The following is a 54,806-nucleotide window of genomic DNA, read 5'->3' as shown; positions in this document are numbered from 1 at the left end:
CGTCCAGCCGGTGACCATCCGCTACCGGCTGGCGGACGGGCGGCCCACCAGCGTCCCCGCCTTCGTCGGGGACGACGGGCTGCTCACCTCGCTCGCCCGGGTGGTCGCGGCGCGCGGGCTGGTCGCCGACGTGACCTTCCTGCCGCCGATCCCGCCGCCCGCTCCGCGGCCCACCCGCGCGGGCGCCCGACGCGACCTGGCCCGCGCGGCGCAGGCGGCCATCGAAGGGATCCACTGACCGGCCGCCACGGCGGCGGCCGGTCAGGCCCGGTGGGCCTCGGCAGACTCCACGGACTCGACGGACTCCACCGACTCGGCAGACTCGGCAGACTCCACCGACTCGGCGGACTCCGACGGCTGCGGGCGCCGTACGGCGACGGCACCGCCCGGGGCGACCGGTCCGGCCCGGCCGAGCAGCACGGCGACCAGGACCGCGGTGACGGCGAGCGCGGCCGCACCGCACAGGACGGCGAGGTGGATGCCGTCGATGAACGCACCGTCCACCGCGTCCCGGACCGGGCCGGGAAGGGGAGCCGACGGCGCCGACGCCCCCGGGCCGCCGGCGCCGTGCAGCGCGCCGGCGGGCGCGCCCGCGATCGGGCCGATCGCCTCCGGCGGGACGCCGAGCCGGTGCAGGGCGGCCGTCAGGGAGTCCGTCAACCGGTTGGTCAGCACGGCGCCCAGCACGGCGATCCCCAGGACGCCGCCGAGCTCCCGCAGCGTGTTGACGGTCGCCGAGGCCATCCCCGTCTGCGTCGGGGAGACCCGCGTCATCACCGCGATCGACACCGGGGTGAAGGTCAGCCCCATCCCGAGGCCCATCGCGAACAGCGTCCACAGGTACTGCGGGTAGCGGGCGTGGTCGCCGTACAGCGCCAGTCCGCCGAGGCCCGCCGCGCACAGCGCGAGGCCGAGCACCAGCGGCGGCCGGGGACCATACCGCGCGGTCAGCCGGCCGGACAGCGGCGCAGCGACCACCAGCATCGCGGTCATCGGCAGCCCGGCGTAGCCGGCCGCAGCCGGGGACCACCCGAGGGTGCCCTGCATCATCAGTGGCAGGAAGAACAGCGCGCCGAACATCCCGAAGCTGACCATGAAGCCGCTGAGCAGCGCGCCGCCCAGGGCCCCGTCACGGAACAGCCGAAGCTCCACCATCGGCTCGGTGAGGCGCAGTTCGAGCGCCAGGAAGGCGATCAGCAGGACGACGGCCGCGGCGCCGCAGCCGAGCACCCGGGCATCGGTCCAGCCCCGGGACGGCCCTTCGACCAGTGCGTAGACCAGCAGCGCCAGGCCGGTGGCGGACAGGGCGAGGCCGCCGAGGTCGATCCGGCGCGGTCGCGGCGGGATGTCCGGCAGGACGCGCACCGCGAGCAGCAGCCCGGCGACGCCGATCGGCACGTTGATCCAGAACACGCTGGCCCAGCCGAGGTGCTCGACCATCGGGCCGCCGACTACCGGGCCCACCGAGAGGCCGAGCGCGGAGACCCCGGACCAGGTGGCGATGGCTCCGGCCCGCTCGCGCTCGTCGGTGAAGACGTGCCGCAGCAGCGCGAGGCTGCCGGGGGTGAGCAGGGCTGCCCCGACGCCCTGCAGCATCCGGGCGCCGACCAGCACACCGATCGTCCCGGCGAGGGCGGCGAGGGCCGAGCCCGCCGTGAACAGGGCGAGGCCGAGGCGGAACACCTTGGTGCGGCCGTACCGGTCGCCGAGCGCGCCACCGGTCAGCACGAGGGCCGCGTAGACCAGGCTGTAGCCCTCGGCGATCCACTGCAGGCCGCTGATCCCGGTGTCCAGGTCCTGCCCGATGCGGGGCAGGGCGTTGTTGACGATGACGTTGTCCAGCATGGACATGAACATGGTGACGCAGAGCGTGAGCAGCGCGAGCCGCCGACGGCGGGCGCTCGACCCGTCCATGGATTCCCTCCCGAGCATGAGCACCTAACACTGTTAGGGGTTGATCCGGCAGCCACAGAGTGCCCCTAACGGTGTTAGATTGCAAGTGGGACATCCACGACGGCACCGCACGACAGCACGGGAGGCGTCCGCACAGCCATGGCGGAGAACGACGCGACCACGCCGGGGAACGGCGCGACCCCACCGGAGAAGAGCACCGGGACACCCGCCCTGACCAGGGAGGCCCTCGCCCAGGCAGCCCTGCGCGTACTGGAACGGGACGGCCTCGCCGGGCTGTCGATGCGCAAGGTCGCCGCCGAGGTCGGCGTCAAGGCGGCCTCGCTGTACTGGCACGTGCGCAACAAGGAGGAACTGCTCGACCTGCTCAACGACGCCATCATGGCCTCGGCCGAGCCCCCGCCCCGCGAGGGCGACTGGCGCGCGCAGCTCCGCGGCTACTGCTGGCGCCACCGCCGGCTCCTGCACGACAACCGCGACGCCGCGAAGGTCGTCGCCGGCCGCCTCGCCCCCGGACCCCACGTGTTCGGGCTGCTGGAGGACCAGCTGGACCGACTGCGGGAGGCCGGGTTCTCCGACGCGCACGCCGCCCTGACGACCTACCTGCTGAGCTCCTTCGTCCAGGGCTTCGTCCTGCAGGAGCAGTCGCCGATCTCGGCCGCCGAGGCCGGCGGGGCCAGCCGGCTCGACGCCGTCACCGCGGTCCGCGACCGCTTCCGCGCCCTGCCCGTCGAGGCCTTCCCCAACCTGGTCGAGCTGGCCGGCGACCTCACCGAGCCCGACCTCGACGTCCGGTTCGAGTTCTGCGTCGAACGCATCCTCGACGGCCTCGCGACGCTGCTGCCGCCGGAACGGCGCTGATCCGGCCCCGCCCACCGCGTCCCGACTGCCCCACCCGTACCGGGACTGCGGGGTAGGCTCGCCGAGCACCCCTGCCCGTACGACCACGGAGGAGTCACCGATGCCCGGCCCGTACCCGATCCACGAACCTTACGCCCAGGGCCTGTTGGACGTCGGCGACGGGCAGCGGATGTACTGGAACGCCTCCGGCAGCCCGGCGGGGACCCCGGCCGCGGTGGTGCACGGCGGGCCCGGCTCCGGCCACAGCCCGGGCGCCCGGCGGTACTTCGACCCGGAGCGCTACCACGTCGTCCAGTTCGACCAGCGCGGCTGCGGGCGGAGCCTGCCGCACGCCGCCGATCCGTCGACCGTGATGGAGCACAACACCACCGGCCACCTGATCGCCGACATGGAGCGGCTGCGGGAACACCTCGGCATCGACAAGTGGCTGCTGTACGGCGGTTCGTGGGGCTCCACGCTGATCCTCGCGTACGCCCAGGCCCACCCGGAGCGGGTCTCCGGGATCGTGATCTGCGGGGTCACCACGACCTCCGACGACGAACTCGACTGGCTCTACCGGGGCGTCGCCCGGCTGATCCCCGGACCGTGGGAGGAGTTCCGGGACTTCCTGCCGGCCGCCGACCGGGACGGCGACCTCCTCGCCGCCTACAGCCGGCTGCTCGACAGCCCCGACGAGACCGTCCGACGGGCCGCCGCCAACGCCTGGGCCACCTGGGAGGACGCGGTCATCTCGCACGAGGCGCTGGGCAAGCCGAACGCGTACACCGACCGCCCCTCCGACGCCCTGATCGCCTTCACCCGGATCACCGCGCACTACTTCTCGCACGGGGCCTTCCTGGAGGGCGGTCAACTGCTGCGCGACGCCGGGCGGCTGACCGGGATCCCGGCCGAGCTGATCCACGGCCGGCTCGACCTCGGCTCACCGCTCGGCACCGCCTGGAAGCTCGCCAAGGCCTGGCCGGACGCCCGCCTGACGGTCATCGACGAGTCCGGGCACACCGGGAGCCCGCGGATGACGGAGGCGGTCCTGGCCGCGATCGAGCGCTTCGCCTGAGCGTCCGGGACGGGCGACGGCGGCCGGGATCCGCGTGGGGCCGGCCACGATTCGCGCTGGCACGGCCGTGAGTTTGCGCGGGCACGGCGGTGATTTCGCACGGGCACGGCCGGTTCGTTCGCCCCAAGTGGCCCATCCCAATGACCCCCTACGATACGACGCATGATCGCCTACGCCCCAGCCGCCCTGTTCTTCGTGTTGTTCGGAGTCGGGGTACTGCGCGACCGCCGCCAGTTCAGCAACGCCGTCTTCCTCGGCATCGCCGTCTCGCTCCTCTCGCTCGCCCTGCTCACCGAACTCCGCCGGGCCCCCAGCCTGGTGGTGGAGGGCGTCGCGGCCGCGATCATCCTGCTGCCGGCCTTCGGCACCGTGGCCCTGGTCTGGTTCCTGATCGCCAACGGGATGACCATGATCCGCAAGGAGGGCAGACGGCCCGCCAACCTGCTGTCGCTGCTCGCCGGACTGGGCATCATCGCCGTCACCCTGCTGCTGCTCGCCGCCCTCGCCACCGGCTCCCGGCGGCTGGCCGTCCTGGCGGGCACCGCCGTCCTGGTGGTGCTCTACGTCTCGTTCCTGTTCGTCTGCTTCGTCGGCTACGCGTTCCTGTACAGCCGCCACCGGCCGCACCGGAACGTCGACTTCGTGGTCGTCCTCGGTTCCGGGCTGATCGGCGGCGAGCGCGTCCCGCCGCTGCTGGCCAGCCGACTGAACCGGGGCCGTGAGGCGTACGAGAAGCAGGCCGCTCGGGGCAACCCCCCGGTGCTGATCACCTCGGGCGGCCAGGGGCCGGACGAGAAGCTGCCGGAGTCCCACGCGATGGCCGACTACCTGACCGAACGCGGATTCCCGGCCGAGCACATCGAACGGGAGGACCGCTCGCGCACCACCGAGGAGAACCTGCTCTTCAGCAAGGCCGTCATGGAGCGGGCCAAGCCCGACTACCAGTGCGTCGTGGTCACCAACAACTTCCACGCCTTCCGGGCGGCGCTGCTCGCCCGCAAGACCGGTGTCAACGGACACGTGCTCGGCTCGCCCACCGCCCGGTACTACTGGCCGAGCGCGACCATCCGTGAGTTCGCGGCGGTGTTCCTCTCGCACAAGCTCGTCAACTTCGGGATCTGCGGACTCCTCGCGCTCTGCGGGGTGCTCGCGGCGCTCTGAGCAGCCCCGGTTCCGGGCCCCGGGCTTCGGGTTCCGTCGGGTCCCGTCGGGCGCTGCCGGTTTCCGTGGGACTCGGTGGGGCTCAACGGGGCTCAATCGGGGCTCAGTCGGGGCTCAGTGGGGGCGTGCCCCGGCCGCTTCGGCGGCCGGGGCACGGTCGTTCCGCCGACCGCTCGCTCCGCGGGCCCGTCAGACCGACGGACGGGGCGTCAGGATCGCGCAGGTGGTGGTGGCGTGCGCGTAGAGCTTGCCGTTCTCCGCGCCGACCACCCGGGCCTCGGCGGTCGCCATCGTCCGGCCCAGGTGCAGCACTTCGGCCTCGCAGCGCACCGGCGCCGAGTCGGCGAACAGCGGCCGCAGCATGTGCACGTTCAGCTGCGTGGTCGTGTAGCCCAGCCCGGCGGGCAGCTTGCTCAGCACGGCGCAGCCGAGCGCCGAGTCGAGCAGGGTGGCCAGGTAGCCGCCGTGCACGGTGTTCATCGGGTTGTGGAGGTGGTCGCCGAAGTGGCCCTCGAACACGGCCGTTCCCGGCTTCACCTCGGTGAGGTGGAAGCCCATGGTGCTGCAGATCGAGGGCTCCGGGATCCGCCCGGCGATCCACTCCAGCAGGATCTCCTCGCCGGTCAGGTGGGAGTACTCGGCGATCGGCGGCCCGGCCGTCCAGGTGTGGGTCCGGGTGCGCAGCTCCTGGCCGTCCGGACGCTGCTGCTCGTCGGATTCGATCTCGGAAGTCGTCATGTGATCAACCTGCCCGGTTCGGTGATCCGTCTCAAGTGCCTTCCGGTGTACGGCAGGGCAACCTCCGCCCGGGCGCACCCCGAGCGGCGGGGCGAACCATGGCGGATCGCGCCATGCGCGGGCGGCGGACCTCGGGTGACCACCACATGGCTCCGGGGTGCGCGGCGCGCCACGCTGCACGGGATCCGCCCCCGCCGCCTCCCCCACCCAGGAGTCCCCATGCCCCTGCGCCCCGTCGCCGCCGCGCTGTTGGCCGTTGCCGCCCTCGCGGTCCCCACCGCCGCGCCCGTCCCCGCCACGGCGGACACCAGCCCCTCCGTCACCGGCTCCCCTGCCGTCGCCACGAGCACCGCCACCGCCGTCCTCGCCGTGGCCGCCGCCGACCCGGTGAGCGGCACGTTCCAGCAGGTCACCGGGTTCGGCCCGAACCCGGGCAACCTGGCGATGTACACCTACACCCCCGCCGCACTGCCCGTCGGCGCCCCCCTGGTGGTCGCCCTGCACGGCTGCCTGCAGAACGCCACCGACTACTACCGCGACTCCGGCTGGACCACGCTCGCCGACCGCTACGGCTTCGCCGTGGTGTTCCCGCAGACGGGCAGCGCCAACAACAGCCTGTCCTGCTTCAGCTGGTTCGACACGGGCAAGGACGCCCGGGGCGTCGGCGAGGCCGAGTCGGTGGTCGAGATGGTCGCCAAGGCCGAGGCCCTGTACGGCTCGGACGCCCGGCGGGTGTTCGCCACCGGGCTCTCCGCCGGTGGCGGGATGACCGCCGACCTGCTGGCCGACTACCCCGACGTGTTCGCCGGCGGGGCGGTCGACTCCGGTCTGCCCGCCCACTGCGCCACCACCCAGGGCGCAGCCTCGGGCTGCCAGAACAACGACCAGGGGCTCACCCCGGCGCAGTGGGGCGACAAGGTCCGGGCCGCGTACCCGGGTTACACCGGACCGTGGCCCCGGGTGGCGATCTGGCAGGGCAGCGCCGACACCGTGGTCCGGCCGGTGAACGCGACCGAACTGCGCGACCAGTGGACCGACGTCCAGGGCGTCGACCGCCGGCCCACCAGCACCCGGAGCCTCCCGGGCGGCACCAGCCAGGAGCTCTACGCCGACGCCTCCGGGCGCCCCGCCGTGGCACTGTTCACGGTCAGCGGGATGGGCCACGGACTGGCTGTCCACCCGGGCTCCGGGCCCGACCAGTGCGGGGCGACCGGCGCCTACTTCCTCGACACGATCTGCTCCGGCTACTACACCGCGCAGTTCTGGGGCCTGGACGGCGGCACCGGACCGACTTCCCCCGGCCTGCCCGCCCCGGTCGGGCTGACCGCCACCCCGGCCGGGGCGAGCTCGATCACCCTCGGCTGGCAGGCCGTCAACGGTGCCGCCTCGTACCGGGTCTACCGCGACGGCACGCAGGTCGGTACCCCCGGCGGCCCGTCGTTCACCGACACCGGTCTCACCGCCGGCACGACCTACGGCTACACCGTCGCGGCGGTCGACGCGACCGGCGCGGTGGGCGCCCGATCGGCGACGGTCACGGCGACCACCTCCGGAAGCGCACCCCAGTGCTTCACCGCGAGCAACTACGACCAGGTGCTGGCCGGCCGCGCCACCCGGAGCGGCGGCCTGACCTACGCGCTCGGCTCGGGCCAGAGCATGGGCCTCTGGAACACCTTCGTCACCCACACCCTCAGGCAGACCGGCCCGGGCTACTTCGTGCTCGCCGACGGCCTGTGCTGAGCCGGCGACAACCGAAGCAGCAACGACGGACGCCGCGGCGGCCTCCGGCTCCGGGATCATCCCACCCCCTCACCTGCCCGGAGCCCGGCGAACAGGTCGCTCTCGACCCCGCCCGCTCCGGCTGCCCCGGCTGCCCTGCCCGCCCCGGTCGCCCCGGCTGATGTGGGCACCCGGCTCCGGGCCAGGTGGTAGTCCTCGGTCGGCCAGACCTCGCGCTCGATGTCCCGCGGGTGGGCCATGAACGCGACTCCCGGGGCGACCTGGGTGGCGTGCGCCAGCAGCGCGGCGTCCCGTACGGCGAACTGCTCGGCGCACGTGATCCGGGTGGTGGTCGCCAGGGCGGGCGGGGTGTCGGGCCACTCGGCGAGCAACTCGCCCATGGCCGACGGGACACCATGCTGCGTCATGCCGTCGTGCAGCGCCTGGAACCAGGCCCGGGAGAGCGCCAGATGGTAGTAGAGCTTGGCGGCCTGCCAGGGCGAGCCCGCCCCGGGGTAGCACGCCGGATCGGCGGCGGCTTCGAACGCCGCCACGGTGACCCGGTGGGTCATCACGTGGTCCGGGTGCGGGTACCCGCCGGTCTCGTCGTAGGTGATCACCACGTGCGGACGGAACTCGCGGATCAGGGCGACCAGCGGCGCCGCGGCGACGTCGAGCGGCTGGGCGGCGAAGCAGCCCTCGGGCAACGGTTCGTCCGGCCCCGGCATCCCGGAGTCCACGAAACCGAGGAACTGCTGGCGCACCCCGAGGATCTCCCGGGCGGCCGCCATCTCCTCACGCCGGATCCGGGCGAGGTCGGCCCGGACCTCGGGGCGGTCCATCGCCGGGTTGAGCACCGAGCCGCGCTCACCGCCGGTGCAGGTGGCGACCAGGACCTCCACCCCCTCGGCGGCGTACCGGGCGAGGGTGGCCGCGCCCTTGCTCGACTCGTCGTCGGGGTGCGCGTGCACGGTGAGCAGGCGCAGATCGCCGGGGTGCTTGGTGAACACAGGTACCTCCGTGGATATCGATGGGTCGATCAGTCGACCGAAGGACTGTCGGTCCCACGGCGGCCGATCAATGGACGGCCGATCAATGGACGGCCGTTCAGAGGACGGCAGTTCGAAGGGCAGACGACCGGGAAGTGGCGGTCAGTCAGGCAGTGCTCTTGCGGGTGTTCGGGTAGAGCCAGGCCGGCGCGATCGCCAGCGCGGACAGGGCCAGCACCCACCAGAAGGTCTCCCCGAAGGCCGCGCCCGGCCGCTCCGGATGTCCGTGCTGCGCCTGCTGGAGGGCCAGCGTCAGCACCGCCGTGCCGAGCGCCCCACCGACCCGGTTCAGCACGTTGACCGCGCCGGCCGCCGCCGGGACCTGGGCCTTCTCGACGCTCCCGTACACCGCTGCCAGGCCGGGGATCGCGATGATCCCCATGCCCGCGCCGCGCAGCGCCAGCGAGGCGGCGATCAGCCAGTGGGCCGGATCGGAGCCGCTGCCCAGCCGGGTGAACGCGAGCGTGCCGACCAGCGAGCAGGCGATACCGGTCATGATCAGCGGACGGGGCGCGAGGCGGTCGGTTATTCGGGCGGCCAGCATCGCGGTGACCGCCGTGCCGAGGGCCTGCGGAGCGAGCAGCAGTCCGGCCTCCACCGCCCCGGCGTGCTGAACCTGCTGGTAGTAGAGCGGCACCAGGAACATCGAGCTGTAGAGCGCGGCACCCTGCAGGAAGCTGTTCGCCGTCGCCACGGCGAAGCCGCGCCGGGCGAACAGCCGCAGGTCGATCAGCGGCGTCCTCGCCCCACCGCGCCCCACCCGCAGCGCGTACCCGCCGTAGACCGCCACCAGCACCGCTCCCCCGGTGAGGACGGCCCAGCCGAGCGACCCGCCGTCACCGATCGTCGAGAACCCGTAGACCAGCCCGGTCAGGCCGGGTGAGAGCAGCAGCAGGCCGGTCACGTCCAGCCGGGGCTTCGGTGCCTCCGACGTCTCGTCGGCCGGCAGCCAGCGGGCGGCCAGCAGCAGCGTCAGCAGCCCGACCGGGATGTTCAGCAGGAACATCCAGCGCCAGTCGAGGTGCTCCAGCACCAGCCCGCCGAGGATCGGCCCCAGCACGGGGGCCAGGCTGATCGGGAGCATCAGGGTGCCCATCACCCGCCCGACCCGGGACGGCCCGGCCGCCTGTACGATGATCGCCTGGCCGAGCGGTTGGATCATCCCGCCGCCGATCCCCTGCAGCACCCGGAAGGCGATCAGACTGCCCGTCGACCAGGCCAGACCGCACAGCGCCGATCCGAGGACGAACAGGACGACCGAGGCCAGCCACGCCCGCCGCGCCCCGAAGCGGCCGGCGGCCCAGCCCGAGAGCGGCATGGTCAGCGAGATCGCCAGCAGGTACCCGGTGGCCACCCACTGCACCGCCGCGATCGAGCTGTGCAGATCGCGGCCGACGGAGTCGATGCCGACGTTCACGATCGTGGTGTCCAGCAGCGCCAGGATCGGGCCCAGCGCGAGCACCGCGCCCATCTTCCACAGGCCCGGCGGAATCGCCTCCGGCTCCGGTGCGCGGACTCCCCCGCGGCCCTTCGCAGTGACGGATGTGGTCATGCGCCCTCCCCTGGTCGCTCCTTGAGCGAACCGCCCTCGAACCCTCCGGCGGTCACGCCGGCGGGCGGTCACCCCGGCGGTCACCCCGACCGCCCGAGAAGAACTTAGGACGGACCCAGCGATTGGGTCAAGCCTAATTCCTGTACCCGACCCAGCGAGCTGCGCTAGGCTCCCGCCATGACCGAGACCGGGACCACGCCGAACCTCCGCGAACTCAACAAGCGCCGCACCCGCGAGGCGATCTCGCACGCCGCGACCAGGCTCTTCATCGAGCAGGGCTTCGACCGGACGACCATCGCCGAGGTCGCGGCGGCCGCGGGCGTCGCCAAGATGACCGTCACCAACCACTTCCCGCGCAAGGAGGACCTCTTCTTCGACCTGCACGAGGAGCTCGTCGGCCGGCTCGCCCGGGCCGTCGCCGAGCGCGCGCCGGGCGAGTCCGCGCTCGCCGCGCTGCGCCGTGACTGCCTGGCCGGGATCGACCGGCACGACGCCCGGCTCGGCTTCTCCGGCCCGGCGTTCGCCCGCACGGTCTTCGACAGCCCGGCCCTGGTCGCCCGGCTGCGCGAGGTGCACGAGCAGTGCGAGACCGCCCTCGCCGAGGCGCTCGCCGCGGCCGTGCACGAGAGACCCGTCGGCTTCGAGAGCCGGGTCGCCGCCGCGCTCCTCGCCGCCGTCGACCGGGCGGTGTTCACCGAGGTGCTCCGCCGCACCCTGGCCGACGAGGCCCCCGCCGCGATCGCCGCCGCGGTCCGCCCCTCCGCCGTCCACGCGTACGACCGGCTGGAGGGCGCACTGGGCGGCTTCGCCGTACGGGAATCCGGCGATCCGGCCGGGACGGAGAACCCTTGACGAAAGGTTGACCTGCTCACGGCAGAAGGTTGACGATCACCGCCTCTATCGTCGGCCCATGCCCTCACAGCCCATCAGGCCGACCACGCTTCCGGTCCTGCCGTACCGCAAGCCCACCCGGGGCCGCGACTACTGGGTCCTGAACGACGTCCTGCCCGATCCGGACGCCGTCCGCGAGCGCTGTCTGGCCCGCGGCGAGTGGACCGAGGGATACCCGCACCGCCCCGAGACCTGGCCCGGCCTGCGCACCATGCCGGGCCTGGAGCCCGACGAACTGGCCCGGGTCGAGGGCCTGGTCCGCAAGGCCACCGGCGCCTCCCGGCTCTGGGTGCAGAGCACCCCGGGCGGCGGCACCCTCAACCACAACTGCGTCCAGGTGGTCGGCGCCGGGGAGTCGGAGTCCCGCCCGCACACGGACTCCCGCGCGCTCTGCCGCTACGCGGCCGTGCTCTACCTCAGCCCGGGCGCCCCCAAGGACGCCGGCACCAGCTTCTACCGCCAGCAGTTCCCCGGCGGCCGCCTCGGCGGCAACGTGGTCGACGCCCCGCACAACAACCTCGTCGAGGCGCTCGGCACCCGCCGCGTGCCCGCCGACCACTTCGTCGAGGACGTCCGCGTCCCCAACCGCTACAACCAACTGCTGCTCTACCACGCCAATCTGATCCACAGCGCCACCGGCTACTACGGCAACGAGCTGGCGGAGCGCCGGATGACGGCGGTGTTCTTCTGGATGGCCTGACGGCCTGACGGTGTGACCCGCTGACGGTGCCGGCCTGACGGTGTGACCCGCTGACGGCGGAACGCACTGACGGCCCGACGTCGCCGGCGGCCGGCTCAGGGAGCCCCGACGTGCGCCAGGCTCGCCCGCGTCAGCGCCGCCGCCCACCGGGCCACGTCCTGCGCCGCGACGAGCTCCGCCAGACCCGCGGGGCTCGTCGGCAGCCCCAGCGTCCGGGCTTCCGCCAGCACCCGCTCGTCGAAGTACGGTCGCAGTGAGGGCCAGACCGCCTGCGCCTCCCGCCGGAAGATCCCGGCCCCGACCGGCCCGATCCGGGGAAACTCCCGCAGCAGCTCGCCGATCCGCCCCGACTCGCCGCCGGCCTCCTCCCGCAGCCGCCGCAGATCACCGTGCCAACGGTCGAGCAGCAGCTCGGCGCCCGTCCCGAGCGCGGTGGCGGTGCTCTCGTCGTAGCGCACGTAGTGGGCCCGGCCGAGCGCGGCGACGAGCGTGCCGCGCCGGGCGTCGACCATCGCGCGCGGCGTCCGCAGCCCGGCGGCCGACAGCTCGCGCGCCGCCGCCGTCGCGGTGTCGGCGCTGATCCGCACCGAGCACAGCACGGTCAGGACGAGCAGCCGGTAGAGCGGCGAGGGCTTGTCGCGCAGCATGATCCCGGCCTCCTCCGCGTAGGTGCGGCCGAACCGGTCCAGCAGCTCGGCAACGGTCGTCTCCACGGCCATCACCTCCTCCCTCCCACGCTCGCCCTGATTCGGACCCTTCGCACCAGGGGACGCTCGCCGCATGAACCAGCACCCGACCGACCGGCACCCGACCGGCCAGGATCCGACGGACCACGACCACCCGGGCCACGACCAGGCGGACCACGACCAGGCGGACCACGACCGCCCGAACCACTACGACGCGAACCACGACCACCCGGACCGGCCCGCCGTGCCGCCGACCGAGACGGTCCGCCCCGAGTGGTCCTCGATCGACGAGCTGCCCACCGCCGATCTGCTCCGACTGATGAACGCCGAGGACCGCACCGTCGCCGCCACCGTCGGCGGACAGCTGGAGCGGATCGCCACCGTGGTCGACGCGGTGGCCGCCCGGATGGCGCGCGGCGGACGGCTGGTCTACGCCGGGGCCGGAACGGCCGGCCGACTCGGAGTACTGGACGCCGCCGAGTGCCCGCCGACCTTCGGCACCGACCCGGCAGTCGTCGTGGGCCTGATCGCGGGCGGCCGGAGGGCCGTGACGCAGGCCGCCGAGGGTGCCGAGGACCGCCCTGACCTCGCCGAGGCCGACGTGGCCGCGCTGGTCCTCACCCCCGCCGACGCCCTGGTCGGGATCTCCGCCTCCGGCCGCACGCCGTACGCGGTGGCGGCCGTCCGGGCCGCGCGGGCCGCCGGCGCACTGACCGTCGGGCTGGCCTGCAACCGCGGTTCGGCGCTGGCGGCCGCCGCCGAGCTGGCCGTCGAGGTGGAGGTGGGCCCCGAGGTGCTGGCCGGCTCGACCCGGCTCAAGGCGGGCACCGCGCAGAAGCTGGTGCTCAACATGCTGTCGACGGCCGTGATGGTCCGCCTCGGCCGGACGTACGGAAATCTGATGGTCGACGTCCGGGCCACCAACACCAAGCTGCGCGAGCGCGCCCGCCGGATCGTCGCCGAGGCCACCGGCGCCGACGACCGGAGCGTCAGCCACGCCCTCACCGCGACCGACGGACGGGCCAAGGACGCCATCCTGCTCCTGCTCGCCGACGTGGACGCCCCCACCGCCGCCCGACTCCTCACTGCCGCGAACGGCCACCTCCGCGAGGCCCTGACGGCAGCCCGGGACAGCCGATCCGACCCCACGCCGTTCCCTTCGGGTGAGCCGGCCTGACGATCCGGCGGGACCCTTCGGGCCTCCGCCACCGCCTCCGCCTCCACCGGCCCGAACCCTGTTCCGCGAGCGGCGCGTGTGCCATGCTGCACCGGCCAGGTTCCAGCAACTGATCGGACACTGATGATCCGTCGGATGGCCGCACTCGTGGTCGTAGCCGCCGCCCTGCTGCCCGTCACGACGGCGCACGACCGGCACGCCCCGACGTCCGCCGTCGCGCTCGACGACAGCGGCGCCTCCACCTCGGGGGGACACACGCAGACCCGCGAGCCCACTCACGGCTGAGCCGACCGGCTCCGCGGCGGGCGGGCGACGGCTGCCAGAACCGACCGGGTCAGTCCTGGTCCGGTCAGTCCTGGTCCAGCGCGGACAGCACGTCGCCGACCAGCCGGGTGGCGAAGTCGTTGCCGTTGCCGGAGATCCGGTTGATGTACTCGGCGAGCAGGACCGCGGTGGCCTCCATGGGGTTCATCTCGGCCTCCGTCCAGGAACCGTACTGCGCGCGCCACAGCGTCGGGCTCAGGCCGGTCCCCGCGGCGATGAGCAGAGCGGCCATCGTGGGGACCACTTCCGGACGGAAGGTCCTCGGCATCATCCGCATCGTGGCCACCAGGCTGGGCACCACGTGGTCGACCGCGTCCTCGTCATGCTCCTCGAACGCCGATCGCAGCCATTTCATGTACATGTAGACGAGCGTGCAGACGCCTTCCAGCAGCTCCTCGGCCTCCGTGGGGCCGTAGGACGCGACGATCTCGTCGACCATCCGCTGCCGTTCCGGGTCGTCCCCGCTCCTGCCGTCGTAGACGGCTCGGAGCCGGGAGTCGATCACCAGCAGTGCTGCACTCACATCGCCTACGGGAGCGTGTGCGGGGTCGCAGGGCGGCACGGGACTCCTTCTCGAGCATCCGGGTGGTTCCGGCGCGTCCCAGCGTAGGCGGCCGACCGGACGGCGTCCGGCGCATCGCGCCGGACCACCCCTGCGGGTGACGCGCCCGGTACGCCGCCCCGGCCCCCGCAGTGGTCGCGCACGGCGGGCGGGGAGAATCCGACGGGTCGTCACGAGGAGGCCCGATGAACATCCCCGGTCCCGAACCCCGCCCGGACGGCGGGGTGGGCGCCATCGCGCGGGCGGGCGGTCTGCACACCTACCAGCTGTGGTTGCACGCCGAGTTCGGACCGGTCGTGCGCTTCCAGCTGCCCGGCGCCGGGACCGCCGTGTCGATCGCCGATCCGGTGCTGCTGGAGGCCACGGCCCACCTCGACGAGCGGCCGGAGCGGCTCTTCTCCTTCCTGGACCCGTTGTTCGAGGCGGGCAACCTCCAGGTGCTCCCGGCCGACGAGCACGCCCCGTGGCGTCGTCTGCTGCTCACGGTCCTGGCCGGACGGCCCTCGCACGAACGGCACTTCGCCCGTTTCGCGGCCCTGGCGACCGGACTCGCCGACCGCTGGGCCGCCCTGCCCTCCGGCGGGCCCGTCGAACTCCAACGGGAGCTCACCGGGATCTCCCTCCAGATGATCTGCGGATATGCCCTGGGCGGTGAGGTCGAGGACCCGGACGCCGTGGTCGAGGCCTTCGAGATGGTGCTCGGCGACCACCTGGAGCGCCTCTACCTGCTTCCGGCGGCACAGGCCGCGGACCGGCGCGCCGAGCGGACCGCGCAGGCGCTCGCCCACCTGCGGGCGACGGCCGACGGGGTGATCGCGGCGCACCGTCCGGGCCGCCGCGACGACCGCAGCGACCTGGTCGGCTCCCTCGTGGAGGCCGGCGAGCGCCCCGCGCGGATCCGCGACACCGTCCTCGCGATGATGCTGGCCGCCCATCACACCACGGGCGTGGCCGTCTCCTGGACCCTGCACCTGCTCGGCTCGCACCCGGCGGAGGCCGAGCGCGCCGGCGAGGAGCTCGATCGCGTCCTCGGTGACCGCGCGGCGCCGGGCTACGCCGACCTGCAGCGGCTTCCGTACCTGGGCATGGTCCTCCGGGAGTCGCTGCGCCGCTACCCGCCCGGCCCGTACGGTGTCCGGCGGACCGCGGGGCCACTGGCCGTCGGCGGGTACGTGATCCCGGCCGGGGAGGTCGTCTTCTACCCGTTCTGGGCCGTCCACCTGAACCCCGCGTACTGGCCGGAGCCGGAGCGGTTCCGGCCGGAGCGCTTCACCCCGGAGGAGTCGGCCGGCCGCCCCCGGCTGGCGTGGATCCCCTTCGGCGTGGGCCCGCGCGGCTGCGAGGGGGCCCGACTGGCCACGGTGGAGGCCCTGTTGCTGCTGGCCGTCCTGCTCAAGCGCTTCCGCTTCCGGCCCGAGCCCGGCCACCCGGTGGTCCCGATCGAGCGGTTCGTCCTCTGGGCCGCGGACGACATCCGCATGCTGGCGGACCCGCGGACGGCGTAGTCGCCGGATACCGCGCGCCACTGCGACCCTGCGCCACGGCTTCCCCGCACCGCGGCGACGCTGCGTCACGCCGACCCCCGGGCGCCGCGGCTACCGTGCGTCGCCGCGCAGGGTGAGCACGTAGGTGGCGGTGAGCGCGACGGCACGGTCGTCGTCCCGGGTCAGGCCCGTGAGGGCGTGTGACGCCGTGCTGCCCGGGATGTCCGCGAGCGCCTGGGTCAGCCGTCGGCGGGCCGGCGTGCCGGTGGTGCCGCGGGTGAGACGGTCGACGAGCCCGGTGGCGATCCGCTCCGCCGACACGGGGTCAGCCGCCAACGTGCTCAGCGCATCGGCCGCGTCGACGTCGTTCCTCGCCTCGACGATCATGTCGATCAGCGTCGGGACCGCGTCGGCCACTCCGCGCTCCCCGAGCGCCAGGGCCGCGTACCCGCGGACCACGACGTCGGGGTGCGCGAGGGCGTCCCGCAGCACTGCGGTCGCCTCGTCGGTCGGGATCTCGGCGACGGACCGGACGGCACGTTCGCGCACCGCGGCCTCGGGTGAGCCGAGCCCCGTGGCCAACGGTGCGACCGCGTCCTCGCCCGACTGCGCCAGAGCCCACCGAAGGGCTCCCGCGACGATCGGGTCGGGCTCGCCCAGCACCGCCTCGGCCAGGGCCTCCACCGGTACGGACGTCTCCTCGACCGCGGCGACCGCGGCCAGGGCCGCGCGCTGCCGCGCCCCCGCATTGTTCGACTCCAGCGCCTGGAGGAGCGAGACGATCCGGAGGACGCCGTCCCAACCGCCCGGTTCCGCGGCACCGATCCGCCGCAGTCGGGTGAGCAGCTCCGTCTCCGCCGCGATGCGCTCCAGGGTCCGGCGGATCAGGTCGTCGACGAGCTCCGCGGGCGCGAAGCCGGGATCGTCGAGGGCGCGCCCGACGTCGCTCAGCGACAGCCCCAGTGAGCGCAGGCTCTCGATGTGGAAGATCCGCCGGATGTTCTCCTCGGAGTACTCCCGGTAGCCGGAACCGGTCCGACCCGACGGCCGCACCAGGCCCAGCGATTCGTAGTGCCTGAGCATGCGGGCACTGACCCCGGACCGCTGCGCGACGTCACCGATCAACACTGCCTACCGGCCCTCCTTGTCGGCCCCGCCGAGCGCGACGACGCGCTTCGCCTCCTCGATCGCGAACTCGAATCCCGCATCCGGGTCGCGCCACAACCCTTCCGTGGCGATCGCGTGCGCGCGTACGAGGGGGTCGGGATCCGTCGTGGCGGCGCCCAGGGCCGGCAGCATCACCTCCCCGAGCGCGATCAACGCCCGACTGAGACTCAGCTGCGTCTCGCGGTCGCCTCGCCCGAGCTGCGTGGCCAACACTACGGCCAGCTCGTGCTCCGCACCTTCGGGCACCAGCACGACCGCGGCGCGCCAGGCGGTCCGGGCGACCTCCTCGTCGGGGTCGGACAGCAGCGCCGGCGTGATCGCCGGCCACGCCCGCCGGTCCCCGATCTTGGACAGCGTGTGCAGTGCCTGGCTCCGCGCCTGCGCACGCTCCGAGCGGACCTCGTCGAGCAGCGCCGGGACGGTCGCCCCCGCAGCGTGGCGGGTGAGCGCCCAGGTGAGCATCTCGCGCACGTAGAACTCGGGTTCGACCGCGCACCGCTCGATCAACGTACCCACGAACCCCGGGTCCGGCGTCGTGCCGAGCGCCAGCGCCGCCTGCAGCCGGACCGACGAGTCGTCGCTCTCCAGCGCCCGGAGGGCCGGGGTCGTAGCCGTGGTCGTGTTCTCCGTCGACATGGTCATAAGGACCACCTCCTCGGCCACAGTGAAGGCCTTGTCACCGTGTCAAGGTCAAGCGGAGCCGGACCGGAGTCGCGGCGCAGCCACGGGGAGAGGACCTAGCCCAGCCGAAGGTCTCCCGCCGTCACGACCTCACCGAGGCGCGGGAAGTCCAGTTCCACCGACGCCCGGTGCTCCTCCGCCGTGAGCGCGGCCATCGCGTCCTCGACGAACACCAGCTCGTAGCCGTGGTCGGCGGCCGCGCGGGCGCTCGACTCCACCCCGAGGTTGGTGGCGATCCCGGCGAACACCAGGGTCTCCACGCCCCGCTCCCGGAGCAGCTCGTGCAGGCCGGTGCCCTGGAAGGCGCCGATGGTGTGCTTGACCACCACCTCGTCGGTCACCGCCTCGACCTCCGCGAGCAGTCCGCTCCCGGGCGGCTGCTCGGCGACGTTCGGCCGCTCGACCCGGACGGCGACGACCGGGGCGCCGGCAGCGCGGAAGGAGCGGGCGAGCTCCAGCGAGGTCGCCACCACGTCCGAACCGGGGCGCGGTGCAAGCGGGTTGGCGACGATCCGGCTCATCAGGTCGATCAGGACCAGGGCCGTGCTGCGGGGATCAAGGGTGGTCATGGCGCCAACCTAGCCCATCCCCCGGCCCGCCCGACTCGGCCGGCTCGACGGACGGCACCGACGAGGCCGACGAGGCCGACGAGGCCGACGAGGCCGACTCCCGGGAGATCTCGGCCCGGAACCCCTCGATCATCACGCGCAGCCCGTACTCGAAGTCGGCGTCGTGGTCGGTCATCCGCAGCACGTCGACCGCCTCGCGCAGCAGCGGCAGTTCGCGCAGCGCGTCGTCCGGGAAGGGCGGGCGCTCGCGGTCCGCGGCGTCCTGCCGCCAGGCCTGCTCCTCGGTGACCCAGCCCATGATGTACCGGTCGACGGTCAGCAGCAGCCGCAGCGCCGTGCGCGGGCGCAGCCCGGCCCGACAGAGGGCGCTCAACTGGGCCTCGACGGCCGGGAGTTCCTCCTCGGTGGGCAGGGTGCCGGCGTGCACCCGGGCGCCGTCGCGGTAGGCGAGCAGGGCGTTGCGCTTGGCGCGGGCGTCGGCGGCGATCCACTCCGGCCAGTGCTCCGGCTCCGGCTCGCGGTCGGGTGGGAGCGCCTCGGCGAGCATCGCCTCGGCCATCAGGTCGAGCAGTTCCCGCTTGCTCTTGAAGTGCCAGTACAGCGCCGGCGACTGGACGCCGAGTTCGCGGGCGAGCCGCCGGGTGGTCAGCCCTTCGATGCCCTCCTCGTTGAGCAGGCGCAGCGCGGTGCGCACCACCTCGTCGCGTTGCAGCGCCATCCGATCGGCCTCCCGGGTTAATCGCTTGCCAGGCCCACCTTATCGCCGATAAGTTCCCGAGCCGGTCCTTATCGGTGATAAGGACGGCCCCCGCGACGCCGACGGCCACGAAGGGATCAACCCCCGCATGACCTCCGCCCCCGAGACACCCGAGACACCCGAGACAGCCCAGGCACCCGACACACCCGGGGCACCCACCGCTCCGGACGCCCCCGGCACACCCGGCCGCTTCTGGTCCCGGCTGCTCCCGAACACCGCACCCTGGCGGTCCTCCCGGGACTTCCGCCTGGCCTGGACCTCCGGCACGGTCACCCTGTTCGGCTCGATCTTCACCATGACGGCGATCCCCCTGCAGATCGCCGACCTCACCGGCTCGCCGTGGGCCGTGGGAGCGGTCGGCGCGGTGGAACTGGTACCCACCGTCCTGTTCGGCCTCTACGGCGGCGTCCTCGCCGACCGGGCGGACCGCCGCACGGTCGCCCTGGTCTCCGAGGTGGCACTGGCCGCGCTCAGCGCCCTGCTGCTGGTCAACGCGCTGTTCGGCGCCCCCGCCGTCTGGCCGCTCTACGTCGCGGCCGGGCTGGCGGCGGCACTGCAGGGCATCCAGCAGCCGTCGGTCGAGGCGATGATCCCGCGGCTGGTGCCGCACGATCAGCTGGTGGCGGCCGGGGCGCTGCTCTCGCTGCGCTGGAGCGTCGGCGGGGTGGTGGGTCCGGCCGCCGCCGGTCTGCTGATCGCGACGGCCGGGGTCCCGGCCGCCTTCCTGGTCGACCTCGGCACCTTCCTGCTCTCGATCGCCCTGCTCGCCCGGATCCGTCCCGTCCCCTCGGAGCGGGATGCCGAGAGGCCGCAGCTGGGCGAGTTCGTCGAGGGCGCGCGGTACGCCGCGCGGCGGCCCGACCTGATCGGCACCTACCTGGCCGATCTCGCGGCCACCGTGTTCGCGCTGCCCACCGCGCTGTTCCCGTTCCTGGCCGAGGACCTGGACGCCACGTGGGCGCTCGGCCTGCTCTACTCCGCCGGCGCGGTGGGCAGCCTGATCGCCGCGGCGACGGGCGGCTGGACGGAGCGGGTGCACCGGCACGGCCGGCTGGTCGTGCTCTCCGCCGCCCTGGTCGGCGCGGCGACGGCCGCCGCCGCCTTCGCCCCGGGCTTGTGGGTCGTCCTGCTCTGCCTGATCGTCGCGGGCAGCGCGCACTGGATCGGTGACACCTTCCGCAGCGCGATCTGGAACCAGTCCATTCCGGACGAACTCCGTGGCCGTGCCGCCGGGTTGGAGATGCTGATCGGTTCCGCCGGGCCGGCCCTGGGGGATCTCCGGGCCGGCGGCCTCGCCGCCCGGCAGGGCATCCGGGCCGCGCTGCGCACCGGTGGCCTGCTCTGCTTCGGCAGCGCCGCCCTCCTGCCCGCCGCGCTCCCCGCGCTCTGGCGCTACGACCAGCGCGCACGCCCCGCGGCACCGGCGTCCGAAGCGGCTCCCGAGCCGGCCCCCGAGCCCGCGACCGAACCGGCCACGGAGCTCAGCTCATGACCCAACCCCTCGCCCTCCGGTCCCCGTCCACACCTGTCCCGACGCCGACGCCGACGCCGACACCGACACCGACACCGACTCCGGCGCCCCGGACGTCACCCTCCGCCGCCTACCGCCGAACCGCCGTTCAGACGCCCGCGGCAGCGGCTCCGGCCGAACTGCCGGCAACCCCGGCAGCACGCTCACACCGTGAGTGCCCGAGCCGAAGCCCCGATCGGCGCCGGGAGTTCGGTCCGCCCGCGCAGGTAGCGGTCCACGGCCGCGGCCGCGGCCCGTCCTTCGGCGATCGCCCAGACGATGAGCGACTGTCCGCGCCCGGCGTCCCCCGCGACGAACACGCCCTCGGCCGCGGTGGCGAAGCCGTCGTCCCTGGTCAGGGTTCCCTCCGGCCCGGTGGCGAGGCCGAGTTGGGCGAAGAGCAGCTGGTCCGGCTCCGGCCCGGTGAAGCCGAGGGCGAGCAGCGCCAGCTGCGCCGGCAGGCTCCGCTCGGTGCCGGCCCGCGGGCTGCGGTCGGGGGGCTCGGCCTCGGCGAAGCGGACGGCGGCCAGTCGGCCGTCCGGGCCCGCCTCGAAGCAGACGGTGACCGCCGCGAACACCCGGGGCCCGGCCGCGGCGGCGCCGGACTCCTCGTGCGACGTGGTCTCCCGGTACACCTTGGGATGGACCGGCCAGGGCTGCCCGGGCGCCCGGCGCTCCGGCGGGCGCGGGTTGATGTCCAGCTGGGTGACCGAGGCGGCGCGCTGACGCAGCGCCGTGCCCAGGCAGTCGGCCGCGGTGTCCCCGCCCCCGACGATCACCACGTGGCGGCCCTCGGCGGAGACCGGCGAGGCCGGGAGGTCACCCTCGTCCACCCGGTTCGCCCAGGTCAGGTAGTCCATCGCCTGGTGCACCCCGGACAGTTCGCGCCCCGGCACCGGCAGCTCCCGGCGGGCCGTCGCACCCACCGCGACGACCAGCGCGTCGTACCCGGCGCGCAGCTCCTCGCCCGCTACGTCCCGGCCGACCCACACCCCGCTGCGGAACACGGTGCCCTCCTCCCGCAGCTGGTCCAGCCGCCGCTCCAGCCGGTGCTTCTCCAGCCGGAACGGCGGGATGCCGTACCGCAGCAGGCCGCCCGGCCGGTCGGCCCGCTCGTACACCGTGGTGGCGTGCCCGGCACGGGTCAGCTGCTGGGCGGCGGCCAGCCCGGCCGGGCCCGATCCGATCACCGCGACCCGCCGCCCTCCGCCCCGTCCGCCCACCCGCTCGGGCGGGTGCGGCCCGTCCCAGCCCTCGTCCCAGGCCCGGTCGGCGATCGCCAGCTCGACGTTCTTGATGGTCACCGCGTCCCCGTCGATCGCCAGCACGCAGGCGCTCTCGCAGGGCGCCGGGCAGAGCCGGCCGGTGAACTCCGGGAAGTTGTTCGTGGCCAGCAGCCGGGCCGCCGCCGCCCGCCAGTCCTCCGCCGCCACCAGCCTGTTCCACTCCGGCACCAGGTTCCCCAGCGGGCAGGCGCTGTGGCAGAACGGCAGCCCGCAGTCCATGCACCGCTCCGCCTGCCCGCCCACCACCGGCAGCAACGCGCCCGGCCGGTACACCTCCCGCCGGTCCCCCAGCCGCTCCCGTGCGTCCCGCCGCGCCCGCTCCGCGCGCGGGGTGGTGAAGGGGGCCATCCGGTCTGCCATCGCGGCCTCCGGCAGGGCGTGCCGACAGTGACCAGGCGGCCCACCCGGCGGCGCGCCACCGTGTGGCCACGGTACGCCCACGAAGGAGCACGCGGAAGAGGCGGCCGGTCGCGCCCGCCCGACCGCCCCTCCGACCCGCACGAAACCGCCGTGAGCACGCCAGGGACAATCTCCGTCATGACCCACACCGTGCTGATCGCCGAGGACGACCGGGCCATCCGCGACTCGCTCGCCCGCGCGCTGATGCTGGAGGGCTACCGGGTGCGGATAGCCGCGAACGGCACCCAGACGCTGGCCGTCCTCGCCGAACAGCGCCCGGACGTCCTCGTGCTCGACGTGATGATGCCCGAGCCGAACGGCCTGGAGGTCTGCCGCCGGCTGCGCACCGCCGGCGACCGCACCCCGGTGCTGATGCTCACCGCCCGGGTCGAGGTCCCGGACCGGATCGCCGGTCTGGACGCCGGAGCCGACGACTACCTGGTCAAGCCCTTCGACGTGAACGAGCTGTTCGCCCGCCTCCGCGCCCTGCTGCGCCGCGACCGGAGCGCCCCGACCGCCGACGTCCTGAGCGTCGCCGACCTGCGGGTCGAGCCCCCCGCCCGGCGGGCCTGGCGGGCCGGCGAGGAGCTGGAGTTGTCCCGCACCGAGTTCGACCTGCTGGAGCTGCTGACCCGGCACGCCGGAGCCGTCCTCGATCAGGCCACCCTGTACGAGCGGATCTGGGGCTACGACTTCGGCCCCGGCTCGAAGAACCTCGCCGTCTTCATCGGCTACCTGCGCCGAAAGCTCGACCGCCCCGGTCTGGCCCCACTGATCCACACCGTCCGCGGCGTCGGCTACACGCTGCGCGAGCCGTGACCGGCCCGGCGTCGCGCCGCCCGCGTCTGCCGCGCCCGGGCCTGCGCACCACCCTCTCGCTCGCCTTCGCCGCCATCGCCGCCCTGGTGGCGGTCCTGATCGGCGCGCTCGGCTACCACGCCGCCGCCCGGCTGATCCGGGACGACGAGACCGCCGACTTCGGCGCGGCCGTCGACTCCGTCGCCCGGCAGGCCGCACAGGAGACCCTCTTCCCGGGCGACTTCGCCGGCCCGAGCGGCCTGAGTGACGACCTGCTGCGCCCGATCCGGGTGACCTCGCAGGCACTCGCCCCCGACGCCCGGCTGCTCCCCGGCACCGCCCGGCTCGACCTGCCGTCGACGCCGACGGACCTCGAACTCGCCCGGGCCGACGAGCCCGGCCGCACCGTGACCGGGCTGCGCCGGCTGCACGGCGACACCCTCCGGGTGGGCGTGGTCTCGCTCGGCGGCCACCGCGGCGCGGTCCAGATCATCCAGCAGGTCGGTCCCAGCGAACAGTTGCTGGCCACCCTGCGGCTCCGCACCTCCGTCCTGGTGGCGGTCGTCGCGGTGTGCGCGGGCGGCGCCGGCTGGCTGCTCGCCCGCCGGATCACCGGCCGGCTGGTCCGGCTCACCGACGCCGCCGAACTGGTCGCCGCCAGCGGGCGGTTGGACGTCCCGGTGCCCGCCGCCGGAACGGACGAGGTGGGCCGGCTCGGCCGGGCCTTCGACCGGATGCTGGTCCGGCTCGCCACCGCCAAGGAGAACCAGCGCCGGCTCGTCCAGGACGCCGGACACGAGCTGCGCACCCCGCTGACCAGCCTGCGCACCAACCTCGCCGTACTGCCCGCCCTGGACCGGCTGCCGCCCGCCGAGCGCGCCGCACTGATGGCCGATCTGACCGATGAGGCAAGGGAGTTGACCCAGCTGGTGGAGGAGCTGGTGGCGCTCGCCGCGGAGCGCAGGTCGGACGAGCCGCCGACCGAGGTGGTGCTGGCCGAGGTGGTCCGCGGGGCCGCCGCCCAGGCCCGGCGGCGCAGCGACCGGGAGATCCTGGTGGACGCGGACGACACCGTGGTCACCGCCCGCGCGGACGCGCTGGCCCGCGCGGTGGGCAATCTGCTGGACAACGCCGCGAAGTTCGACCCGGCCGGCGCGGGCCCGATCGAGGTGGTGGTGCGCGGCCCGCGGGTGGAGGTGCGCGACCGCGGCCCGGGTATCGACGAGGCCGACCTCGGCCGGGTCTTCGACCGCTTCTACCGGGCCACCGCCGCCCGCAGCCTGCCCGGCTCGGGGCTGGGCCTGGCGATCGTGCACGAGGTGGCCCGCTCGCACGGCGGCACCGCCTTCGCCGCCAACCGCGAGGGCGGCGGCGCGGTGATCGGCTTCACGCTCGGCGGCTGACGGGGCACGGAGGACGGGCCCGGTGCGCAGCGGCGACACCGGGCCCGAGCGATCGCGGAGCCCGCCGGTGATCAACCGGACGTCAGGCCCAGACCGACGTCAGCAGCCCCCGCCCGAGCCAGTCGGTCTCGTCCTTCACCCCGGGCAGGACGAAGAAGTACCCGCCGCCGGTCGGCGAGATGTAGTCCACCAGCGGCTCCCCGATGAGCCGGGTCTGGGTGGCCTCGAACTGCCGCACCACGTCCTGCTGGTAGCAGCAGAACACCAGGCCCATGTCCAGGTTGCCCGCCTTGTCGATGCCCCGGTCGTAGTTGAAGCCGCGGCGCAGGATGCGCGAGTCGTCGGTGTCGGCGGTGCGCGGGTTGGCGAGGCGGATGTGCGCGTCGAGCGGGATCGCCTTGCCGTCCGGGTCCTTGGCGTAGTCCGGCGCGTCGGTCTCCTGGTGGCCGTCGAGCGGGGCGCCGGTGTCGCGGCGGCGGCCGAACATCTTCTCCTGCTCGGTGAGGGTGACGCGGTCCCAGAACTCGATCAGCATCCGGATGATCCGGATCACCTGGTAGCTGCCGCCGACGGCCCAGGCGGGCTCGCCCGTCGCGCCGTTCACCCAGATCAGGCGGTCCGTCTCCCGGGACGAGCCGGTGTCCGGGTTGACGATGCCGTCCTTGAAGCCGAGCAGGTTGCGCTGGGCGCCGTCCGGCCGGGACTGGTTCTGGAAGCCGTCGATCCGCCAGAGGATCTGCAGCGCGCCCCGGGTGTGCCGGGTGATGTCGCGCAGCGCGTGCAGCACGGTGTCCTGGCGGTCGGCGCAGATCTGCAGCGAGAGGTCGCCGTGCAGTTCGGCGGCCTGCAGGTTGTCGTTGGGGAAGGTCTTCATCGGCGTCAGCTTGAGCGGCCTGGCCTTGGCCAGCCCGTAGCGGTCGTCGAAGAGGGAGGCTCCGACGCCGACCGTGACGGTCAGGTTGTCGGTGGGGAGGGTCGGGCCGAGGATGCCGCTGTCCGAGGGCGGCGCGCCGACGCCGAGGTCGGGCGGGGTGCCGCCGGCGGTGAGGAAGCGGATCCGCTCGGTCAGGGTCTTGAGGAGGTCTTCGAGGCCCTTGCGGTCCTGGGCGATCACCTGGCACGAGACGAAGGCCGCGTGGGCGGGGGCCGGGGTGGTGATCCCGGCCTGGTGGGCGCCGTGGAACAGGACCGCCCCGCTCTTCGCCTGCCGGCCGTCCCCGGCGGAGGCCGGACCGGCCCCGAGGGTGAGGGCGCCGCCGGCGAGCGCGGCCGCTCCGGCACCCGCGCCCAGCGCGGCCCGGACGACGCTGCGCCGGGCCGGACGGGCCGGGCAACCGCTCTCCGTCGCGGCCGCAGCGGAGGCCTGGGCATCAACCTGGGCATCAGCCTGCGCAGTGGCCGGGGCGGTACCCTCGGCAGCGCCCTGGACAGCACCCTGGCCGGTGGTGTGCGGGTACGGGCAGGAGCCGGCGGCTGCGGTGTGGTCGGTCATCAGGCGGCCTTCCGGATTTCGAGCAGGGCGGGGATCGGAGCGAGGTCTTCGAGCAGTTGGCCGGTGGCGCCGTCGAGCTGACGGCGGCTGTCGGCGGGCAGCCGGTCGACCGGGGTCCAGCCCTCGGGCGTGCGGGCGGCGGCGACGAGGTCGCCGACCCGCTTCATCCCGGCGTTCACCCGCACCAGCAGCTGCGGGTCCCGCTCGTCGAGCAGCGGCTGCAACAGGGTCAGCAGCTCCTGGGTGCCCGCCAGGTCGGCCTGGGCGGTGGCCAGGGTGGTGCCGCTGCCCATGTCGGTGTCGCCGGTCAGCTCGAACTGGAGGGTGTTCTCCAGGATCTCGTGGGCGCGCAGCGGCAGGTCGGCCGGGTCGAAGTCCTGCGCCGGGAAGTCGTGCACCAGCTTGGCGACGTTCTGCGCCAGCTCGTCCGCGACGGGCGTCAGGTCGGCGGCGGACTGGCCGTGCCAGAGGCCGTACTCCAGGCGCAGGAAGCCGGTGAAGCCCGGGTCCCGGTACTTGTCGGGGAGGCCGTCCGGGCGCCCGTCGATCTTGCCGTCGAGGTCGGCGAAGGTGCCGTAGGCCGCGCCGAGCGAGGCGTACTGCAGGTGTGCGGTGAGCCAGTCGGCCCTGGCGGTGGCGAGGTCGCCGGAGTGCACGTCGGTCTGGAGCTTCTGGGTCTGCGTCATGAGGGTGGCGAGGCCCTGGTCGACGTAGCCCCGGTAGCTGTCGAGCGGGCCCTTGAGGTCGTCCTCGGCGACCGGCTTGACGGCCTTGACCTCGCTGCCGCCGCTGATGTGTACGGCGGCGGAGGTGACGGTGTTCCCGCCGGTGGGCACACAGCGCCAGGCGTAGTCGCCCGAGCCGATGGTGGCGGTCAGGGCCCGGGTGGTGCCGGGGGCCAGGCCCTCGACCTCGCCGTAGACGGCGCCGGTGCCCGGGTCGACCAGGTACACCTCGGAGACCTTGTCGCCGGTGTTGTGCATCTGGAACACCTGCTGGCCGGGCCGGGGCGTGCCGAATCCCTTGCCGCAGTCCCGCTCGGAGACGGTGACGGTGGCGGAGCCGTCCGGTTTGCCGTCGCTGATCGCGATGACGGCGCCGGCCACCACGACCGGTACGGCGACCAGTGCGGTCGGCAGCACCCAGCGCGGACGGCCGGGGCGCGCCGACTGCGGCTTCCCGTCGACGGGCGCAGCCTCGTCGCCGGGCGCGGCCGCCCCGGAACCAGCAGCGGAAGCGGCGGCGGAACCCGCCGTGGAACCCGCGGCCGGGGTCGTGGCCGGCCTGCCCGCACCGCCCCGGACGCCCTCGATGAACATCGTCATCACGATGCCCAGGTACGCGACGTAGCCGACGACCTGCAGGACCGTCATGGTGACGGTCAGGTTGAGCGTGCCCTGGACGAGCGTGGCGTACCAGGACGAGGCGTCCAGGTGCCCGCTCAGGTCGAAGGCGTACGTGCCGCGCCCGCCGACCAGGCCGGACTCCTGGAGGTCGCGCAGGCCGTAGCCGAGCACGCCCGCCGCGACGACGATCAGGCCGGCGCCGGTGACGGTGAAGAACCGGGTGAGGTTCATCGTCAGTGCCCGCCGGTACAGGCCCCAGCACAGCCCGGTGGAGAGCAGCAGGCCGACGGCCGCGCCGATCAGCGGGCCGGTGGACTCCCCGGCGGTGCGCACGTTGGTCCACAGGAAGAGCGAGGTCTCCAGACCCTCGCGGGCGACCGCGAGGAAGCTGGTGAGGACCAGCGCGCCGGCGCCCATCGCCAGCGAGGCCCGGACCTTCTCCTTCAGTTCGGCGGAGAGGGTGCGGGCCGAGCGGCGCATCCAGAACACCATCGCGGTGACGAAGCCGACCGCGATGAGGCTGAGCACCCCGCCGAACGCCTCCTGGGCGCGGCCGGAGAGGTTCGCGGCGGTGAAGGTGAGCACGGCGCCGAAGCTCAGACTGAGCGCCAGGGCCGCCGCGACGCCCGTCCACACCTGGGGCAAGCGGCCCTTCTGGCCGGCCCGGACCAGCGTGGCGACCAGGATCGACACGATCAGTCCGGCTTCCAGGCCCTCGCGCAGCCCGATCAGGAAGCTGGGAAACGCCTCATCCCACATGCAGCGGGCTCCTCCCCCGGGCCGTCCCGGGCCGTCACCTGTCTCGCCCCGCCGCGGTGGCGGTGGAGCGGCACGGCCGAACGCCCCGGACAGGGTGGTCCGGGGCGTTGCGGCTTAGCTTAGGCAAACCTTAGAGCCGTGCTGGTCAACTGCACCCCAGCTTCAGGTAAGGGTTCGGTATGGGAACCCCCATGCGCCCCCCGGAGCGGACAGCATGCCTCATCGCCCCTCGGCCGTCACCCCCACCACTGCTCGGGCACCGGCTCCGGCTCGGCCGGGACCGTCACCGGTTCGGCGCAGCGCACCAGCAGGTCGCCCGCCTCCGTCTCGGCGACCAGGTAGCCGCACTCGCGCAGCACGAGGGCGGCCGCGCCGCTCACCGCCGCGCGCGCCTCCCGGGTGGGCGGTCCGCCCGGCTCCGCGCCCGGCGTCCAGCCGACCACCACGCCCTCGGGGTGGTGGTCGATCCACAGCGGTGAGGCGCCCGGCGCGGTGTCGAACCCGGCCCGGGCCAGGGCCTCGGTGACGTCCTCGAAGAGTTCACGGTGATCCACCATTGGCGCAGCGTAGGCCCCGGACCGCGCGACCCCGGGACACGGCGCGCGCCGAACGGCTCCAGTGGCACCCGACCGCAGCATCGGCACCCGTTGGACCGACCGGCGGCCAGCCGATCGGGCGTCAGGAACCCCCGTCCGGCCCGACACGCGAGGCCGGACGGGCCGATGGACGTGCACAGTCGGCCCCCTGCCGACAGCATGACAGAGTAAGCGCTCCATCACCCTGAGCAACGAGTCCAGCGGGCCGAGCAGGTCCGCGCGCCGGTCCGCCCGGCGGGCCCGTATCGAGAGGTCCCATGATCACAACACTTCGCCGGCCGGCGTTCCCGCCGACGGGGCTCCGGTCCGGCACGTCGAGGACGCCGGGGAGCCCGTCGTGAGAGCCGACCAGCAGTCGCAGCCGGGACCGGTGACCAGTACGCGCGCCAAGCCCGCGAACGCGGCCGAGTCCATGGCCGACTGGACCGACGGCCGACTCGGCATCTACTCCCTGGCCAAGTCCAACCTGCGCAAGATCTTCCCGGACCACTGGTCCTTCATGCTGGGCGAGATCGCGCTCTACACCTTCGTCATCATCATCCTCACCGGCGTCTGGCTGACCATGTTCTTCCAGCCGAGCATGAGCGAGGTCATCTACGACGGTACGTACGTCCCGCTCAGGGGCATCGAGATGTCCCAGGCCTACGCCTCGACACTGGACATCAGCTTCGACATCCGCGGCGGCCTGCTGATGCGCCAGATCCACCACTGGTCGGCGATCGTCTTCGTCGCCTCGATGCTGACGCACATGATGCGCGTCTACTTCACCGGCGCGTTCCGCAAGCCGCGCGAGATCAACTGGATCTTCGGCGCGGCCCTGCTGTTCCTCGGCATGTTCGACGGCTTCATGGGCTACTCGCTGCCGGACGACCTGCTCTCCGGCACCGGCATCCGGTTCATGGAGGGCGCGATCCTGGCCGTGCCCATCGTCGGCAGCTACCTGCAGTTCTTCATGTTCGGCGGCCAGTTCCCGGGCTTCGTCATCATCCCGCGGCTGTTCACCGTCCACGTGCTGCTGATTCCCGGGATCATGGTGGGCCTGCTCGCGGCGCACCTGATCCTGGTCTTCTACCACAAGCACACCCAGTTCGCCGGGCCCGGTCGGACCAACAAGAACGTGGTCGGCATGCCGTTGCTGCCGGTCTACACCGCCAAGGCGGGCGGCTTCTTCTTCCTGGTCTTCGGCGTGGTCGCGTTCATGTCGGCGATCGCCACGGTGAACCCGATCTGGGCGTACGGCCCGTACCGGCCCGACCAGGTGTCCACCGACGCCCAGCCGGACTGGTACATGGGCTTCTCCGAGGGCCTGATCCGGGTGATGCCCGGCTGGGAGGTCAGCGTCTGGGGCGGCCACACCCTCAACCTCGGGGTGTTCATCCCGCTGATGGTCTTCCCCCTTGTCCTGGTGGCCATCTGGGCCTACCCGTTCGTGGAGGCCTGGGCCGCCGGGGACCGCGGCGAGCACCACATCGCCGACCGGCCGCGCAACGCCCCGGTCCGTACGGCCTTCGGCGCGGCCTGGATGGGCCTCTACCTGGTCCTGCTGGCCGGCGGCGGCAACGACCTGCTGGCCACCCACTTCCACCTGTCGATCAACACGATCACCTATGCGGTGCGGGTCGGCGTCTTCGTCGTGCCGGTGGTCGTCTTCGTGATCGTCAAGCGTTGGTGCCTGGGCCTGCAGCGGCGGGACAAGGAGAAGGTGCTGCACGGCCGGGAGACCGGCGTCATCAAGCGCCTGCAGCACGGCGAGTACGTCGAGATCCACGCACCGCTCCCGCCGGGCCGGCTCTACACCCTCACGGCGCACGACCAGCCGCAGCCGGGGGTCCTGCCGCCGGAGGTGGACGAGAACGGCGTGGCCCGCAAGACCGGGCTGTGGACCCGCGCGCGGGTGAAGCTGTCCCGCGGCTTCTACGGCCGGGGCAGCCAGATCCCGAAGCCCACCGCCGAGGAGCACGAGGAGGTCACCAGCGGCCACGGCCACCACTGATCCCGCTCCCGGACACGACGAGGGCCCGCTGCGCCGAAACGGCGCGGCGGGCCCTCGTGCTGCGTGCCGGCCGTGCTCACCGGCGGGGGGGCTCAGCCCCGCAGGGCTGCCGGGACGACGGCGAACAGGGCCGCCGCGAGGGTGACGGAGAGGCAGAGCGCCGCCCAGCGGGTGCAGATCCGGCGGCACTCGGCGCGGTAGCGGGCGGCCAGCCGGCGGCAGCGCTCGACCGCGCGATCCACGACCTCCTCGGCGTAGCGCAGCCGGTCGGCGGTGTAGGCCTGTTCGAGGCTCTCCCGTTCGGCGGCCGGGAGCCAGGGGAACTGTCCGGCGAAGGCACGGGCGTCCCGCTCGGCCGCCGCGACCTCGGCCTCCCAGGCCAGGAAGCCCTCGATGCGGGCGAACCCCACCCGGGAGTCCGCCCGGCGGCCCGTCCCGGCGGGCCTGCCCCGGCGGGGGTTCCGCGCTCTCGGCGGGCGCTGTCTGCCACCCATGACCGCTCCTCGTGTCGAGTCGTCCCGCCTGGTCGGCCGCGCGGGAGTGGGCTGTGCGTGGCGGATCGCTCCGCAACCAGGCAACTACTATCAGTGACCACATGGGGGCAGCGGACGACGCGCCGAGACTCCCGCGGGCCACCCCGTCCCGACGCGATCCAAAGTTGCGTGCCGCGCACTCTTGCGTGGCACGCAGTTTTTGCGCGACAGTAGGGGCCATGACGACGGATCAGCCCGGCCTGCGGGAACGGAAGAAGGCCGCGACGCGGGCGGCACTGAGCTGGGCGGCGCTGCGCCTGGCCGTGGAACGGGGGCTGGAGAACGTCCGGGTGGAGGACATCGCGGCAGCGGCCGGGGTGTCCCCGCGCACATACAACAACTACTTCTCCAGCAAGGCCGAGGCGATCGTCTCCCGCCACCAGGAGCGCGTCCGGCAGGCCGCCGAGGCACTGCGGGCACGGCCCGCCGCGGAGCCGCTGTGGGAGGCGCTGACCCACGCCGTGCTCGAACCGTTCGGGCCCGTGGTCGAGCAACCGGATCCGCAGTGGACCGCCGCGGTGCGGCTGCTGCTGCGCGAACCGGTGCTCCAGGCCGAACTGTGGCGCGGCGGGGCGGAGGCGGAGGCCGGACTCGCGGCCTCGGTGGCCGCCAGGACCGGGACCGACGCGGCCCGGGACCTCTACCCGAAGCTGGTCGCCGCGGCGGCCATGGCCGCGGTCAAGACCGCCAACGACCAGTACCTGAACGCCGACCCGCCGGTGCCGTTCCAGCCGCTGCTCACCGCGGCGCTGCACCTGCTGGCGGCCGGGCTGCCCGATCCGTCGGCCCGATGAAACCGTCTTGTCCGAGGGGGACTTGAGATGATCCACGACGTCGCCGTCGTCGGCGCCGGCCCGAACGGGCTGATGCTGGCCTGCGAACTGGCACTGGCCGGGATCCGACCGGTGGTGCTGGAACGGTTGCCCGAACGCTCCCTGGCCCAGAAGGCCAACGGCCTGGTCGGCCAGGTGATCCGCCTGCTCGACCACCGGGGCCTGTACGAGCCGCTCGGCGGCCCGGGCACACCGCAGCCCGTACCCCGCTTCGTGTTCGGCGCCTTCCCGCTGGAACTGCACCGGCTCGACGACAACCCGCTGCACGCCCTGCCGGTGCCGCAGCACCGGATCGAGGAGGTCCTGGAGGACCGCGCCCGCGAACTCGGCATCACCGCGCGCCGCGGCTGCGAGGTCACCGGGCTCACCCAGGACGCCACCGGGGTGACCGTCGACTACCGGGGGCCGGACGGCTCCGGGCAGTTGCGCGCCCGCTACCTGGTCGGCGCCGACGGCGGACGCAGCACCGTCCGCAAGCTGGCCGGGATCGACTTCCCCGGGGTCACCTCGCCCGACCCGGTCTCGCGCATCGCCCACGTCCTGCTGCCCGAGGACGTGCGCACCACCGACACCGGCGAGTTCCTGCTGCCCGGCTGCCCCACCCCGGTCCGCCCGTTCACCCACACCCGCACCGAGCACGGCGTCTTCGTCCTCGGCCCCTTCGGACCGGACGCCACCATGGTCGCCACCATGGAGTGGGGCGGCCCGCCGGCGGACGAGTCGAGCCCGCTCACCCTGGACGAGCTGCGCGCCAGCGTCCGCCGGGTGACCGGCGCCGACCTCGCACTCACCCCGGCCCGTACGCCCGGCCCGTTCACCCCGCGCCGCCAGGTCGGCCACAACACCCGGCTCGCCGAGCGCTACCGGCAGGGCCGCGTCCTGCTGGTCGGCGACGCCGCGCACGTGCACGCCGCGACCGGCGGCCCCGGCCTCAACCTCGGCCTGCAGGACGCCGCCAACCTCGGCTGGAAGCTCGCCGCCGAGCTGTGGCGCTGGGCCCCGCCCGGCCTGCTGGACAGCTACCACCGCGAGCGGTACCCGATCGGCGAGCGGGTCTTCATGCACTCCCAGGCCCAGATGGCACTGATGTCCCCCGGCCCGGGAACCACGGCGGTGCGCGCCCTGTTCGACGAACTGCTGTCGCACCGGGACAACCTCGGGCGGATCGCCGCGCTGATGGCCGGCAGCGACATCCGCTACGACACCGACTGCCCGCACCCGCTCGCCGGGCGCTTCGTCCCCGACCTCGCCCTGACCACCGCCGCCGGGTCGTTCCGGATCGCCGAACTCACCCGCAGCGGCCGCCCGTTGCTGCTCGACCTCACCGGCGGTGAGCTCGCCGACCACGCGACGGGCTGGAAGGACCGGGTCGACGGCATCGCCGCCGACTGCGCCGAGCCGCCGGCCGGCGCCCTGCTGCTGCGCCCGGACGGCTACGTGGCCTGGGCGTGCGAGGCCGGCGGGGCGGACCCGGACGGGCTCACCCGGGCGCTGCGCACCTGGTTCGGCGAGCCCCGCGCCTGAGTACCCGCACCCAGGCGCACTGAGTACCCCGACGCTGCCCGACGGCCGGGACCGGACGGCAGCATGGGCCGTATGAGCGAACTCCCGCGCACCTCCGGCCGCCCGACCGGCTCCGCCCGCGGGCGGTGGTGGACCGCCGTGACGATCTCCACCGCGGTGTACCTGATGCTGCTGCCCCCGGCGGGGGCCCTCCGCGGTCTCGCCGAGATGATGACCGACCCCTGCGACGGCCCGGCGTCCTGCCCGTCGACCCGGGCCCATCTGGCCGTGGCGGACTACGGGTTGTTCACGCTGCTCGCCCTGATCGTGCTCCAGTGGCCGGTCGTGTACCTGATCCCCCGGGGCCGGGTGCTGGTCACGCTGCTCCCGGGGGTGGCGCTGGCGGTCGCCGTGGTCGCGATGTTCACCATCGAGGGGAACACCTGATCCGGTGTCCCGGACGCTCCGACGACACTGACCCCTGGTCAACTATGGTCGTCGCCGGCACGTTCGGCAGGGACGCGCCGCCATCCGACGAGACGGGGAAACAGTGCGCATCGGAATCATCGGCACCGGCATGGTCGGGCAGACCCTGGGGAGCAAGCTGGTCTCGCTCGGCCACCAGGTGACGCTGGGCTCCCGCAGCAAGGACAACGAGAAGGGGCTGGCCTGGGCCGCACAGGCCGGCCCCGACGCCCGGTGCGGGACCTTCGCCGAGGCCGCCGCCTTCGGCGAGGTGGTGCTGAACGCCACCGGCGGGACGGTCTCCCTCGCCGCGCTGCGGGCCGCCGGGGCGGAAAACCTCGCGGGGAAGCTGCTGATCGACGTCTCCAACCCGCTGGCGTTCGGCCCGGAGGGCCGGGTGACGCTGGACCCGGTGAACACCGACAGCGTCGGCGAGCAGATCCAGCGCGAGTTCCCCGAGGCCAGGGTGGTCAAGGCGCTCAACACCGTCAACTGCGAGCTGATGGTGGAGCCGGGCCGACTGAGCGGCGAGCACAACCTCTTCATCGCCGGCGACGACGCGGCGGCCAAGGCCGAGACCGTCGCGCTGCTCGGCGGCTTCGGCTGGCCGGCCGAGTGGATCATCGACCTCGGGGACATCTCGGCCGCCCGGGCGACGGAGATGATGATGCCGCTCTGGCTCCGGCTGATGGGGCACTTCGGCAGCGCCGAGTTCAACTACGCGTTCCGGCGCCCCGCGTAACGCGGACGGGCCCGCCCCCGGTGCGCCGGGGGCGGGCCCCGTGCTCGCGACCCCGGGCCCTGCCGGGTCCCGGGCTGCGGGGGTCGTGTCGCGGGGGTCGCGTCGCGGTGGGGGACAATGGACCGCATGTCCCGACGCAACTCCGCGGCCCGCTCCGCCGCTCCCCGGCTGCTGCCCTCCTCCCCCTGCCCGTGCGGCCTGCCCGCCGCCTACGGCGACTGCTGCGGCCGGCTGCACCGCGGCCAGGCGGCGGCCGGCACCGCCGAGTCGCTGATGCGCTCCCGGTTCAGCGCCTTCGCCGCGCAGGACGAGGCGTACCTGCTGCGGACCTGGCACCCGGACACCAGGCCCGCCGAGGTCGACTTCGACCCGGCGCTGCGCTGGACCCGGCTGGAGGTGGTCTCCACCACCGAGGGCGGGGCGTTCCACGCGGAGGGCACGGTCGCCTTCCGGGCGCACTGGACCGAGGGCGGCGAGGAGGGCGTGCTCACCGAGAACAGCCGCTTCGTGCGGCACGAGGGCGCCTGGGTGTACCTCGACGCCCTCTCGCTCGGCTGAGCCGCCCCCGGGGTGCCTACAGGTAGTCGTCCAGGCGGCCCAGCGAGAAGCCGGCCGCGGTGACGTCGTTGACGACCTTGCGCAGCAGGTCCGGCATGGTCGCCTTCCAGATGTCGGTGCCCCGGAAGTGGGTGAGGATGATGTCGCCCGGGTGCAGCGCACGGTCGTCGTAACGCCACTCCATGTGGTCCGGGAAGGCCTCCTCGTTCCACATGGGCACCGCCTGCACCCCGCAGGATGCCGCCGCGCGCAGCGTGTCGTCGTTGTACTCGCCGTACGGCGGCCGGAACAGCCGGGGGCGGACACCGATCTGCTGCTCCAGCTGGTCCTGCTGGTTGCAGATCTCCTGGCGCTGGGTCTCGTAGTCCAGGACCTTCAGGTTGCGGTGGTTGATCGTGTGGTTGTTGATCTCCACGCCCTGGGCGTGCAGGTCCCGGAAGTAGCCGTAGTTCTCGCGGGCGAGGTAGTCGGACACGAAGGCACTGATCGGGACCCCCAGCTCCTCGGCCATCCGGGAGAACGCGGGGTCCTTCTCCGCGCCGTCGTCGACGGTCAGGAAGACCACCTTGTCGTCGGTCGGCACCCGGTAGACCACCGGCGGGCGGTCCTCCGCGAGCTTGACGCCCTGGACGGGGGTGAGCCGGGCCCTGGTCGCCGGACGCGGCGGGGCCTTCAGCGGCGAGCGCTCCAGACCCCAGCGCTGCGCGGTCTCCAGCGCGGTCCGGGCGGCCGCCTCCTGGCGGGCCACCGCCTCGCTGCCGGCCTCCTCCTCCTGGCGGGCCAGGCCGGGCAGCACCGGCGGCGCCGCCGGCGGGCGGGCCGCGCCGCGGCCGACGGCCTCGGCGGCGGGTGCCGGCTCGGCCTTGGCCGCATCCGCCTTGGCCGGGGCGGCCTTCGGCCCGGCGGGCCCGGCCGGACCGGCGCAGCCGGCGATGACGGCGCCGAGGCAGACGGTGGCCAGCAGGCCGGTCCGCACTGCGCTCCGGCTCTTCTGACTCCCCCTCAAACCCCCATTATTCTGACAATCTGATGGTCTATCCATAGCTGCACTGCTCCCCCACCGCGCACCCCCGCCAATCCCCTCATCACCCGTGCGGGGCAACGGCGCGCCGGACGCCTTGCCGTTCCTTTGCCGTCCACCCGCGCCCGCAGACCGTCCCGCAGGCCCGGCGGGCCCTCCGGGGCCCCGGAAAACCGATTGCGACGGCGGCGACACGGAGCGGATCATGCGCGCATGACGAACACCGCGCCCCTCCGCTCCGACCTCTGGGCCGTCACCACGGCCGACGTGACCACTCCCGAGGCCCTGGAGCTGCTGCGCGAGTACTACTACGACGTGGCAAACCGCTACTACCGCCTGCACCTCGGACAGGAGGGCACCCCGGAGGAGTTGGAGTCAGGCCTGGCCGACTCCCCGAGTGACGACCTCGTCGCGCCCGACGGCGTTTTCCTGCTCGGCCGCCACGACGGCGTCGCCCACTCCTGCGCCGGCCTGCGGCGCCTCGACGCCACCACCGTCGAGCTGACCCGCGTCTACGTCCGCCCCGGCCTGCGCGGCACCGGCGGCGGCGCCCGCCTGCTCGCCGCCGTCGACGAGGCCGCCCGCTCCCTCGGCGCCGACCGGATCGTGCTCGACACCCGCCGCGACCTGGTCGAGGCCTGCGCGCTCTACCTCCGGCACGGATACCGGGAGATCCCCGCCTACAACAGCAGCCGGTACGCCGAGGTCTGGTACGCCAAGGAGCTCACCGTCCGCGTGTAGCAGCGGTGTTGAGCAGGGGTGTTGAGCAGCGACGGGAGCAGCCCGACGAGGCCGGCCGCCCCGGCGGCGGTCGCCGGAGCGGTCCGGGTCTACACCGCGCCGACCTCCGAGGCCGGCTCCGGCCCCTCCGCCAGGGCGGCCGCCAGCTCGGCCGCCGAGGGCGGGGCGGCGCCCGGGCGGGAGACGGTCAGGGCAGCGGCCGTCACCGCGTGGGTCAGGCAGGCCGGCAGGTCGGCGCCGCTCGCCCGGGCGTGCAGGAAGGCGGCCATGAAGGAGTCCCCGGCGCCGACGGTGTCCGCGACCGGTACCGGGACGGCCGCCGCCTCGGCCCGGACGCCCTCGGCGGTGCGGGCGAACGCGCCGTCGGCGCCCAGCGTCACCGCCACCACGGAGGGGCCGAGGGCCAGCCAGCGCTCCGCGACCGCCTCGGGCCGCTCGCCCGGGTAGAGCCAGGCCAGGTCCTCGTCGCTCGCCTTGACCAGGTCGCTCAGCGCCACGCAGCGCTCGACCCGCCGGACGGCCTCGGCCCGCCCGCCCATCAGCGCGGGCCGCACATTGGGGTCGTAGCTGATCTGCGTCCGCCCCCGCCACCGTTCCACCAGGGCCAGCACGGCGGCCGCACCCGGCTCGGTGACGGCGCCGATCGAGCCCAGGTGGATCGCGGCGGGGGTCTGCGCGAGGTCGGTCCGCACCGGCTCGACCGACGGCAGTGTCCAGCCGATGTCGAAGGTGTACCGGGCCCGGCCCTGACCGTCCAGCCGCACCACGGCCGAGGGTGTCCGCGCCACCTCGGCGGCCCGCACCCGCACGCCCGCCGACTCCAGGTGCGCCCGGATCAGCCGACCGTTGGCGTCCGGCCCCAGCTCGGTGAGCAGCGTGGCCGGGCGGCCCAGCCGCGCCAGGCCGTACGCGACGTTGGCGGGACTGCCGCCGGGGTGCACCCGGTCCGGGGCGCCGTCCGTGCGGACGACGTCCGCGACGCACTCACCGATCACCAGGACGCGGGAGGCTGGACTGGTCACGGCGGCTCCTGGCATCCGGTACGGGGCGTCGTCTCGCCCGCCAGCCTACGGGGTGCGCCAGGGCATGGAAGTACGGCCGCCGGACCTGGCCAGGAGTTCCGACGGCCGTGGCCCCGTCCGTCAGGGGACGAAGCACTCCCGACGTTAGACGGCCCCCGGGGGCCCCGCCATCACGGTGGGCCGTCCGGGGGACGACGGCGTGTCGTCGGATCTCACGGATTCGCACCCCCGCCGGCCCGGCGGTCCACTAGCATCCGTCCGCGGTTCTCCTGTCCCGGCGGCCTCCGTGCCCGCTCCGTTCGCGAAGTGCGGTGACCCCCCTTGTCCAAGCCCCGTGCCGGCCTCGCCCTGTCGCTCGTGCTCAGCGCGGCGCTGCTGTCCGCGAGCGTCCCGTCGGCCGGTGCGGCCGGGCTGGGCGATCCGGTCTTCCCCTCGCTCGGCAACACCGGGTACCGGGCGCTCGCGTACGACCTGGCCTTCGACTACCGGGCCGACACCCGCACCGTGGAGGGCACCGCCGTGATCACCGTCCGGCCCGAGCGCACCCTCGCCCACCTGGAGCTGGACGCACTCGGACTGGCCGTGCACGCCGTCCGGGTCGGTGACCGGCCGGCGGACTTCGCGACGCACGACGAGAAGCTGACCGTCACCCCGACCGGGCCGTTCCGACCGGGCGCCACCACCGAGTTGACGGTCGAGTACACCGTCGACCCGCGGGCCGCGCTGCCGCACACCGGCTGGGTCCCCACCCCGGACGGGTTCGCGGTGGCCGGCCAGCCGCAGAGCGCGCACACCGTGTTCCCCTGCAACGACCACCCGAGCGACAAGGCCCGGTTCGCCATCGCGGTCACCGCGCCGGACGCTCTCCTGGGCGTCGCCAACGGCGAGTTGACGCGGACCGAGCCGCACGCCGACGGCCGGACCACCCGTCGGTACGTCTCGCGCGAGCCGATGGCCACCGAGCTGGTCCAGGTCTCGGTCGGCCACTACACCGTCCGCGAGCGCACCGGCCCGCACGGCCTGCCGCTGCGCGACGTCGTCCCGACCGCCCGGGCCGCCGAGCTGGAGCCCGCGCTGGCCCTGACCGCCGACCAACTCGCCTGGGCGGAGGCGCACCTGGGCCGCTTCCCGTTCGAGGCCTACGGCATCCTGCCGGTCGACACGGACGCACCGGACGCCTTCGCCTTCACCGGCCTGGAGACCCAGACCCTCACCCTCTACAAGCCGAACTTCCTGCGCCGACCGGAGGCGGAGATCGGCCCGCACATGATGCACGAGCTGGTGCACTCCTGGTTCGGCGACAGCGTCTCCCCGGCCAGGTGGTCCGACCTCTGGCTGAACGAGGGCCACGCCGACTTCTACGGCCTGCTGTACCGCTACGACCGCGGCTGGCCGGACGACCGGGGCCACACCACGCTGGACGACCGGATGCGCGACGTCTACGGCCTCGGCGACCGGTCGCGGCACGACTCCGGGCCGGTCGCGTCCCCGACCGCCGCGAACCTCTTCGACGGCCAGCGCTACACGGGCGGCGCGCTGGTGCTGTTCGCGCTGCGCGAGAAGGTCGGCGCGGACACCTTCGACCGGATCGAGCGCACCTTCCTGCGGGAGCACCGGTACGGGAACGCGACCACCGCGGACTACGTGCGCACGGCCTCCGCGGTGTCCGGGGAGGACCTGGGCGGGTTCCTCGGCGACTGGCTGTACGGGCTGCGCACGCCGCCGATGCCGGGGCACCCGGACTGGACGGTGCTCCCGGCGGGGAAGGCTCCCGGCGCCGCCGCGGCCACGGGGGTTGCGGGCGGCGCGGGGGCTGCGGGCAGCGCCGTTCGGGAGGGCGGTGCCCTTCGGGAGGGCGGTGCCGGGGTGGCGGGCGGGACCGGGGTGGCCCGGGGCTCGGGGACACTCTGACGGCGCCGCTGGGGCCGCTGTTGCACGCCCCGGCGCGCCGGTGTGCGTCCGGCCGCCGCGTGCGCGCCGCTGACCGGCAGGGGCGGGTGGGGCCATGGTGGTTCCCACGGCCCGCCCGCCGCCCGGCCTGAGTCCCGGTCGGCGCGCGGGCCGTCCAGCTTTCGCGCGTGCCCACCCGCGCTCCCGATCGCGCTCCCCTTCGGGCTCCCGCTCGGGCCGGATGTCAGTGGCCGGTGCTAGCGTTCCCTGCACGATCGAGAAACGGTCGGGGAACGAACGGGGGGATTTCTCATGGGTGTTGAGCTGCGGGAGTTCGGGGTCGAGGTCTACGACCGCTGGACGGCTCTGTGGAACGGCGAGTTGGGGCTGGCCGAGAAGATCATGGCGCCCGATTTCACCCTGCGGTACACGCAGGCGGGCTCGGAGGCGTTCGACGAGGTGCGGACGCCGGCGGGGCTGGCCGAGGTGATCCGGCAGTGGCACGCCAAGCGGTCGGAGCTGCGGTTCGCGGCCGAGGGCATCGCGGTGGTGGATCTGGAGTCGGTCGACGGGGCGGTGTCGGGGCTGGTGGCCCGGCCGTACCTGGCGAGCTTCTCGGACGGCGAGGGTGGCGTGGTGGCGCGCAGCGGGACGGACATCCTGCGGCTCGACGGCGGGCTGATAGCCGAGGTGTGGTCGGTCTCCTCCGGTTCCAGCGGGCGGACGTTCTACCGGGCCTGACACTCCGTCGGCACGCGCGGTCGGAGGGAGTCGCGGGGCGGCCCGGGCGGGCCGCCCCCGTAACCCTTCCGGCGCAGCGTCGTTGGACCGGCCATGAAGAAGCGCAGCATGCTCGCCGTCGCCTCGCTCGCCGTGGGTGTCGTGGCCTCCCTCACCGCGCCGAGTGCGCACGCCAGCGCCGTGGGCGGTCAGGAGGGTCTGCCCGGGCCGCTGAGCAGCGCGCCCGAGGTGGTGCCCGGCCAGGTCGGCGACGCGGGAGGTGTCGTCGGGCACGCCACGGGCTTCGTGACCGGGTCGGCGGACGGACTGGTCGGGGTCACCCCCGCCTAGTCACGCCCGTCCGCCTGCCGCCTGCCCCTGTGTCAGGGCTGTCGCGTCCGGTCAGGACAGCGGGGCTCCGAGGTCCTGGGTCCAGTAGGTGGTGCCGGTCGGGCTGGTGGCCAGGCCGACGCCGACGTCCTTGAAGCCGCAGTCGAGCATGTTCGACTGGTGGATGCCGCCGTCCATCCAGTGGGCGACGACCGTGGCCGGGGCGGTCGGTCCCCGGTCGAGGTTCTCGCCCCACTGGGACCAGCGGTAGCCGGCGGCGGTGATCCGGGTGTCGGCGCGCACGCCGTCCGGGTTCACGTGGTCGAAGAAGCCGCGGGCGGCCATGTCCTCCGAGTGCTTCTGCGCGGCGGAGTGCAGCCGGGGGTCGATCCGCAGCGGGGCACAACCCACCTTGGCGCGTTCGGCGTTGACCAGGTCGACCAGCTGGCGTTCCGGGCCGGCCACCGGCGCGGGGGCGACCGTACGCGTCGGGGTCGGCGTCGGGGTGGGTGTGGGCGTCGCGGTCGGGGTCTCCGTGGGCGTCGGGGTCGGCACCGGCGTCGGGGCGACCGCCACGGGCGCGGCGGCGACGCTCGGGGCTTCCTGGGCCGTGTCCTGGGCGGCCGCCGGAGCGGTCGGCTCCGGGGCGGTCGCCAGCGGGGGCTCGGTGTGCTGCGGCCAGACCAGCGCGAGGGTGGTCACGGCCACCGCCGCGGCCGCGCCGCTCGCCAGGACGGCCTTCCGGGCGGCGGTGCCGGCCCAGCCGCCGTGCCCGCCGGCACCGGCGTGCGCCCCTGCTCCCGTACCGGACCCGGCGCCCGAGCCCGAGCCCAGGCCAGCGCCCGACGCGGCGCCCGAGCCGGCTCCGCCGGCGGCGGTCTGGGCGGCGACGGCGGCCGCGGTGTGCTGGAAGTGGAGCAGGAGCGGCGAGCCGTGCGGGATCGGCACCAGGGCGAGGCCGGCCAGCAGTCCCTCGGCGGGGAAGAGGTCGCGGCCGAGGCCGTCGCAGCCCGCGCAGCTGCGGATGTGACGGGCGATGCGCTTGCGCCAGACCGAGTTCGGGGTGCCGTCGAATCCGGCGGTGAGTTCGGTCAGGTCGGGGCAGCGGGGGTAGGCGCTGAGGGCGCGGACGACCACCCGGCCGGCTTCCAGCTGCTTCTTCATCCGCTGGACGCGGACGGCGGTGTGCGCCGGGCTCAGGTCGAGGGCCTCGGCGAGCTCGGCACGGGTGAGGTCGCCCGCGGCCTCCAGCCACCACAGGGAGAGCAGTTCGCGGTCGTCGGGGTCGAGCCAGCGGGTCGCTTCGGCGACCTCGCGGCGCTGGCCGGAGAGGCCGAGCCGCAGGATGGTCAGGTCGGTGAAGTCGGCCCTGGGGTCGGCGACCTCCCAGGTCTCGTCCAGCCCGCCGACGGCCTGCTGCAGACCCGCGGCGTGACGGCGGCGGACCTGGTTCATGGTGATGGCGACCAGCCAGGAGCGGAACGAGTCCGGGTCGCGGAGCCCGTCCAGGCCGTCCAGGGCCCGGATCATGGTCTCCTGTGCGACGTCGTCGACGTCGGCGTGGCCGCCGAGGGCGCGTCCGGCCACGTTGTAGACGAGCGGCAGCCAGGTGGCGACCAGCGCCTCCTGGGCCTGCCGGTCGCCGGCCTGCGCCGCGAGCACCAGGGTGCTCCCGGTCCTGTTCTGCACATCAGCGTTCATGGTCCGCACTCCGTCTTGCCGTGTTTCCGTCCGCCGCTGCCTCCTCGGAGACCTGTGGGGAGTGATCAGATAACAACAATGTGCGCGGAATCGGAAAATCGGCCCGGCCCGGAAGCGGATCGGGCCGGAACGGAGTGTCGTCGGATCGGCTCGGTGGTGTCCGATCGGTTCGTGGTCGGTTTCGTGGTCGGGTTCGGCTTCCGTGGTCGGGGGCGGGTTCGGCTTCCGTGGTCGGGGCTGGGGCTGGGGGTAGGGACCGGGCACCGGGGGTCGAGGGTCTGCGCCGGCGGCCGGTCAGGCCGGTCAGGCCGGTGCGGCGAACACCTGGGTCCACCACGGACCACCGGAGCCGGTCCGCACGCCCACGCCGAGCTGCTTGAACGCGCAGTTCAGGATGTTGGCGCGGTGGCCCGGGCTGTTCATCCAGGCGTCCATCACGGCAGCCGGGTCCTTCTGGCCGCGGGCGATGTTCTCTCCCCAGGTGCTCCAGCGGTAGCCGGTGGCCTCGATCCGGTGGTCGGCGTGGTAGCCCTCGGGGCTCGCGTGATCGAAGTAGTTGCGGTTGGCCATGTCGTCGCTGTGCGACTGGGCCGCGGTGGCCAGCTTGGGATCGGCGGTGACCGGCCCGCAACCGGCCTTGGCACGCTCGGCGTTGACCAGGTCCACGACGGCCTGGGCGTCGGAGGGGGCCGCGCCGCCGCCGACCGGGGTGGCCGGTCCGGTCGCGGTCCGCTGGGCGGCGGCCGCCCCGGCGGGGGCGGCGGTCCGGGTCGCGCTCGCGGTCGCCTTGGCCGCGGTCGCGGTCGGGGTCGGGGTGGCGGTGGCCGTGGGGGTGGCCGTCGGGGTGGCGGTGGCGGTGGCGGTCGCGGTCGGCGTGGCCGGGTCGCTCGGGGTGGCCGCCGGACCGGTCGCGGCCGGGCCGGACGGCGACACCGGGGTGGCACCGTTCGCTCCCCCGGCGCCGGGGACCTGGATCCCCTCGTGCGTGCCGATCTCGGCGGCGATCAGCGCGTCGGCGGACATCGCCTGGCCCATGACGTCCCGGTCGGCCTGCTTGCCGCCGTACGCGGCGTAGCCGGCACCGGCCAGCGCTGCGATCAGCCCCGTACCGGCGACGGCCGCGACCACCGCGGTGACCGGCACGAACCCGCCGCGCCGACCCCGTCGGCCCCGGCCGACGTGCCGCTGGGCGGCCCGCCGCGCGGCCCGGCCACCGGTCCGGCCCCGGCTGCCGCCCGCGCCGCCGTCGCTGCCGCGGTCACCACCGGTCGCCGGGAGGATGGTCGTCCTGTCGTCGCTGTTCACGTGGTCACGCTTCCTGTTCCGGGTCGGCTGGTCGGGTGTCGACACCTGGGAGACCTCCGGGCGGCGTGCCGATAACAGAAAGTCCGAACGAATGTCCGGCGACCCGGTCACCATCTCAGCGCATCGGGGTGTCCGGGGCCATGTCGTAGGTGAGGAACTGGGTCCGAACGGCGACCTGGTCGTACTTGCCGCGGGCCCGGTAGTTGGTCTCGGAGGTGATCCAGCGGACGGTGTTCCAGCCGCGCTCGGCGGCGATCTCGCGCAGCCGGGCCAGCAGCAGGTCCACCGCCCCGCCGCCCCGGACGTCCGGCGCGACGAAGAGGTCGTCCAGGAAGCAGCCGACGGCCCCGTGCAGCGGACGGACGAACGGCCGGTAGTGGGCGAGCCCGACCGGCCTCCCGTCACCGTCCCGCACCAGCAGCCCGTCCAGCTCGTGGTCCTTGTCGGTGAGCCAGGACCACACCAGCTCGGCCTTCTCCTCGGGACACGGCACCCGGTAGAACTCGCAGTACCCGCGGAAGAGTTCGCGCCAGGCGGCGAACTCGTCGGCCTCGGGCGCGTCGACGCTCCAGCGGACGGTGGGGGTGTCGCTCATTCCGGTCTCCTCGGAGGTCATGGCGGCTCGCGGGCCCAGCATGACGCCCCGTCGACCCGCACCCGAGCTCCACCCCGGCCAAGATCGCCGAGCCGGCACTCCACTCCGGCACTTGGGGATGCGGAACGCACCGGCCGACCCCACGGGCCGACCCCACGGGCCGACGCCACGGGCCGACGCCACGGGCAGGCCGCCACCCGTCGGGGGCGGCGACCGCGGGTGCTCACCGGCTGAGCCGGGTACGGCCGGCCTGGCTGAACGGCGCGCCGATACGGCCTGGAGGGTCGTGCCGGGCTGCGGCGGGGCCGACGGCGGCCGGGGCGGCAGGCGCCGCGTCCGCAGGGCTGCTGAGGCGCGGGCCGCCCGGGGCGCGGATGCTGGGTGGAGGAGGTGGTGGTGTGGCGGGGTTGCGGCGGTTGGCGGAGGTGTCGCGGGCGGTGGCCGCGGAGCCGGGGCGGCGGGCGAAGACGGGGTTGCTGGCCGGGTGTCTGCGGGAGTTGGGGCCGGTGGAGGCGCCGGCGGCGGTGGCCTTGTTGTCCGGGGAGTCGCAGCGGCTGCGGACCGGGGTCGGGCCGGCGGCGCTGCGCGGGTTGCCGGAGCCGGCCGGGGACGCGTCGCTCGGGGTGCGGGAGGTGGAGCGGGAGCTGGAGCGGATCGCGGGGGTGCACGGCGCAGGGGCGCAGTCGGAGCGGCGACGGCTGTTGCACGGGTTGTTCGGGCGGGCGACCGGGGAGGAGCAGGCGTTCCTGCGGGCGGTGCTGGTCGGTGACCTGCGGCAGGGCGCGCTGGACGCGGTGGTCGGGGACGCCGTGGCGCGGGCGGCGGAGGTGCCGTCGGCGGCGGTGCGGCGGGCGCTGATGTTCCGGGGTTCGGCCCGGGCGGTGGCGGAGGCGGCGCTGACCGGCGGGGAGGCCGCGCTGACGGCGTTCCGGCTGGAGGTGGGACGGGCGGTGCGGCCGATGCTGGCCGCTTCCGCGCCGGACGTCGCCTCGGCGCTGGAGCGCACCGGTCCGGCCGCGCTGGAGTGGAAGCTGGACGGGATCAGGGTGCAGGTGCACCGGGACGGTGACGAGGTCGCGGTGTTCACCCGCAGCCTCGACGACATCACCGCGCGCGTCCCCGAGGTGGCGCAGGCCGCGCTGGCGCTGCCGCTGCGCTCGGCGGTGCTGGACGGCGAGGCGATCGCGCTCGGCGCGGACGGGCGGCCGCGCCCGTTCCAGGAGACCGCCGCGCGCACCGCGGCCCGGCGGGACCCGGAGCGGCTGCGCGTCGAAGTCCCGCTCAGCGTGTTCTTCTTCGACCTGCTGCACCGGGACGGTGCGGACCTGGTGGACCGTCCGGGCCGGGAGCGCTGGGCGGCGCTGGCCGAGGCGGTGCCGACGGACCTGCGGGTGGCGCGCACCGAGACCGGGGACCGCGAGCGGGCGCTGGCCTTCTTCCGGGACACGCTGGCCCTCGGCCACGAGGGCGTGCTGGTCAAGGACCCGGCGGCGCCGTACGCGGCCGGGCGCCGCGGCATCGGCTGGATCAAGGTGAAGCCCCGGCACACCCTCGACCTGGTGGTGCTGGCCGCCGAGTGGGGCAGCGGGCGGCGTCGCGGGTTCCTCAGCAACCTGCACCTGGGCGCCCGGGCGGCGGGTGAGCCGGGGCTCGGCCCGTGGGTGATGCTCGGCAAGACCTTCAAGGGCCTCACCGACGAGATGCTCGCCCGGCAGACCGCCGAGCTGCTCGCCCGGGAGACCGAGCGGGACGCCTGGACGGTGCGGGTCCGTCCGGAGCTGGTGGTCGAGATCGCCTTCGACGGTCTGCAGCGCAGCCCCCGCTACCCCGCCGGCCTCGCCCTGCGGTTCGCCCGGGTGTTGCGCTACCGGCCGGACAAGGACGCCACGGAGGCCGACACCGTCGCGACCGTGCGGGAGATCGCCACCGCCGAGGGGCTGTCGTCGTGAACTCGCCCTCGGAACGGCGGAACCACGACTTGTCGGGGTGACGTCAATTCAAACCTGTTGCGCCGCACGGGTGTTCCTACCGGGGCCGAATCGGCCATTCTCAAGGATCCCGCCACCACCCCCTCCGTGGACGGAGCAGTGGCGGTTAGGTTGGCAATGACAACGAGAGGCGGCCGCCGGGCAGCCGGCGGCGCACTGGCGAAAGGTGCCCGACCATGCGGGTGAACGTCGACCGGGACCGCTGCTGCAGCTCCGGGATGTGCGTCGTGAACGTTCCCGAGGTGTTCGACCAGGACGACCAGGACAGCCTGGTGAGACTCCGTCAAACCGACTTCCGGCCCGAGCAGTTCGCCGATCTGCGACTGGCCGCCCAGCTCTGCCCGGGCGGCGCGATCACCGTGACCGAGGACGAAACCGCCGCGACCGAGGACGAACCCGCCGCGGCCGGCGACTGACCGCCCCCACCGCGGCCCACCCCCACCACGACCACCGCGACGGGCGGGTCCGCCGTCGAGTTGCACCGGAGAACACCCACGCAAGGAGACCCCACCTTGACGAGCACTCCCACCACCGGCATCCCCACCCCCACCCCCACCCCCACGACCACCGGTACCGCCACCGTCCGGATCCCGGCACCGCACTCGGCCGGCTGCCCCTTCGGCCCGCCCCCCGCGTACACCGAGGCCGCCGCCACCGCCGCCGTCACCCGCGCCGACCTGCCCGGGGGCGAGTCCTGCTGGCTGGCCACCGGCTACGCCGAGGTCCGCACCGTGCTGTCCGACCGGCGGTTCAGCGCGGACGTGCGCCACCCGAACTTCCCGGCCCTGGTCCCCGGCGTCCGGGAGATCATCGCCGAGAACCCGAGCTTCCTGCGGCTGGACGACCCCGAGCACGCCCGGCTGCGCCGGATGGTCACCGGGGACTTCCTGGTCAAGCGGGTCGAGGCGATGCGCCCGGCCGTCCAGCGGATCGTGGACGAGGCGCTGGACCGGATGACCCTCGGCCGCACCGAGGCCGACCTGGTCGCCGACTTCGCCCTGCCCGTCCCCTCCCTGGTGATCTGCCTGCTGCTCGGAGTCCCCTACGAGGAGCGCGAGTTCTTCCAGGGCATCAGCCGGACCCTGCTCAGCAGCAACAGCACCCCGGAGAAGCTCTCCGAGGCCCAGGACGAGTTGCTGGAGTACCTGAGCGCGCTGGCGGCCCGCAAGCGGGAGCGGCCGGAGGACGACATCCTCAGCCGGCTCGCCGTCCGGGACGACCTGACCCCGCGCGACGTCGCGAGCACCGGTCTGCTGCTGCTGATCGCCGGGCACGAGACCACCGCGAACATGATCTCGCTGTCCACCGCGCTGCTGCTGGACCGGCCCGACCAGGTCGCCAGGCTGGCCGACCCGGCCGCGGTGCCCGGCGCCGTGGAGGAACTGCTGCGCCTCCTCACCATCGTGCACACCGGGCTGCCCCGGGTGGCCCTGGAGGACGTGCGGCTCGGCGGTACGACGATCAGGGCCGGCGAGGGTGTGATCGCGATGGTCTCCACTGCCAACCGGGACGACACGGTGTTCGGCGACGCCGACCGGCGGCCCGCCGACGAGCTGGACCTGGACCGGGACGCCCGGCGGCACATGGCCTTCGGCTTCGGCGTGCACCAGTGCCTCGGCCAGCCGTTGGCCCGCGCCGAGCTGCAGATCGCCCTGGCCACCCTGTTCCGGCGGCTGCCCGGCCTGCGGCTGGCGGTGCCGCGCGGCGAGCTGGCGTTCCGCACCGAGTCGTTCATCCACGGCATGCGGTCGCTGCCCGTGACCTGGTGACCGCACCCGGTCGGGACCCGGGCCCGCGACGCCCCGGCCTCCGGTTCGCCGGTCATCCGGCTGGACCCAGCGCCGGGGCGGGGGCAGGCTGGAAGGGCGAAAGAGAACCCGGCCCGGCCGCGCCCGCGGCTCGGCGTTCCCGGACCGGCCGAGGAGACGGAGCCCACGATGACCGACATGAGCGAACGGTCCGAGGTGAGCACCGACCGTGACGAGGATGTCCGTGCTGCGGACCCCGAGGAGGGCATCACCTCGATGCAGAACCTGCACGCGCAGGACACCTCGCAGGCGGAAGGCGACGCCATGCTGGACGAACCCGGACGGATCGACTGACCGTCCGCCGCCGTACCGACTCGACCGCCCGGTGGGACCGGGCGGTCGCCGCGACCGCAGGTGTCGCTGCCCGGGTGGCGACTCACCGGCGGGGGAGGATAGGCGCATGACCGAACACGACCAAGGCAATCGGCAGGCCCGGCCGCCCGCGGACCCGCGCGCGTCGTGGGCGACCTGGACCACCCAGTCGATCATCAGCGGCCCCGGAGGGGTCACCACCTCCGAGGTCGGCCCGATCTCCGGCGACCTCACCGTGCACACCACCTGGGTGGACGGCGAGGCGCGGCTGACCGTCCAGTACACCGGCGCGCTGGACTGGTACACGGTGTCCGGCAGTCCGGTGCCGGCAGCCGACGAGACCACCGCCCGGGCGATCCACCAGGCGATGGTGAACGGCGTCAAGACGGGCCGGGGCGCGGGGGCCCCACCGCCGCCGACGTCCTGACCACGGCAGACGTCCTGACCGCAGGCGTCCTGACCACGGGGGCGCCGGGGGTTTCCGAACCCTACGGCGCCTCCTCGCCCTCCGGCGCCGCGGTGCCCTTCGCCGAGGTCCCGTTCCCCGTGGTGCCCTTCACCGCCCCGCCCTTCACCGCTCTGCCCTTCACCGCCTTGCCCTTCACCGCCCTGCCCTTGACCGTCGTCCCCTGCACCGCCGGCGCGGCCGCGGTCCAGTAGGCCCGGTCGGCCGGCCGGCGGGCGCGCAGGTCCGCCCGGACCTCGCCGGCCAGCCGACGGGTCTCACGCCGGTTCATGGTGGCGCCGATGCCCGCGCCGACCAGCAGCGGGGTCATCGCGGGCAGGTGGCGCAGCGAGCTGCGGGTGAGCCGTCGGCGCACCTGCTGGCGGACCTCCGCGCCGATCGCCAGCGCGGCGAAGCCGGCGGGCCGGACCAGTAGCGTCGCGTCGATCCCCCGGCGGTTGGCCCAGGCCCCGAGGTACGCCCCGGCCCGCTGGCTGACCGTGCCCTGCGCCGGCGCACCGTAGACCTCGTGCAGCTCGGCGATCAGCTTGATCTCCACCGCCGCCACCGCCAGCGTCTCGGCCGCGATCTCCACCGGCATCGCGGGCGGCACCGGCATCATCGCCGCCGCGCCGACGCCCGCGCCGAGCGCGCCGGAGGCCCGGACGGCTCCGGCGACCAGTCGGTCGGCCAGCTCCTCGGGGAAGGTCGCGCCCGGGTGCTGCGCCCGCAGGGTGGCGAGGTCGCGCACCGGGATCCGCGGGGCGGCCTGCAGCAGCTGCTCGGTGAGGGCCTTGCCGCCGTACGCCGCCCTCCGGGCCGCGCCCCGGGCGGCCCGCCCGCCGGTGCCGAGCAGCCGGGCGGTGTGCGCCACCACGGCCCGGCCCCGGCCGCGCTGCCGCGCCTGGTACGCGGCGGCCGGCTCCTCGCCGACCGGCTGCTCGGCCTCCTCGACCAGTTCGGCGAGCTGTTCGGCCAGGTCCGGCTCGGGGGTCGGCCGGGAACGGCCCGGCCTGCGGAAGACTGCCATGGGATTCAGGTACCCGCGTGGCCCGGGGGCTAGTCGGCGGCGGCCGCCGACTCGGTGATCTCGACCCCGCGCCAGAACGCCACCCGGCCGCGCACGTGCTCGGCCCCGGGCGTCGGATCGGTGTAGAACCACGCCGCGTCGGGGTTGGTCCGCCCCTCCACGTCGAGGGTGTAGTAGCCGGCGGTGCCCTTCCAGCCGCACACCGTGGTGGTCCCGGAGGGCCGCAGGTACTCCGTGCGGACCGACTCGACCGGGAAGTAGTGGTTGCCCTCGACGACGACGGTGTCCTCGCTCTCGGCGATGACGATGCCCTGCCAACTCGCTGTGGTCATGGGGTGATTGTGCCCGACGGGCGATCGCTCCGGGCGGCGATCCGGGCAGCCCGGCCGGTCCGGGGCCGGACGGTCGGACGAGGCCGGACGGTCGGACGAGGCCGGACGGTCAGGGGAGGCCGGACGGTCAGGGGAGCGGATGGGCGTGGACCGGCAGGTGCGGGCTCTGGTGGCCTCCGCTGGCGAGCATCCGCACCTCGCCCGAGTCACTGATCTCGGCCCGGACGATGCCGCTCTCGTCCTCGTACACCGGGTGCCCGCCCGGGCCGGTCGCGCTGGTCCGGGTGACCACCACGACGTCCTGCGGGGCCTGGGTGCCGGGGGTGCCGGGGAACGTGAGGGCGTAACGCTTGTCGGGGTTCATCACCTGATCCTGCTCCCTGTCGGCGTTCGTCCGCGGACGTCCGCTCCGATCCACGGACGGCGGTTGCGATCCACGGCAGTCGTGATCCACGGCGGTCGACGGTGATCCACCGCGGTCCACCGCGGTCCGGTCCGGCCGCTGCGGCCCGGTCACCCGGCGGCGGCCACGACGGACCGGGTGTGCGAGCCGCGGACCTCCAGCTCGGCGAGCAGCCGGGCGGTGGCCTCCGTGACCGCGTCCACGGCCCGGTCGAACGCCTCCCGGTTGTGCGCGGCCGGGGCGCGGAAGCCGGAAACCTTCCGGACGTACTGCAGCGCGGCGGCGTGGAAGTCGTCCTCCCCGGCGTCGGGCGTCACCGGCGGTCGCAGCGTCTTGATGTTGCGGCACATGCACCCAGTCTCGCGCGCGCGGGCCCCGCTGGCGACTTCCTCTCGTCACACACGCCTCATGAGGGCGTCATCCGGCCGGATTAGGATGCCGGACGAACGAATTCGCCCGCCGCGCGCTCCCCCGGTCGTCGGCATCACCCCGGAGTCACCCCCTTGCCTCTCGCGCTGCTCGCGCTGGCCGTCACCGCGTTCGCCATCGGCACCACCGAATTCGCCGCCATGGGGCTGCTCCCCCAAGTCGCCGACAGCCTCCACGTCTCGATCCCGCAGGCGGGCTGGCTGATCTCGGCGTACGCGCTGGGGGTGGTGGTCGGCGCGCCGCTGCTCACCGCGCTGGCGGCCGGCCGGCCGCGCAAGGCGGTGCTGGTGGCCCTGGCCGGGCTGTTCGCCACCGGCAACCTGCTGTGCGCGCTCGCACCCGACTTCTGGACGCTGGCCGCCGCGCGGCTGGTCACCGGGCTGCCGCACGGGGCGTTCTTCGGTGCGGGCGCGGTGGCCGCCGCCGAGCTGGTGGCACCCGACCGGCGGGCCCGTGCGGTGGCGGTGATGTTCTCGGGGCTGACCGTGGCCAACATCGTCGGCGTCCCCGCCGCGACCCTGCTCGGGCAGCACCTGGGCTGGCGGGCGACCATGCTGGTGGTCGTGCTGATCGCCGCCGCCGGGACGCTCGCCATCGCCAGGCTGGTGCCCGCGCTGCCCTCCCCCGGCCAGTCCGGGCTCCGGCACGAACTGCAGGCCTTCCGCAGCGGGCAGCTGTGGCTGGCGCTGGCCACCGTGGTGTTCGGCTGCGGCGGCTTCTTCGCCTGCTACAGCTACATCGCGCCGCTGCTCACCGAGGTCTCCGGGTACGCCACCGGGTCCGTGACCCTGGTGCTGGCGCTGTTCGGGGTCGGGATGACGATCGGCAACGTGCTCGGCGGGTTCGCCGCCGACCGGGCCCTGCGGCCGACGGTCTGCGCGGCGTTCGTACTGCTCTCCGCCACCCTGGCGCTGTTCGCGGTGACCGCGCACGCCCGGTGGTCGGCGGCCGTGACCGTGGTGCTGATCGGGCTGTTCGGCTTCGCGATCGTGCCGGCGGTGCAGACCCTGGTGCTGCAGAAGGCGCGCAGTGCGCCGACGCTGGCCTCGGCGACCGTGCAGGGCGCCTTCAATCTGGCCAACGCCCAGGGCGCCTACTTCGGCGGGCTGGCGCTGGACGCCGGGCTCGGCTGGACCTCGCCGACGCTGGTGGGCGCGGGCCTGGCCGCCTCGGGCGCGCTGGTCGCGGTGCTCGCCTGGGCGGCCGACCGGCGGCGGCCCGCGAGCCCGGCCGGGCTCGCGGTCACCGAGCCGGCCGCCGCCGCCCGTGTCGGGGTGACCCGCGGCTGACGGGACGACCGGTGTCCGGTGGAACGACGGGCCCTCAGCGGGCCCCGATCTCCCGGTGGGCCCCGGCGAGCAGCCGGTAGCCCTCACCGTTGGCCTTGATGCCCGTCCGCTCCTCCTCGCTCAGCTCCCGGCGGACCTTCGCCGGGACGCCCGCGACCAGCGAGCCGGGCGGGACGACCATGCCCTGCGGCACGACCGCGCCGGCCGCGACCAGCGAACCGGCGCCGATCCGGGCGCCGTTCAGCACGGTGGCGTTCATGCCCACCAGGACGTCGTCCTCGACGATGCAGCCGTGCAGCACCGCGTTGTGGCCGACCGAGATCCGCTCGCCGACCACCAGCGGGAAGCCGGGATCGGCGTGCAGGGTGCAGTTGTCCTGGATGTTGCTGCCCGCGCCGACGCTGATGGACTCGGCGTCGCCGCGCAGCACCGCGCCGTACCAGACGCTCGCGCCCGCACCCACCGTCACGTCCCCGACCACGACGGCGTTCGGTGCGACGAAGGCGCTCGGGTCGACGGCGGGCACCCTGCCCCCGACTGCGGCGATCAGCGGCTCTGCCATGTCTCGTCCTCCTGGTGACGGTCGGCCGTGGTGTCGCCGGTCAGCGTAGGGGGTCGGTCACGGCGCCGGGAGGGCGAGGTCGGGTGCGGTTACGGGTGCGGGTGCGGCCGTTCCGGTCTGCGGGCCGCACAGGGCGGTCGTGATCACCTTCTGCCACGCGGCGTCGGCGGTGTCCCGGTCCGGGATGTCGTAGACGGTGGTGCTCGCGGCGAACTGGCGCTTGCCGTCCGCCGAACCCAGCATCATCGTGACGTAGCCGGGGAAGCCGCCGGCGTGACCCCAGAAGGTGCCGCAGGGGGTGTCCACCCGCTGCAGGCCGAGACCGTAGGACCGGCCGTCGCCGTGGTCGGTGGTCTGCTGCATGGCGGCGAGTTCGGCCGGGCGCAGCAGGCGGCCGCCGAGCAGGGCCTTGAGGAAGGTGGTCAGGTCGGCGGTGGTGGAGATGCCGGCGCCGGAGGACCCCGCCGGCGTGGGGTTGAGCGGGGTGAGGTCGACCGGTCCGGTGTCCGTCCTGTCGTAGCCGTGCGCGTGGGGGCCCGGGATGACGGGCGAGTCGCCGGGCATCCAGGTGTCGGCGAGGCCCAGCGGACGGATGATCCTGCGGGTCACCTCCTCGTTCCAGGAGCGGCCGGTGAGCGTCTCGATGATCATGCCGACCAGGACGTAGTCGGTGTCGGAGTACTGCCGGTCCGCGCCGGGCGGGAAGGCGGGCGGATAACGGTGGGAGATGTCGACCAGGTCCCGGAGGGCGTAGTGCTTGAAGCGGCCGCCGTCGAGCCACTCCGGCCGCCGGTGGTCGAAGGCCGGGTCCCGGGTGTAGTCGGCGACGCCGCTGGTGTGGTCGAGCAGCTGCCGGACGGTGATCTCCGTGCTGTTCGGGACGATGCCGGGCAGCAGGCACTCCAGCCGGTCGTCGAGGTCCAGCCGGTGCTCGCCGACCAGCTGGAGCAGCACGGTGGCGACGAAGGTCTCGGTGGCGCTGCCGATCCGGAAGGCCCCGCGGGGGTCGGCGGGTTCGCCGGTGGCGAGGTCGGCGACGCCGGTGGCGTTGCGCCACACCAGCCGGCCGTCCTCGCGGACGGCGGCGAGGGCCGAGGTGGCGTAGCCGGGGTCGGTCATCCCGGCGAGGGCCGCGTCGGCGGCCTGCCAGTCGGTCCCGCGTTCGGGGGTGTCGGCGGTGGCGGGGCGGACGGCGATCCGGCCGTGGGCGTCGCCGCAGCCGGCGGCGGTCGGGCGGCCGGCGGGCCGGGCCACGGCGGCCGGGGCGAGCGCGGCGAGCAGGCCCAGGCCGACGGCGGCGACGACGACGGCGCGCAGGACCGGGCGGTGGCGCCCGGTCGTCGGAGCGGTTCTGACGGCTGTCGGGGCGGCGGTCATGCCGGTCTCCCTGCTCTGGGTCACGGGAGTGGTCAACCTGGCTGTGGTCCCGTGTTCCTGACACCGTGCCAGGGATCGCGCAGGCCGTCGTCGGGCCACGGGGCGGAGACCGACCCGGAACGGACCCGGAGCCGGACCCCGAGACGTCTCGGCCCGCCGGAACCGCCGGAACCACCGGGACCACCGGAACCGCCGGAACCTCCGAACCGTACGACGTGATCATCGTCGGCACCGGGCTGTCCGGCAC

Annotated in this window: 55 protein-coding genes (1 of these 55 running past the window's edge); 29 read left to right on the top strand and 26 right to left on the bottom strand. The window is 74.3% G+C overall.

The annotated features are described in order from the left end of the window. A protein-coding gene (locus ABTY56_RS01625) for a lysophospholipid acyltransferase family protein (RefSeq protein ID WP_350625358.1) crosses the window boundary here: on the top strand, positions 1-238 show its 3' portion. 680 nt of this gene lie to the left of the window's left edge; only the last 238 of its 918 coding nucleotides appear in the window; its start codon lies beyond the left edge, outside the window; it ends in the stop codon at positions 236-238. A gap of 23 nt (positions 239-261) precedes the next feature. Here ABTY56_RS01625 and ABTY56_RS01620 read toward each other — a convergent pair whose 3' ends face one another. After that, on the bottom strand, positions 262-1,914 hold the full coding sequence (locus ABTY56_RS01620) for an MFS transporter (protein ID WP_350625356.1): 1,653 nt from the start codon (positions 1,912-1,914) through the stop codon (positions 262-264). Positions 1,915-2,052: 138 nt separating this feature from the next. On the opposite strand from ABTY56_RS01620, the gene ABTY56_RS01615 reads away from it, so the two are divergent. The 3 genes from ABTY56_RS01615 (at position 2,053) to ABTY56_RS01605 (ending at position 4,987) form a co-directional block, all read left to right on the top strand. Then, on the top strand, positions 2,053-2,772 hold the full coding sequence (locus ABTY56_RS01615) for a TetR/AcrR family transcriptional regulator (RefSeq protein ID WP_350625354.1): 720 nt from the start codon (positions 2,053-2,055) through the stop codon (positions 2,770-2,772). Between the two features lie 100 nt (positions 2,773-2,872). Next, on the top strand, positions 2,873-3,826 hold the full coding sequence (pip, locus tag ABTY56_RS01610; protein ID WP_350625352.1) for a prolyl aminopeptidase: 954 nt from the start codon (positions 2,873-2,875) through the stop codon (positions 3,824-3,826). 162 nt (positions 3,827-3,988) lie between these two features. Continuing rightward, positions 3,989-4,987 (top strand): YdcF family protein, encoded by a 999-nt coding sequence (locus ABTY56_RS01605; protein ID WP_350625350.1) that lies wholly within the window; start codon positions 3,989-3,991, stop codon positions 4,985-4,987. 189 nt (positions 4,988-5,176) lie between these two features. Here the strand turns inward: ABTY56_RS01605 and ABTY56_RS01600 are convergent, their stop codons facing one another. Continuing rightward, complete coding sequence (locus ABTY56_RS01600; protein ID WP_350625348.1) at positions 5,177-5,725, bottom strand: PaaI family thioesterase; 549 nt, start codon at positions 5,723-5,725, stop codon at positions 5,177-5,179. Positions 5,726-5,944: 219 nt separating this feature from the next. Between ABTY56_RS01600 and ABTY56_RS01595 the strand changes: the two genes are divergently transcribed. After that, positions 5,945-7,465, top strand: coding sequence for an extracellular catalytic domain type 1 short-chain-length polyhydroxyalkanoate depolymerase (locus ABTY56_RS01595; protein WP_350625346.1), 1,521 nt, complete (start codon positions 5,945-5,947; stop codon positions 7,463-7,465). A gap of 56 nt (positions 7,466-7,521) precedes the next feature. On the opposite strand, the gene mca is transcribed toward ABTY56_RS01595, so the two are convergent. Together mca and ABTY56_RS01585 are read right to left on the bottom strand one after the other, a co-directional pair. Further along, positions 7,522-8,454 carry a mycothiol conjugate amidase Mca gene (gene mca / locus ABTY56_RS01590; RefSeq protein WP_350625344.1) on the bottom strand — a complete coding sequence of 311 codons (933 nt, stop codon included), beginning with the start codon at positions 8,452-8,454 and terminating at the stop codon, positions 7,522-7,524. 145 nt (positions 8,455-8,599) lie between these two features. Beyond that, entirely contained in the window at positions 8,600-10,045 is a 1,446-nt protein-coding gene (locus tag ABTY56_RS01585) for an MDR family MFS transporter (protein WP_350625342.1), read from the bottom strand. Between the two features lie 177 nt (positions 10,046-10,222). On the opposite strand from ABTY56_RS01585, the gene ABTY56_RS01580 reads away from it, so the two are divergent. Further along, on the top strand, positions 10,223-10,897 hold the full coding sequence (locus ABTY56_RS01580) for a TetR/AcrR family transcriptional regulator (RefSeq protein WP_350625340.1): 675 nt from the start codon (positions 10,223-10,225) through the stop codon (positions 10,895-10,897). A 58-nt stretch (positions 10,898-10,955) separates the two neighbouring features. Beyond that, positions 10,956-11,636 carry a DUF6445 family protein gene (locus ABTY56_RS01575; RefSeq protein ID WP_350625338.1) on the top strand — a complete coding sequence of 227 codons (681 nt, stop codon included), beginning with the start codon at positions 10,956-10,958 and terminating at the stop codon, positions 11,634-11,636. 95 nt (positions 11,637-11,731) lie between these two features. On the opposite strand, the gene ABTY56_RS01570 is transcribed toward ABTY56_RS01575, so the two are convergent. Further along, positions 11,732-12,355: an endonuclease gene (locus tag ABTY56_RS01570; protein ID WP_350625336.1), complete on the bottom strand. Its 624-nt coding sequence runs from the start codon at positions 12,353-12,355 to the stop codon at positions 11,732-11,734. A 61-nt stretch (positions 12,356-12,416) separates the two neighbouring features. Between ABTY56_RS01570 and murQ the strand changes: the two genes are divergently transcribed. Together murQ and ABTY56_RS01560 are read left to right on the top strand one after the other, a co-directional pair. After that, on the top strand, positions 12,417-13,499 hold the full coding sequence (murQ, locus tag ABTY56_RS01565) for an N-acetylmuramic acid 6-phosphate etherase (protein WP_350625334.1): 1,083 nt from the start codon (positions 12,417-12,419) through the stop codon (positions 13,497-13,499). A 135-nt stretch (positions 13,500-13,634) separates the two neighbouring features. Further along, positions 13,635-13,784: a hypothetical protein gene (locus ABTY56_RS01560; RefSeq protein WP_350625332.1), complete on the top strand. Its 150-nt coding sequence runs from the start codon at positions 13,635-13,637 to the stop codon at positions 13,782-13,784. A 64-nt stretch (positions 13,785-13,848) separates the two neighbouring features. Here the strand turns inward: ABTY56_RS01560 and ABTY56_RS01555 are convergent, their stop codons facing one another. Next, positions 13,849-14,346, bottom strand: coding sequence for a hypothetical protein (locus tag ABTY56_RS01555; protein ID WP_350625330.1), 498 nt, complete (start codon positions 14,344-14,346; stop codon positions 13,849-13,851). 224 nt (positions 14,347-14,570) lie between these two features. On the opposite strand from ABTY56_RS01555, the gene ABTY56_RS01550 reads away from it, so the two are divergent. After that, positions 14,571-15,890, top strand: a complete 1,320-nt coding sequence (locus ABTY56_RS01550; protein ID WP_350625328.1) for a cytochrome P450 — start codon at positions 14,571-14,573, stop codon at positions 15,888-15,890. A 90-nt stretch (positions 15,891-15,980) separates the two neighbouring features. On the opposite strand, the gene ABTY56_RS01545 is transcribed toward ABTY56_RS01550, so the two are convergent. The 4 genes from ABTY56_RS01545 to ABTY56_RS01530 form a co-directional block, all read right to left on the bottom strand. Next, positions 15,981-16,997 carry a HEAT repeat domain-containing protein gene (locus ABTY56_RS01545; RefSeq protein ID WP_350625326.1) on the bottom strand — a complete coding sequence of 339 codons (1,017 nt, stop codon included), beginning with the start codon at positions 16,995-16,997 and terminating at the stop codon, positions 15,981-15,983. Between the two features lie 3 nt (positions 16,998-17,000). Continuing rightward, positions 17,001-17,678 carry a HEAT repeat domain-containing protein gene (locus tag ABTY56_RS01540; protein WP_502893004.1) on the bottom strand — a complete coding sequence of 226 codons (678 nt, stop codon included), beginning with the start codon at positions 17,676-17,678 and terminating at the stop codon, positions 17,001-17,003. Positions 17,679-17,773: 95 nt separating this feature from the next. Next, positions 17,774-18,286 (bottom strand): isochorismatase family protein, encoded by a 513-nt coding sequence (locus ABTY56_RS01535; protein WP_350625324.1) that lies wholly within the window; start codon positions 18,284-18,286, stop codon positions 17,774-17,776. Next, positions 18,273-19,004 carry a TetR/AcrR family transcriptional regulator C-terminal domain-containing protein gene (locus ABTY56_RS01530; protein ID WP_350625322.1) on the bottom strand — a complete coding sequence of 244 codons (732 nt, stop codon included), beginning with the start codon at positions 19,002-19,004 and terminating at the stop codon, positions 18,273-18,275. Before ABTY56_RS01530 ends, ABTY56_RS01535 begins: the two co-directional genes overlap by 14 nt. A 127-nt stretch (positions 19,005-19,131) precedes the next feature. Between ABTY56_RS01530 and ABTY56_RS01525 the strand changes: the two genes are divergently transcribed. Continuing rightward, entirely contained in the window at positions 19,132-20,535 is a 1,404-nt protein-coding gene (locus tag ABTY56_RS01525; RefSeq protein ID WP_350625320.1) for an MFS transporter, read from the top strand. A gap of 182 nt (positions 20,536-20,717) precedes the next feature. Here ABTY56_RS01525 and ABTY56_RS01520 read toward each other — a convergent pair whose 3' ends face one another. Then, the gene (locus ABTY56_RS01520; protein ID WP_350625318.1) at positions 20,718-22,199 is read right to left on the bottom strand and encodes a glutamate synthase subunit beta; all 1,482 of its coding nucleotides are present in this window, start codon (positions 22,197-22,199) and stop codon (positions 20,718-20,720) included. A gap of 177 nt (positions 22,200-22,376) precedes the next feature. Here ABTY56_RS01520 and ABTY56_RS01515 point away from each other — a divergent pair, with 177 nt between their 5' ends. Further along, complete coding sequence (locus ABTY56_RS01515) at positions 22,377-23,057, top strand: response regulator transcription factor (RefSeq protein ID WP_350625317.1); 681 nt, start codon at positions 22,377-22,379, stop codon at positions 23,055-23,057. Next, positions 23,054-24,439, top strand: coding sequence for a HAMP domain-containing sensor histidine kinase (locus tag ABTY56_RS01510; protein ID WP_350625315.1), 1,386 nt, complete (start codon positions 23,054-23,056; stop codon positions 24,437-24,439). Before ABTY56_RS01515 ends, ABTY56_RS01510 begins: the two co-directional genes overlap by 4 nt. An 82-nt stretch (positions 24,440-24,521) precedes the next feature. Here the strand turns inward: ABTY56_RS01510 and efeB are convergent, their stop codons facing one another. The 3 genes from efeB to ABTY56_RS01495 form a co-directional block, all read right to left on the bottom strand. Then, positions 24,522-25,931, bottom strand: a complete 1,410-nt coding sequence (efeB, locus tag ABTY56_RS01505; RefSeq protein WP_350625313.1) for an iron uptake transporter deferrochelatase/peroxidase subunit — start codon at positions 25,929-25,931, stop codon at positions 24,522-24,524. Continuing rightward, positions 25,931-28,036, bottom strand: a complete 2,106-nt coding sequence (gene efeU / locus ABTY56_RS01500) for an iron uptake transporter permease EfeU (RefSeq protein WP_350625311.1) — start codon at positions 28,034-28,036, stop codon at positions 25,931-25,933. The genes efeB and efeU overlap by 1 nt, the downstream gene beginning before the upstream one ends. Positions 28,037-28,272: 236 nt before the next feature. Then, positions 28,273-28,593 carry a hypothetical protein gene (locus ABTY56_RS01495; protein WP_350625309.1) on the bottom strand — a complete coding sequence of 107 codons (321 nt, stop codon included), beginning with the start codon at positions 28,591-28,593 and terminating at the stop codon, positions 28,273-28,275. A 451-nt stretch (positions 28,594-29,044) separates the two neighbouring features. Here ABTY56_RS01495 and qcrB point away from each other — a divergent pair, with 451 nt between their 5' ends. Further along, the gene (qcrB, locus tag ABTY56_RS01490) at positions 29,045-30,625 is read left to right on the top strand and encodes a cytochrome bc1 complex cytochrome b subunit (protein WP_350625768.1); all 1,581 of its coding nucleotides are present in this window, start codon (positions 29,045-29,047) and stop codon (positions 30,623-30,625) included. 92 nt (positions 30,626-30,717) lie between these two features. Here the strand turns inward: qcrB and ABTY56_RS01485 are convergent, their stop codons facing one another. After that, a complete protein-coding gene (locus ABTY56_RS01485) occupies positions 30,718-31,035 on the bottom strand; it encodes a cytochrome C oxidase subunit I (protein ID WP_350625307.1) in 318 nt (105 codons plus the stop codon). 302 nt (positions 31,036-31,337) lie between these two features. On the opposite strand from ABTY56_RS01485, the gene ABTY56_RS01480 reads away from it, so the two are divergent. From ABTY56_RS01480 to ABTY56_RS01460, 5 genes are all read left to right on the top strand, one after another. Continuing rightward, positions 31,338-31,952, top strand: a complete 615-nt coding sequence (locus tag ABTY56_RS01480) for a TetR/AcrR family transcriptional regulator (RefSeq protein ID WP_350625305.1) — start codon at positions 31,338-31,340, stop codon at positions 31,950-31,952. Positions 31,953-31,979: 27 nt separating this feature from the next. Then, positions 31,980-33,515 (top strand): FAD-dependent monooxygenase, encoded by a 1,536-nt coding sequence (locus tag ABTY56_RS01475; protein WP_350625303.1) that lies wholly within the window; start codon positions 31,980-31,982, stop codon positions 33,513-33,515. 72 nt (positions 33,516-33,587) lie between these two features. Next, entirely contained in the window at positions 33,588-33,941 is a 354-nt protein-coding gene (locus ABTY56_RS01470; protein WP_350625301.1) for a hypothetical protein, read from the top strand. A 103-nt stretch (positions 33,942-34,044) separates the two neighbouring features. After that, positions 34,045-34,701 carry an NADPH-dependent F420 reductase gene (locus ABTY56_RS01465; RefSeq protein WP_350625299.1) on the top strand — a complete coding sequence of 219 codons (657 nt, stop codon included), beginning with the start codon at positions 34,045-34,047 and terminating at the stop codon, positions 34,699-34,701. 126 nt (positions 34,702-34,827) lie between these two features. Beyond that, on the top strand, positions 34,828-35,259 hold the full coding sequence (locus ABTY56_RS01460) for a YchJ family protein (RefSeq protein ID WP_350625297.1): 432 nt from the start codon (positions 34,828-34,830) through the stop codon (positions 35,257-35,259). A gap of 16 nt (positions 35,260-35,275) precedes the next feature. Here the strand turns inward: ABTY56_RS01460 and ABTY56_RS01455 are convergent, their stop codons facing one another. Continuing rightward, complete coding sequence (locus tag ABTY56_RS01455; RefSeq protein WP_350625295.1) at positions 35,276-36,265, bottom strand: polysaccharide deacetylase family protein; 990 nt, start codon at positions 36,263-36,265, stop codon at positions 35,276-35,278. Positions 36,266-36,493: 228 nt separating this feature from the next. Between ABTY56_RS01455 and ABTY56_RS01450 the strand changes: the two genes are divergently transcribed. Continuing rightward, positions 36,494-37,021 (top strand): GNAT family N-acetyltransferase, encoded by a 528-nt coding sequence (locus ABTY56_RS01450; protein WP_350625293.1) that lies wholly within the window; start codon positions 36,494-36,496, stop codon positions 37,019-37,021. An 89-nt stretch (positions 37,022-37,110) separates the two neighbouring features. Here the strand turns inward: ABTY56_RS01450 and ABTY56_RS01445 are convergent, their stop codons facing one another. Continuing rightward, entirely contained in the window at positions 37,111-38,043 is a 933-nt protein-coding gene (locus ABTY56_RS01445) for a carbohydrate kinase family protein (protein WP_350625291.1), read from the bottom strand. Between the two features lie 321 nt (positions 38,044-38,364). On the opposite strand from ABTY56_RS01445, the gene ABTY56_RS01440 reads away from it, so the two are divergent. From ABTY56_RS01440 to ABTY56_RS01430, 3 genes are all read left to right on the top strand, one after another. Next, positions 38,365-39,954: a M1 family metallopeptidase gene (locus tag ABTY56_RS01440; protein WP_350625289.1), complete on the top strand. Its 1,590-nt coding sequence runs from the start codon at positions 38,365-38,367 to the stop codon at positions 39,952-39,954. Positions 39,955-40,245: 291 nt separating this feature from the next. Next, positions 40,246-40,674 carry a hypothetical protein gene (locus tag ABTY56_RS01435; protein WP_350625287.1) on the top strand — a complete coding sequence of 143 codons (429 nt, stop codon included), beginning with the start codon at positions 40,246-40,248 and terminating at the stop codon, positions 40,672-40,674. Positions 40,675-40,767: 93 nt separating this feature from the next. After that, positions 40,768-41,004: a hypothetical protein gene (locus ABTY56_RS01430; protein ID WP_350625285.1), complete on the top strand. Its 237-nt coding sequence runs from the start codon at positions 40,768-40,770 to the stop codon at positions 41,002-41,004. Positions 41,005-41,055: 51 nt separating this feature from the next. Here ABTY56_RS01430 and ABTY56_RS01425 read toward each other — a convergent pair whose 3' ends face one another. The 3 genes from ABTY56_RS01425 to ABTY56_RS01415 form a co-directional block, all read right to left on the bottom strand. Then, on the bottom strand, positions 41,056-42,684 hold the full coding sequence (locus ABTY56_RS01425; RefSeq protein WP_350625283.1) for a sigma-70 family RNA polymerase sigma factor: 1,629 nt from the start codon (positions 42,682-42,684) through the stop codon (positions 41,056-41,058). Between the two features lie 303 nt (positions 42,685-42,987). Continuing rightward, entirely contained in the window at positions 42,988-43,989 is a 1,002-nt protein-coding gene (locus tag ABTY56_RS01420; protein WP_350625281.1) for a CAP domain-containing protein, read from the bottom strand. A gap of 115 nt (positions 43,990-44,104) precedes the next feature. Next, positions 44,105-44,584 carry a GNAT family N-acetyltransferase gene (locus ABTY56_RS01415; protein ID WP_350625279.1) on the bottom strand — a complete coding sequence of 160 codons (480 nt, stop codon included), beginning with the start codon at positions 44,582-44,584 and terminating at the stop codon, positions 44,105-44,107. Between the two features lie 374 nt (positions 44,585-44,958). On the opposite strand from ABTY56_RS01415, the gene ABTY56_RS01410 reads away from it, so the two are divergent. The 5 genes from ABTY56_RS01410 (at position 44,959) to ABTY56_RS01390 (ending at position 49,119) form a co-directional block, all read left to right on the top strand. Continuing rightward, the gene (locus ABTY56_RS01410) at positions 44,959-46,533 is read left to right on the top strand and encodes an ATP-dependent DNA ligase (protein WP_350625278.1); all 1,575 of its coding nucleotides are present in this window, start codon (positions 44,959-44,961) and stop codon (positions 46,531-46,533) included. Positions 46,534-46,748: 215 nt separating this feature from the next. After that, positions 46,749-46,988 (top strand): ferredoxin, encoded by a 240-nt coding sequence (locus ABTY56_RS01405; protein WP_350625276.1) that lies wholly within the window; start codon positions 46,749-46,751, stop codon positions 46,986-46,988. 96 nt (positions 46,989-47,084) lie between these two features. After that, positions 47,085-48,341 (top strand): cytochrome P450, encoded by a 1,257-nt coding sequence (locus ABTY56_RS01400; RefSeq protein ID WP_502893003.1) that lies wholly within the window; start codon positions 47,085-47,087, stop codon positions 48,339-48,341. A gap of 177 nt (positions 48,342-48,518) precedes the next feature. Then, a complete protein-coding gene (locus ABTY56_RS01395) occupies positions 48,519-48,674 on the top strand; it encodes a hypothetical protein (RefSeq protein WP_350625274.1) in 156 nt (51 codons plus the stop codon). 106 nt (positions 48,675-48,780) lie between these two features. Then, the gene (locus ABTY56_RS01390; protein WP_350625272.1) at positions 48,781-49,119 is read left to right on the top strand and encodes a hypothetical protein; all 339 of its coding nucleotides are present in this window, start codon (positions 48,781-48,783) and stop codon (positions 49,117-49,119) included. Positions 49,120-49,180: 61 nt separating this feature from the next. Here ABTY56_RS01390 and ABTY56_RS01385 read toward each other — a convergent pair whose 3' ends face one another. The 4 genes from ABTY56_RS01385 to ABTY56_RS01370 all read right to left on the bottom strand — a co-directional run bounded on the left by ABTY56_RS01385 (position 49,181) and on the right by ABTY56_RS01370 (position 51,252). After that, positions 49,181-50,167 carry a hypothetical protein gene (locus ABTY56_RS01385; RefSeq protein WP_350625270.1) on the bottom strand — a complete coding sequence of 329 codons (987 nt, stop codon included), beginning with the start codon at positions 50,165-50,167 and terminating at the stop codon, positions 49,181-49,183. Positions 50,168-50,196: 29 nt separating this feature from the next. Further along, complete coding sequence (locus ABTY56_RS01380) at positions 50,197-50,499, bottom strand: DUF427 domain-containing protein (RefSeq protein ID WP_350625268.1); 303 nt, start codon at positions 50,497-50,499, stop codon at positions 50,197-50,199. 127 nt (positions 50,500-50,626) lie between these two features. Next, positions 50,627-50,863: a DUF6296 family protein gene (locus tag ABTY56_RS01375; protein ID WP_350625266.1), complete on the bottom strand. Its 237-nt coding sequence runs from the start codon at positions 50,861-50,863 to the stop codon at positions 50,627-50,629. Positions 50,864-51,012: 149 nt separating this feature from the next. Further along, positions 51,013-51,252, bottom strand: a complete 240-nt coding sequence (locus ABTY56_RS01370) for a DUF2277 domain-containing protein (protein WP_350625264.1) — start codon at positions 51,250-51,252, stop codon at positions 51,013-51,015. A gap of 153 nt (positions 51,253-51,405) precedes the next feature. On the opposite strand from ABTY56_RS01370, the gene ABTY56_RS01365 reads away from it, so the two are divergent. Continuing rightward, the gene (locus ABTY56_RS01365) at positions 51,406-52,620 is read left to right on the top strand and encodes an MFS transporter (protein ID WP_350625262.1); all 1,215 of its coding nucleotides are present in this window, start codon (positions 51,406-51,408) and stop codon (positions 52,618-52,620) included. A 34-nt stretch (positions 52,621-52,654) separates the two neighbouring features. On the opposite strand, the gene ABTY56_RS01360 is transcribed toward ABTY56_RS01365, so the two are convergent. Both ABTY56_RS01360 and ABTY56_RS01355 read right to left on the bottom strand, forming a co-directional pair. Then, positions 52,655-53,182 (bottom strand): gamma carbonic anhydrase family protein, encoded by a 528-nt coding sequence (locus tag ABTY56_RS01360; protein ID WP_350625260.1) that lies wholly within the window; start codon positions 53,180-53,182, stop codon positions 52,655-52,657. 57 nt (positions 53,183-53,239) lie between these two features. Further along, positions 53,240-54,559, bottom strand: coding sequence for a serine hydrolase domain-containing protein (locus ABTY56_RS01355; RefSeq protein WP_350625258.1), 1,320 nt, complete (start codon positions 54,557-54,559; stop codon positions 53,240-53,242). Positions 54,560-54,806 lie beyond the last annotated feature (247 nt).

The organism is Kitasatospora sp. NPDC097691, assembly GCF_040302665.1.
Lineage (GTDB): Bacteria > Actinomycetota > Actinomycetes > Streptomycetales > Streptomycetaceae > Kitasatospora.
Note: the sequence above shows the minus strand (reverse complement) of the source record. Positions and strands in the feature narration are given on the sequence as shown.

Bases quoted from the DNA above. Each gene is read 5' to 3' on its own strand.
- ABTY56_RS01460 (WP_350625297.1), top strand. From the start codon at position 34,828: ATGTCCCGACGCAACTCCGCGGCCCGCTCCGCCGCTCCCCGGCTGCTG.
- ABTY56_RS01470 (WP_350625301.1), top strand. From the start codon at position 33,588: ATGAGCGAACTCCCGCGCACCTCCGGCCGCCCGACCGGCTCCGCCCGC.
- ABTY56_RS01360 (WP_350625260.1), bottom strand. From the start codon at position 53,182: ATGGCAGAGCCGCTGATCGCCGCAGTCGGGGGCAGGGTGCCCGCCGTC.
- ABTY56_RS01520 (WP_350625318.1), bottom strand. From the start codon at position 22,199: ATGGCAGACCGGATGGCCCCCTTCACCACCCCGCGCGCGGAGCGGGCG.
- ABTY56_RS01495 (WP_350625309.1), bottom strand. From the start codon at position 28,593: ATGGTGGATCACCGTGAACTCTTCGAGGACGTCACCGAGGCCCTGGCC.
- ABTY56_RS01620 (WP_350625356.1), bottom strand. From the start codon at position 1,914: ATGGACGGGTCGAGCGCCCGCCGTCGGCGGCTCGCGCTGCTCACGCTC.
- ABTY56_RS01375 (WP_350625266.1), bottom strand. From the start codon at position 50,863: ATGAACCCCGACAAGCGTTACGCCCTCACGTTCCCCGGCACCCCCGGC.
- ABTY56_RS01570 (WP_350625336.1), bottom strand. From the start codon at position 12,355: ATGGCCGTGGAGACGACCGTTGCCGAGCTGCTGGACCGGTTCGGCCGC.
- ABTY56_RS01580 (WP_350625340.1), top strand. From the start codon at position 10,223: ATGACCGAGACCGGGACCACGCCGAACCTCCGCGAACTCAACAAGCGC.
- ABTY56_RS01575 (WP_350625338.1), top strand. From the start codon at position 10,956: ATGCCCTCACAGCCCATCAGGCCGACCACGCTTCCGGTCCTGCCGTAC.
- efeU (WP_350625311.1), bottom strand. From the start codon at position 28,036: ATGTGGGATGAGGCGTTTCCCAGCTTCCTGATCGGGCTGCGCGAGGGC.
- ABTY56_RS01430 (WP_350625285.1), top strand. From the start codon at position 40,768: ATGAAGAAGCGCAGCATGCTCGCCGTCGCCTCGCTCGCCGTGGGTGTC.
- ABTY56_RS01600 (WP_350625348.1), bottom strand. From the start codon at position 5,725: ATGACGACTTCCGAGATCGAATCCGACGAGCAGCAGCGTCCGGACGGC.
- ABTY56_RS01605 (WP_350625350.1), top strand. From the start codon at position 3,989: ATGATCGCCTACGCCCCAGCCGCCCTGTTCTTCGTGTTGTTCGGAGTC.
- ABTY56_RS01410 (WP_350625278.1), top strand. From the start codon at position 44,959: ATGCTGGGTGGAGGAGGTGGTGGTGTGGCGGGGTTGCGGCGGTTGGCG.
- ABTY56_RS01425 (WP_350625283.1), bottom strand. From the start codon at position 42,684: ATGAACGCTGATGTGCAGAACAGGACCGGGAGCACCCTGGTGCTCGCG.
- ABTY56_RS01530 (WP_350625322.1), bottom strand. From the start codon at position 19,004: ATGGCGCTGCAACGCGACGAGGTGGTGCGCACCGCGCTGCGCCTGCTC.
- ABTY56_RS01540 (WP_502893004.1), bottom strand. From the start codon at position 17,678: ATGACCATGTCGACGGAGAACACGACCACGGCTACGACCCCGGCCCTC.
- ABTY56_RS01535 (WP_350625324.1), bottom strand. From the start codon at position 18,286: ATGACCACCCTTGATCCCCGCAGCACGGCCCTGGTCCTGATCGACCTG.
- ABTY56_RS01515 (WP_350625317.1), top strand. From the start codon at position 22,377: ATGACCCACACCGTGCTGATCGCCGAGGACGACCGGGCCATCCGCGAC.
- ABTY56_RS01355 (WP_350625258.1), bottom strand. From the start codon at position 54,559: ATGACCGCCGCCCCGACAGCCGTCAGAACCGCTCCGACGACCGGGCGC.
- ABTY56_RS01550 (WP_350625328.1), top strand. From the start codon at position 14,571: ATGAACATCCCCGGTCCCGAACCCCGCCCGGACGGCGGGGTGGGCGCC.
- pip (WP_350625352.1), top strand. From the start codon at position 2,873: ATGCCCGGCCCGTACCCGATCCACGAACCTTACGCCCAGGGCCTGTTG.
- ABTY56_RS01385 (WP_350625270.1), bottom strand. From the start codon at position 50,167: ATGGCAGTCTTCCGCAGGCCGGGCCGTTCCCGGCCGACCCCCGAGCCG.
- ABTY56_RS01395 (WP_350625274.1), top strand. From the start codon at position 48,519: ATGAGCGAACGGTCCGAGGTGAGCACCGACCGTGACGAGGATGTCCGT.
- ABTY56_RS01405 (WP_350625276.1), top strand. From the start codon at position 46,749: ATGCGGGTGAACGTCGACCGGGACCGCTGCTGCAGCTCCGGGATGTGC.
- murQ (WP_350625334.1), top strand. From the start codon at position 12,417: ATGAACCAGCACCCGACCGACCGGCACCCGACCGGCCAGGATCCGACG.
- ABTY56_RS01615 (WP_350625354.1), top strand. From the start codon at position 2,053: ATGGCGGAGAACGACGCGACCACGCCGGGGAACGGCGCGACCCCACCG.
- ABTY56_RS01480 (WP_350625305.1), top strand. From the start codon at position 31,338: ATGACGACGGATCAGCCCGGCCTGCGGGAACGGAAGAAGGCCGCGACG.
- ABTY56_RS01380 (WP_350625268.1), bottom strand. From the start codon at position 50,499: ATGACCACAGCGAGTTGGCAGGGCATCGTCATCGCCGAGAGCGAGGAC.
- ABTY56_RS01370 (WP_350625264.1), bottom strand. From the start codon at position 51,252: ATGTGCCGCAACATCAAGACGCTGCGACCGCCGGTGACGCCCGACGCC.
- ABTY56_RS01435 (WP_350625287.1), top strand. From the start codon at position 40,246: ATGGGTGTTGAGCTGCGGGAGTTCGGGGTCGAGGTCTACGACCGCTGG.
- ABTY56_RS01390 (WP_350625272.1), top strand. From the start codon at position 48,781: ATGACCGAACACGACCAAGGCAATCGGCAGGCCCGGCCGCCCGCGGAC.
- ABTY56_RS01450 (WP_350625293.1), top strand. From the start codon at position 36,494: ATGACGAACACCGCGCCCCTCCGCTCCGACCTCTGGGCCGTCACCACG.
- ABTY56_RS01525 (WP_350625320.1), top strand. From the start codon at position 19,132: ATGACCTCCGCCCCCGAGACACCCGAGACACCCGAGACAGCCCAGGCA.
- ABTY56_RS01560 (WP_350625332.1), top strand. From the start codon at position 13,635: ATGGCCGCACTCGTGGTCGTAGCCGCCGCCCTGCTGCCCGTCACGACG.
- ABTY56_RS01475 (WP_350625303.1), top strand. From the start codon at position 31,980: ATGATCCACGACGTCGCCGTCGTCGGCGCCGGCCCGAACGGGCTGATG.
- efeB (WP_350625313.1), bottom strand. From the start codon at position 25,931: ATGACCGACCACACCGCAGCCGCCGGCTCCTGCCCGTACCCGCACACC.
- ABTY56_RS01415 (WP_350625279.1), bottom strand. From the start codon at position 44,584: ATGAGCGACACCCCCACCGTCCGCTGGAGCGTCGACGCGCCCGAGGCC.
- ABTY56_RS01585 (WP_350625342.1), bottom strand. From the start codon at position 10,045: ATGACCACATCCGTCACTGCGAAGGGCCGCGGGGGAGTCCGCGCACCG.
- ABTY56_RS01595 (WP_350625346.1), top strand. From the start codon at position 5,945: ATGCCCCTGCGCCCCGTCGCCGCCGCGCTGTTGGCCGTTGCCGCCCTC.
- qcrB (WP_350625768.1), top strand. From the start codon at position 29,045: ATGGCCGACTGGACCGACGGCCGACTCGGCATCTACTCCCTGGCCAAG.